Source organism: Amycolatopsis sp. NPDC051373 (assembly GCF_040689465.1).
GTDB lineage: Bacteria > Actinomycetota > Actinomycetes > Mycobacteriales > Pseudonocardiaceae > Amycolatopsis.
Window position 1 is genome coordinate 1 of record NZ_JBFBAE010000010.1, and the last position, 53,839, is coordinate 53,839.

61 protein-coding genes and 3 pseudogenes (1 of these 64 cut by a window edge) are annotated in these 53,839 nt (G+C 70.1%); 52 read left to right on the top strand and 12 right to left on the bottom strand.

All coding sequences use genetic code 11. The annotated features are described in order from the left end of the window. The 3 genes and pseudogenes from AB0383_RS19410 to AB0383_RS19420 all read left to right on the top strand — a co-directional run. Positions 1–429 (top strand): annotated as a pseudogene (locus tag AB0383_RS19410) (bifunctional 3,4-dihydroxy-2-butanone-4-phosphate synthase/GTP cyclohydrolase II); the annotation flags it as partial. Continuing rightward, complete coding sequence (gene ribH, locus AB0383_RS19415; protein ID WP_220238484.1) at positions 419–925, top strand: 6,7-dimethyl-8-ribityllumazine synthase; 507 nt, start codon at positions 419–421, stop codon at positions 923–925. The pseudogene AB0383_RS19410 and the gene ribH, both read left to right, overlap by 11 nt. Positions 926–987: 62 nt before the next feature. Continuing rightward, positions 988–1,383, top strand: a complete 396-nt coding sequence (locus AB0383_RS19420) for a PH domain-containing protein (protein WP_364185104.1) — start codon at positions 988–990, stop codon at positions 1,381–1,383. 61 nt (positions 1,384–1,444) lie between these two features. On the opposite strand, the gene AB0383_RS19425 is transcribed toward AB0383_RS19420, so the two are convergent. Next, complete coding sequence (locus tag AB0383_RS19425) at positions 1,445–2,230, bottom strand: exodeoxyribonuclease III (protein ID WP_364184874.1); 786 nt, start codon at positions 2,228–2,230, stop codon at positions 1,445–1,447. A 77-nt stretch (positions 2,231–2,307) separates the two neighbouring features. After that, on the bottom strand, positions 2,308–3,024 hold the full coding sequence (locus tag AB0383_RS19430) for a trypsin-like serine protease (protein WP_366188079.1): 717 nt from the start codon (positions 3,022–3,024) through the stop codon (positions 2,308–2,310). Positions 3,025–3,243: 219 nt separating this feature from the next. On the opposite strand from AB0383_RS19430, the gene uvrC reads away from it, so the two are divergent. The 4 genes from uvrC to whiA are packed head-to-tail and all read left to right on the top strand — an operon-like array spanning position 3,244 to position 8,193. After that, entirely contained in the window at positions 3,244–5,283 is a 2,040-nt protein-coding gene (gene uvrC / locus AB0383_RS19435; protein ID WP_366188080.1) for an excinuclease ABC subunit UvrC, read from the top strand. 50 nt (positions 5,284–5,333) lie between these two features. Next, positions 5,334–6,191 carry an RNase adapter RapZ gene (gene rapZ / locus AB0383_RS19440; protein WP_364185106.1) on the top strand — a complete coding sequence of 286 codons (858 nt, stop codon included), beginning with the start codon at positions 5,334–5,336 and terminating at the stop codon, positions 6,189–6,191. Beyond that, complete coding sequence (gene yvcK / locus AB0383_RS19445; RefSeq protein WP_220238488.1) at positions 6,178–7,164, top strand: uridine diphosphate-N-acetylglucosamine-binding protein YvcK; 987 nt, start codon at positions 6,178–6,180, stop codon at positions 7,162–7,164. The genes rapZ and yvcK overlap by 14 nt, the downstream gene beginning before the upstream one ends. Positions 7,165–7,200: 36 nt before the next feature. Beyond that, complete coding sequence (whiA, locus tag AB0383_RS19450) at positions 7,201–8,193, top strand: DNA-binding protein WhiA (protein WP_285968830.1); 993 nt, start codon at positions 7,201–7,203, stop codon at positions 8,191–8,193. Here whiA and AB0383_RS19455 read toward each other — a convergent pair. Further along, a complete protein-coding gene (locus tag AB0383_RS19455) occupies positions 8,190–9,077 on the bottom strand; it encodes a hypothetical protein (RefSeq protein WP_366188081.1) in 888 nt (295 codons plus the stop codon). The genes whiA and AB0383_RS19455 overlap by 4 nt on opposite strands. 85 nt (positions 9,078–9,162) lie before the next feature. On the opposite strand from AB0383_RS19455, the gene AB0383_RS19460 reads away from it, so the two are divergent. Next, positions 9,163–9,789: a hypothetical protein gene (locus AB0383_RS19460; RefSeq protein ID WP_366188082.1), complete on the top strand. Its 627-nt coding sequence runs from the start codon at positions 9,163–9,165 to the stop codon at positions 9,787–9,789. A gap of 226 nt (positions 9,790–10,015) precedes the next feature. After that, positions 10,016–10,183, top strand: a pseudogene (locus tag AB0383_RS19465) (hypothetical protein); the annotation flags it as partial. A 54-nt stretch (positions 10,184–10,237) separates the two neighbouring features. Here the strand turns inward: AB0383_RS19465 and AB0383_RS19470 are convergent. Continuing rightward, complete coding sequence (locus tag AB0383_RS19470; RefSeq protein WP_366188083.1) at positions 10,238–11,200, bottom strand: sterol desaturase family protein; 963 nt, start codon at positions 11,198–11,200, stop codon at positions 10,238–10,240. 71 nt (positions 11,201–11,271) lie between these two features. Between AB0383_RS19470 and AB0383_RS19475 the strand changes: the two genes are divergently transcribed. After that, positions 11,272–11,880, top strand: a complete 609-nt coding sequence (locus AB0383_RS19475; protein WP_366188084.1) for a TetR/AcrR family transcriptional regulator — start codon at positions 11,272–11,274, stop codon at positions 11,878–11,880. A 348-nt stretch (positions 11,881–12,228) separates the two neighbouring features. Here AB0383_RS19475 and AB0383_RS19480 read toward each other — a convergent pair whose 3' ends face one another. Further along, positions 12,229–12,840, bottom strand: coding sequence for a hypothetical protein (locus AB0383_RS19480; RefSeq protein ID WP_366188085.1), 612 nt, complete (start codon positions 12,838–12,840; stop codon positions 12,229–12,231). Positions 12,841–12,918: 78 nt separating this feature from the next. Then, complete coding sequence (locus AB0383_RS19485; RefSeq protein WP_354884751.1) at positions 12,919–13,356, bottom strand: PPOX class F420-dependent oxidoreductase; 438 nt, start codon at positions 13,354–13,356, stop codon at positions 12,919–12,921. Between the two features lie 77 nt (positions 13,357–13,433). On the opposite strand from AB0383_RS19485, the gene AB0383_RS19490 reads away from it, so the two are divergent. From AB0383_RS19490 to AB0383_RS19505, 4 genes are read left to right on the top strand one after another with little or no spacing between them, the layout of a single operon-like run. Next, on the top strand, positions 13,434–14,906 hold the full coding sequence (locus AB0383_RS19490; protein ID WP_366188320.1) for a hypothetical protein: 1,473 nt from the start codon (positions 13,434–13,436) through the stop codon (positions 14,904–14,906). Further along, positions 14,906–15,709: a hypothetical protein gene (locus AB0383_RS19495; protein ID WP_366188086.1), complete on the top strand. Its 804-nt coding sequence runs from the start codon at positions 14,906–14,908 to the stop codon at positions 15,707–15,709. Before AB0383_RS19490 ends, AB0383_RS19495 begins: the two co-directional genes overlap by 1 nt. Before the next feature lie 10 nt (positions 15,710–15,719). Beyond that, a complete protein-coding gene (locus AB0383_RS19500) occupies positions 15,720–20,198 on the top strand; it encodes a hypothetical protein (protein ID WP_366188087.1) in 4,479 nt (1,492 codons plus the stop codon). A 38-nt stretch (positions 20,199–20,236) separates the two neighbouring features. Continuing rightward, positions 20,237–21,046: a TIGR03620 family F420-dependent LLM class oxidoreductase gene (locus AB0383_RS19505; RefSeq protein ID WP_366188088.1), complete on the top strand. Its 810-nt coding sequence runs from the start codon at positions 20,237–20,239 to the stop codon at positions 21,044–21,046. Positions 21,047–21,261: 215 nt separating this feature from the next. On the opposite strand, the pseudogene AB0383_RS19510 reads toward AB0383_RS19505, so the two are convergent. Further along, a pseudogene (locus AB0383_RS19510) lies at positions 21,262–21,792 on the bottom strand (LysE family translocator); the annotation flags it as partial. 33 nt (positions 21,793–21,825) lie between these two features. Between AB0383_RS19510 and AB0383_RS19515 the strand changes: the two are divergent. Beyond that, entirely contained in the window at positions 21,826–23,394 is a 1,569-nt protein-coding gene (locus tag AB0383_RS19515) for a recombinase family protein (RefSeq protein ID WP_366188089.1), read from the top strand. Here AB0383_RS19515 and AB0383_RS19520 read toward each other — a convergent pair. Beyond that, positions 23,374–24,111, bottom strand: a complete 738-nt coding sequence (locus AB0383_RS19520; RefSeq protein ID WP_366188090.1) for a helix-turn-helix transcriptional regulator — start codon at positions 24,109–24,111, stop codon at positions 23,374–23,376. The two genes, AB0383_RS19515 and AB0383_RS19520, sit on opposite strands and share 21 nt — an antisense overlap. A gap of 386 nt (positions 24,112–24,497) precedes the next feature. Here AB0383_RS19520 and AB0383_RS19525 point away from each other — a divergent pair, with 386 nt between their 5' ends. From AB0383_RS19525 to AB0383_RS19585, 13 genes are all read left to right on the top strand, one after another. Further along, positions 24,498–24,710 (top strand): helix-turn-helix domain-containing protein, encoded by a 213-nt coding sequence (locus AB0383_RS19525; protein ID WP_366188091.1) that lies wholly within the window; start codon positions 24,498–24,500, stop codon positions 24,708–24,710. 361 nt (positions 24,711–25,071) lie between these two features. After that, a complete protein-coding gene (locus AB0383_RS19530; protein WP_366188092.1) occupies positions 25,072–25,461 on the top strand; it encodes a hypothetical protein in 390 nt (129 codons plus the stop codon). Then, the gene (locus tag AB0383_RS19535; protein WP_366188093.1) at positions 25,458–25,706 is read left to right on the top strand and encodes a hypothetical protein; all 249 of its coding nucleotides are present in this window, start codon (positions 25,458–25,460) and stop codon (positions 25,704–25,706) included. Before AB0383_RS19530 ends, AB0383_RS19535 begins: the two co-directional genes overlap by 4 nt. Further along, positions 25,699–26,202 (top strand): hypothetical protein, encoded by a 504-nt coding sequence (locus AB0383_RS19540; protein WP_366188094.1) that lies wholly within the window; start codon positions 25,699–25,701, stop codon positions 26,200–26,202. The genes AB0383_RS19535 and AB0383_RS19540 overlap by 8 nt, the downstream gene beginning before the upstream one ends. Beyond that, positions 26,199–26,378 (top strand): hypothetical protein, encoded by a 180-nt coding sequence (locus AB0383_RS19545; protein WP_366188095.1) that lies wholly within the window; start codon positions 26,199–26,201, stop codon positions 26,376–26,378. Before AB0383_RS19540 ends, AB0383_RS19545 begins: the two co-directional genes overlap by 4 nt. Then, the gene (locus AB0383_RS19550) at positions 26,375–27,181 is read left to right on the top strand and encodes a hypothetical protein (RefSeq protein WP_366188096.1); all 807 of its coding nucleotides are present in this window, start codon (positions 26,375–26,377) and stop codon (positions 27,179–27,181) included. Before AB0383_RS19545 ends, AB0383_RS19550 begins: the two co-directional genes overlap by 4 nt. Next, a complete protein-coding gene (locus AB0383_RS19555; protein WP_366188097.1) occupies positions 27,178–27,381 on the top strand; it encodes a hypothetical protein in 204 nt (67 codons plus the stop codon). The genes AB0383_RS19550 and AB0383_RS19555 overlap by 4 nt, the downstream gene beginning before the upstream one ends. Next, the gene (locus AB0383_RS19560) at positions 27,374–27,721 is read left to right on the top strand and encodes a hypothetical protein (protein ID WP_366188098.1); all 348 of its coding nucleotides are present in this window, start codon (positions 27,374–27,376) and stop codon (positions 27,719–27,721) included. The genes AB0383_RS19555 and AB0383_RS19560 overlap by 8 nt, the downstream gene beginning before the upstream one ends. Continuing rightward, positions 27,718–28,683, top strand: coding sequence for a hypothetical protein (locus tag AB0383_RS19565; RefSeq protein WP_366188099.1), 966 nt, complete (start codon positions 27,718–27,720; stop codon positions 28,681–28,683). Before AB0383_RS19560 ends, AB0383_RS19565 begins: the two co-directional genes overlap by 4 nt. After that, entirely contained in the window at positions 28,680–29,999 is a 1,320-nt protein-coding gene (locus tag AB0383_RS19570; RefSeq protein ID WP_366188100.1) for a DnaB-like helicase C-terminal domain-containing protein, read from the top strand. Before AB0383_RS19565 ends, AB0383_RS19570 begins: the two co-directional genes overlap by 4 nt. A 12-nt stretch (positions 30,000–30,011) precedes the next feature. Further along, entirely contained in the window at positions 30,012–30,188 is a 177-nt protein-coding gene (locus tag AB0383_RS19575) for a hypothetical protein (RefSeq protein WP_366188101.1), read from the top strand. Between the two features lie 77 nt (positions 30,189–30,265). Continuing rightward, positions 30,266–30,826 (top strand): hypothetical protein, encoded by a 561-nt coding sequence (locus AB0383_RS19580; protein WP_366188102.1) that lies wholly within the window; start codon positions 30,266–30,268, stop codon positions 30,824–30,826. A gap of 191 nt (positions 30,827–31,017) precedes the next feature. Beyond that, positions 31,018–31,536, top strand: coding sequence for a helix-turn-helix domain-containing protein (locus tag AB0383_RS19585; RefSeq protein ID WP_366188103.1), 519 nt, complete (start codon positions 31,018–31,020; stop codon positions 31,534–31,536). A 27-nt stretch (positions 31,537–31,563) separates the two neighbouring features. Here AB0383_RS19585 and AB0383_RS19590 read toward each other — a convergent pair whose 3' ends face one another. Beyond that, positions 31,564–31,764 (bottom strand): hypothetical protein, encoded by a 201-nt coding sequence (locus AB0383_RS19590; protein ID WP_366188104.1) that lies wholly within the window; start codon positions 31,762–31,764, stop codon positions 31,564–31,566. Between the two features lie 66 nt (positions 31,765–31,830). On the opposite strand from AB0383_RS19590, the gene AB0383_RS19595 reads away from it, so the two are divergent. The 3 genes from AB0383_RS19595 to AB0383_RS19605 are packed head-to-tail and all read left to right on the top strand — an operon-like array spanning position 31,831 to position 33,760. Next, complete coding sequence (locus AB0383_RS19595; protein ID WP_366188105.1) at positions 31,831–32,082, top strand: hypothetical protein; 252 nt, start codon at positions 31,831–31,833, stop codon at positions 32,080–32,082. Then, entirely contained in the window at positions 32,079–33,083 is a 1,005-nt protein-coding gene (locus AB0383_RS19600) for a hypothetical protein (RefSeq protein WP_366188106.1), read from the top strand. The genes AB0383_RS19595 and AB0383_RS19600 overlap by 4 nt, the downstream gene beginning before the upstream one ends. Next, positions 33,080–33,760, top strand: a complete 681-nt coding sequence (locus tag AB0383_RS19605) for a galactosyltransferase-related protein (protein WP_366188107.1) — start codon at positions 33,080–33,082, stop codon at positions 33,758–33,760. Before AB0383_RS19600 ends, AB0383_RS19605 begins: the two co-directional genes overlap by 4 nt. A 6-nt stretch (positions 33,761–33,766) precedes the next feature. On the opposite strand, the gene AB0383_RS19610 is transcribed toward AB0383_RS19605, so the two are convergent. Beyond that, on the bottom strand, positions 33,767–33,970 hold the full coding sequence (locus AB0383_RS19610) for a hypothetical protein (RefSeq protein ID WP_366188108.1): 204 nt from the start codon (positions 33,968–33,970) through the stop codon (positions 33,767–33,769). Between the two features lie 69 nt (positions 33,971–34,039). Between AB0383_RS19610 and AB0383_RS19615 the strand changes: the two genes are divergently transcribed. From AB0383_RS19615 to AB0383_RS19715, 21 genes are all read left to right on the top strand, one after another. Next, positions 34,040–35,545, top strand: a complete 1,506-nt coding sequence (locus tag AB0383_RS19615; RefSeq protein WP_366188109.1) for a hypothetical protein — start codon at positions 34,040–34,042, stop codon at positions 35,543–35,545. Next, positions 35,545–37,062, top strand: coding sequence for a hypothetical protein (locus AB0383_RS19620; protein ID WP_366188110.1), 1,518 nt, complete (start codon positions 35,545–35,547; stop codon positions 37,060–37,062). The genes AB0383_RS19615 and AB0383_RS19620 overlap by 1 nt, the downstream gene beginning before the upstream one ends. Beyond that, the gene (locus AB0383_RS19625; RefSeq protein WP_366188111.1) at positions 37,046–38,224 is read left to right on the top strand and encodes a hypothetical protein; all 1,179 of its coding nucleotides are present in this window, start codon (positions 37,046–37,048) and stop codon (positions 38,222–38,224) included. Before AB0383_RS19620 ends, AB0383_RS19625 begins: the two co-directional genes overlap by 17 nt. A gap of 34 nt (positions 38,225–38,258) precedes the next feature. Then, positions 38,259–38,810 (top strand): hypothetical protein, encoded by a 552-nt coding sequence (locus tag AB0383_RS19630; protein ID WP_366188112.1) that lies wholly within the window; start codon positions 38,259–38,261, stop codon positions 38,808–38,810. Between the two features lie 106 nt (positions 38,811–38,916). Beyond that, positions 38,917–39,852 (top strand): phage major capsid protein, encoded by a 936-nt coding sequence (locus AB0383_RS19635; protein WP_366188113.1) that lies wholly within the window; start codon positions 38,917–38,919, stop codon positions 39,850–39,852. Positions 39,853–39,916: 64 nt separating this feature from the next. Next, positions 39,917–40,345 carry a hypothetical protein gene (locus AB0383_RS19640; protein ID WP_366188114.1) on the top strand — a complete coding sequence of 143 codons (429 nt, stop codon included), beginning with the start codon at positions 39,917–39,919 and terminating at the stop codon, positions 40,343–40,345. Beyond that, positions 40,345–40,689, top strand: coding sequence for a head-tail adaptor protein (locus AB0383_RS19645; RefSeq protein WP_366188115.1), 345 nt, complete (start codon positions 40,345–40,347; stop codon positions 40,687–40,689). The genes AB0383_RS19640 and AB0383_RS19645 overlap by 1 nt, the downstream gene beginning before the upstream one ends. Continuing rightward, entirely contained in the window at positions 40,682–41,005 is a 324-nt protein-coding gene (locus tag AB0383_RS19650) for an HK97 gp10 family phage protein (protein ID WP_366188116.1), read from the top strand. Before AB0383_RS19645 ends, AB0383_RS19650 begins: the two co-directional genes overlap by 8 nt. After that, positions 41,005–41,463 (top strand): hypothetical protein, encoded by a 459-nt coding sequence (locus AB0383_RS19655; protein ID WP_366188117.1) that lies wholly within the window; start codon positions 41,005–41,007, stop codon positions 41,461–41,463. The genes AB0383_RS19650 and AB0383_RS19655 overlap by 1 nt, the downstream gene beginning before the upstream one ends. A 58-nt stretch (positions 41,464–41,521) precedes the next feature. Then, complete coding sequence (locus AB0383_RS19660) at positions 41,522–42,130, top strand: hypothetical protein (protein ID WP_366188118.1); 609 nt, start codon at positions 41,522–41,524, stop codon at positions 42,128–42,130. Positions 42,131–42,220: 90 nt separating this feature from the next. Next, positions 42,221–42,625, top strand: coding sequence for a hypothetical protein (locus tag AB0383_RS19665; protein WP_366188119.1), 405 nt, complete (start codon positions 42,221–42,223; stop codon positions 42,623–42,625). Further along, positions 42,622–42,972, top strand: a complete 351-nt coding sequence (locus AB0383_RS19670; RefSeq protein WP_366188120.1) for a hypothetical protein — start codon at positions 42,622–42,624, stop codon at positions 42,970–42,972. The genes AB0383_RS19665 and AB0383_RS19670 overlap by 4 nt, the downstream gene beginning before the upstream one ends. A 10-nt stretch (positions 42,973–42,982) precedes the next feature. Beyond that, entirely contained in the window at positions 42,983–46,441 is a 3,459-nt protein-coding gene (locus AB0383_RS19675) for a hypothetical protein (RefSeq protein WP_366188121.1), read from the top strand. A 1-nt stretch (position 46,442) separates the two neighbouring features. Next, complete coding sequence (locus tag AB0383_RS19680) at positions 46,443–47,954, top strand: hypothetical protein (protein WP_366188122.1); 1,512 nt, start codon at positions 46,443–46,445, stop codon at positions 47,952–47,954. A 12-nt stretch (positions 47,955–47,966) separates the two neighbouring features. Continuing rightward, entirely contained in the window at positions 47,967–49,109 is a 1,143-nt protein-coding gene (locus AB0383_RS19685; RefSeq protein ID WP_366188123.1) for a hypothetical protein, read from the top strand. Continuing rightward, positions 49,109–49,357 (top strand): hypothetical protein, encoded by a 249-nt coding sequence (locus tag AB0383_RS19690; protein WP_366188124.1) that lies wholly within the window; start codon positions 49,109–49,111, stop codon positions 49,355–49,357. The genes AB0383_RS19685 and AB0383_RS19690 overlap by 1 nt, the downstream gene beginning before the upstream one ends. A gap of 3 nt (positions 49,358–49,360) precedes the next feature. Further along, positions 49,361–50,512 (top strand): hypothetical protein, encoded by a 1,152-nt coding sequence (locus AB0383_RS19695; protein WP_366188125.1) that lies wholly within the window; start codon positions 49,361–49,363, stop codon positions 50,510–50,512. Between the two features lie 56 nt (positions 50,513–50,568). Beyond that, on the top strand, positions 50,569–51,258 hold the full coding sequence (locus AB0383_RS19700; protein ID WP_366188126.1) for a hypothetical protein: 690 nt from the start codon (positions 50,569–50,571) through the stop codon (positions 51,256–51,258). Positions 51,259–51,288: 30 nt separating this feature from the next. Continuing rightward, complete coding sequence (locus AB0383_RS19705) at positions 51,289–51,534, top strand: hypothetical protein (RefSeq protein WP_366188127.1); 246 nt, start codon at positions 51,289–51,291, stop codon at positions 51,532–51,534. Between the two features lie 3 nt (positions 51,535–51,537). Further along, positions 51,538–52,473 (top strand): glycoside hydrolase domain-containing protein, encoded by a 936-nt coding sequence (locus tag AB0383_RS19710; RefSeq protein ID WP_366188128.1) that lies wholly within the window; start codon positions 51,538–51,540, stop codon positions 52,471–52,473. Next, positions 52,473–52,727: a hypothetical protein gene (locus AB0383_RS19715; RefSeq protein ID WP_366188129.1), complete on the top strand. Its 255-nt coding sequence runs from the start codon at positions 52,473–52,475 to the stop codon at positions 52,725–52,727. Before AB0383_RS19710 ends, AB0383_RS19715 begins: the two co-directional genes overlap by 1 nt. Positions 52,728–52,806: 79 nt before the next feature. Here the strand turns inward: AB0383_RS19715 and AB0383_RS19720 are convergent, their stop codons facing one another. Then, on the bottom strand, positions 52,807–53,118 hold the full coding sequence (locus AB0383_RS19720) for an ANTAR domain-containing protein (protein WP_366188130.1): 312 nt from the start codon (positions 53,116–53,118) through the stop codon (positions 52,807–52,809). 552 nt (positions 53,119–53,670) lie between these two features. Then, a protein-coding gene (locus AB0383_RS19725) for a hypothetical protein (RefSeq protein WP_366188131.1) crosses the window boundary here: on the bottom strand, positions 53,671–53,839 show its 3' portion. 65 nt of this gene lie beyond the right edge of the window; the window shows 169 of its 234 coding nt (coding positions 66–234); its start codon lies off the right edge, out of view; it ends in the stop codon at positions 53,671–53,673.

Below are 53,839 nucleotides of genomic sequence, written 5' to 3' on the forward strand. Positions count from 1 at the left end.
GTGGCCGACGAGGGCCGCGGCGTCGTGCTCTACATCCGCGGCCACGAGGGCCGCGGCATCGGGCTGCTGCACAAGCTGCAGGCCTACCAGCTGCAGGATGCCGGCGCGGACACCGTCGACGCGAACCTCGCGCTCGGCGTCCCGGCCGACGCCCGCGACTACGGCACCGGCGCGCAGATCTTGTGCGACCTCGGCGTGCGGTCGATGCGGCTGCTCACGAACAACCCGGCCAAGCGCGTCGGTCTCGAGGGGTACGGCCTGCGGGTCACCGGCCGCGTGCCGCTGCCCATCTCGCCCAACCCCGAGAACCTGCGGTACCTGCGCACCAAGCGCGACCGCATGGGGCACGACCTCGCGCAGCTGGAGCACTACGAACAGGTGGGTGCCGCCGACCAGGCGGAGAAGGGGACAGCACCCGATGAGCGGTGAGGGACGGCCCGAGTTCGAGCTCGACCTGAGCGACTGCAAGGCGCTGAAGCTCGGCATCGTGGCCACGCGGTGGAACGCGAACATCACCGAAAAGCTCCTGGAGCGGGCGCTGGCGGCCGCGAAGGCGGCCGAGCTCGAGGAGGAGCCGACCGTCGTGCACGTCGCCGGCGCCGTCGAGCTGCCGGTGGTCGCGCAGGCGCTGGCCCGCCACCACGACGCAGTCGTGGCGCTCGGCGTGGTGATCCGGGGCGAGACCCCGCACTTCGACTACGTGTGCGACTCGGTCACCGCCGGTCTCACGCGCGTGGCGCTCGACGAGAGCACGCCCGTCGGCAACGGCGTGCTGACGGTCAACGACGAGCAGCAGGCGCTCGACCGCTCCGGCCTGCCGGGTTCGAAGGAAGACAAGGGCTACGAGGCCACGGTCGCGGCGCTCGACTCCGCCCACGTGCTGCGCGGTCTGCGCCAGCCGTGGACCGAGCGGGGATTCGTGTGAGCCCCGCCGTGAGTGAGCAGCAGGAGACCACGCTGGTGATCCGCCCTCGGCGGGCGCTGGTGATGTGCAGCGTGCTGGCCGTGCTGCTGCTCGCCGTGTTCATCGTCGTGGCGATCCTGCTGCGCAACTCCCACACCGGCGTCGTGTTCGAGAAGTCGGACCAGGTCGCGATGATCGGCATCGGCGTGCTGCTGGCGCTGGGCACGATGCTGTTCGCCAACGCCCGCGTGCGCGCGGACACGACCGGCATCGAGGTCCGCAACGTGATCACGACCCGCCGGTTCCTGTGGAGCGACGTGCTGTCGGTCAGCTTCCCCGACGGCGCTTCGTGGGCCCGGCTGGAGCTGCCCGACGACGAGTACTTCTCCGTGATGGCCGTGCAGGCTGTCGACCGTGATCGCGCGGTCGCCGCCGTGCGCGCGCTGCGCAAGCTGCACAAGGCGGCCACGGGTTCCTGACTCTTCAGACGAGAGAGCCGCCCGGACGTTCGTGGTCCGGGCGGCTTTTTTCGTTGGTGCGTCAGAGATCCAGGTCGACCACGATCGGCGCGTGGTCCGAGGGGCCCTTGCCCTTGCGCGCCTCACGGTCCACATAGGAATCCCGCACGGCCGACGTGAACGGCTTGCTGCCGTAGACGAGGTCGATGCGCATCCCCTTGTTGTTGGGGAAGTTCCCGGCGCGGTAGTCCCAGTAAGTGAACGGGTGGTCGTACTTCAGCGGCCGCGGGAAGACGTCGACAAGGCCGAGGTCGCGCAGCCGGGCCAGCGCCGCGCGCTCGGGCTCGGTGACGTGGGTGGATCCTTCGAACACGGCCCGGTCCCACACGTCCGCGTCGGTGGGCGCGACGTTGAAGTCGCCGAGCACGGCGAACGGCGTGTCGGACAGCGTCGACAGCTCCGTCGCGACTGTCGTCCGCAGGGCTTCGAGCCACTCCAGCTTGTACGCGTAGTGCGGGTTCTCGGGCTCACGTCCGTTGGGCACGTACACCGACCACACGCGCACGCCGCCGCAGGTGGCGCCGACGGCGCGGGCCTCCGACGCGCCGTCGAACTGCGGCTCACCCGTGAGGCCGCGCACGACGTCGGTGATGCCGACGCGCGAGACGATCGCGACGCCGTTCCAGCGGCCGAGCCCGTAGGCGGCGACCTCGTAGCCCAGCGCCCGAACCGGCTCCAGCGGGAAGGCCTCGGTGGTGTTCTTCAGCTCCTGCAGGCACAGCACGTCGGGGCCCGAGTGCTCGAGCCAGTCGAGCACGCGCGGCAGCCGCGGCACGATCGAGTTGACGTTCCAGGTCGCGATCCTCACGACCGCCAGGATAGGGGTGCGTGGCCCGGGGCACCCGGCCACGCACCCCCGCTCGGGTTGTGTCGAATCGGCCTAACTCAAACGCCCGCAGTGCTGCGGATCCACGAGCGACTGGTGGCGACGCTCGCGTAGTTGTTGGTGCCGCGGGTGTTCGTGCCGCTCTGGTTCTGCACGGTCGACGCGACGCCGACCTGCACGCCGTTCGACACCTCGGGCCCGCCCGAGTCGCCCTTCCACGCGGCGCCGTTGATTCCGACGCTCTGGATCGCGCGGCCGCCGTACGCGTCGGTGGAGCGGCCGGTGACCTGCACGTTGGTGACCTTCAGCGCCGAAGCCGGCGGGCCGGTCGGGGTCGTGCGGCCCCAGCCGTAGAGCTGGTTGGTGCTGCCGGTGGCCGGGTCGGCGCTGCCGAGGGCGATCGGCGTGGCGGAGGTGGCCTGCGCGAGGTGCAGGAGGGCGATGTCGCCGTTGGGCGACTCCTCCTCGCGGTCGACGGCGATCTTGGTGCCGCCGAAGAGTGTGTTGGTGCCCACGCGCACGTACATGCCGCTGCCGTCTTCATCGAGGCAGTGCACGGCCGTCATCACCCACCGCGACGCGACGACCGTGCCCGAGCAGTTGAAGCCCTGGAAGTCGCGGCCCGGGGTGTTGACGTAGACCTGCGCGCCCCAGCTCACGGCGGGCGCGGTGCCGCCGCCCACGATGTTCGTCTGCGCGGTGGCGGTGGTGCCGCCGGCCAGGGTCAGCGCGGCCACTGCGGCCGTGGCCGCGCCGGCGAAACGGATGCTTCTCAAGGCGGAGTCCTTTCGGTGGGGACCGGAATAGCCGGGTCTCGGCTGGAACGGACGGTAATCAGCGCGTCACCCGGCCGGGAACCGACGAAGGTCGCGCGTGTCCGAATCACCCGACTTCCGTCGGGTCGAGGGTGCGGTCGGGCCGCTAGCCGGTCACCGGACGGCCGCTGTGCACCGGGGGCTCGCAAAGTTGTCAGGGCCGCGCCATAGGCTGGGTGGGTGGCTGACCCGACCACCTACCGTCCCTCGCCGGGGAGCATCCCGGACGCCCCTGGCGTGTACAAGTTCCGCGACGCCTCGAAGCGGGTCATCTACGTCGGCAAGGCCAAGAGCCTGCGCAGCAGGCTCAACTCCTACTTCGCCGACCTCATGGGCCTGCACCCGCGCACGCGCCAGATGGTCACCACGGCCGCGAGCGTCGAGTGGACCGTGGTCACCACCGAGGTCGAGGCGCTGCAGCTCGAGTACAACTGGATCAAGGAGTTCGACCCGCGGTTCAACGTCCGCTACCGCGACGACAAGAGCTACCCGATGCTCGCGGTCACGTTGAACGAGGAGTTCCCCCGCCTGCACGTGTACCGGGGCGCGCGCAAGAAGGGCGTGCGTTACTTCGGCCCGTACTCCCACGCCTGGGCCATCCGCGAGACGCTCGACCTGCTGCTGCGCGTGTTCCCGGCGCGCACCTGCTCGGCGGGGGTGTTCCGGCGCCACGGCCAGATCGGCCGGCCCTGCCTGCTCGGCTACATCGACAAGTGCTCGGCGCCTTGCGTCGGGCGGGTCAGCGCCGACGAGCACCGCGGGATCGTCGAGGACTTCTGTGATTTTCTTGCCGGCCGCACCGACGCGATGATCCGCCGCCTGGAACGGGAGATGGCCGCCGCGTCGGACGAGCTCGAGTTCGAACGCGCCGCGCGGCTGCGCGACGACCTCGGTGCCCTGCGGCGCGCGATGGAGAAGCAGGCCGTGGTGTTCGGCGACGGCACCGACGCCGACGTGGTCGCCTTCGCCCACGACGAACTGGAAGCGGCCGTGCAGGTGTTCCACGTCCGTGGCGGGCGCGTGCGCGGGCAGCGCGGCTGGATCATCGACAAGGCCGAGGAAATGGCCGTGCCGGATCTGGTCGACCAATTCATCACGCAGTTCTACGGCGAGGAGTCCGACCGCGCGGCGCGCGACGGCCTCGACGCGGGCCCGGTCGTGCCGCGTGAGGTGATCGTGCCCGAGCTGCCGGCCGACGCCGAGGCGCTCGGCGAGTGGCTCTCGGCGATCCGCGGCTCGCGCGTGCGCGTGCGGGTGGCGCAGCGCGGGGACAAGAAGGCGCTGGCCGAAACCGTGGAGCGCAACGCGGGGGAGGCCTTCACCCAGCACAAGCTGCGTCGCGCCGGCGACCTCACCGCGCGCTCGGCGGCGTTGCATGAGCTGCAGGACTTCCTCGCGCTCGACAGCGCGCCGCTGCGCATCGAGTGCATCGACATCAGCCACATCCAGGGCAGCGACGTGGTCGCGTCGCTCGTGGTCTTCGAAGACGGTCTCGCGCGCAAGTCCGAGTACCGCCGGTTCGCGTTGCGCGAGGCCGCGGAAGAGGGCGACGTCGCGTCGATCGCGGAGGTCGTGCGCCGCCGGTTCCACCGCTACCTCAAGGAAACCGCCGAGGACAGCCCGGCCGAGACCGGCGAAATCAGTGGCGAAAGCAGCGCCGAAACGAACGGCGACAGCGCTGCTGACGGCGAGGCGATCGAACCCGCCCGCCCGGGCATCGACCCGGACACGGGCCGCCCGCGCAAATTCGCCTACCCGCCCAACCTGCTCGTGGTCGACGGCGCGGGCCCACAGGCCACGGCGGCGGCCGATGTGCTGGCGGAGCTGGGGATCACCGACATCGCGGTGGTGGGGCTCGCGAAGCGGCTGGAGGAGGTCTGGCTGCCCGCGGACCCCGACCCGGTGATCCTGCCGCGCACGTCCGAAGCGCTGTACCTGTTGCAGCGCCTGCGTGACGAGGCCCACCGGTTCGCCATCCGCTACCACCGGGAGAAGCGGTCCAAGCGGCTGTCGGCGTCCGAATTGGACAGTGTGCCCGGGCTGGGGCAGGCTCGGCGCACCGCGCTGATCAAGCACTTCGGCTCGGTGAAGAAGCTCAAGCAAGCCAGGGTCGAGGAGATCGAGGCGGTGCCCGGCTTCGGCAGGCGCACCGCGGAGGCCGTGGTGGCGGCATTGGCCGGGGAGACCGGTGCCGGCTCGGGAGGGGACAAGGGGTCGTGATCGGAGAAGGAACCATCGTGAGTGCGCAAGAGGACAACCGGGGAACCGGGATGGAGGTCGCCGTCGTCAGCGGCCTCTCGGGAGCGGGCCGCTCCACCGCGGCGAAGTGCCTGGAGGACCTGGGCTGGTTCGTCGTGGACAACCTGCCGCCGGAGCTGATCGCCACCATGGTCGAGCTCGGCGCGCAGGCGCGCGGCGCGATCACCAAGGTGGCTGTGGTGATGGACGTGCGTTCGCGCGCGTTCACTGACGACCTGGCCTCGGTGATCAAGGACCTGGACGCGCGCGGGTACAAGCCGCGCGTGCTGTTCTTGGAGGCCACCGACGCGGTGCTGGTGCGCCGCTTCGAGGCCGTCCGCCGCGGCCACCCGATGCAGGGCGACGGCCGGCTCGCCGACGGCATCACCGCCGAGCGCAGGCTGCTCGCGCCGCTGCGCGAGGAAGCCGACCTGGTGCTCGACACCTCCGCGCTGTCGGTGCACGACCTGCGGGCGAAAATAGAGGACGCCTTCGGCTCGGAGGCGAGCACGCAGACGCGCGTGACCGTGCTGTCGTTCGGCTACAAGTACGGCCTGCCGATGGATTCCGACCTGGTGATGGACGTGCGGTTCCTGCCGAACCCGTTCTGGATCCCGGAGCTGCGCGACCACACCGGGCTCGACGGCGAGGTCCGCAACTACGTGCTGTCGCAGGAAGGCGCGGAGGAGTTCCTCGACCGCTACCACCAGCTGCTGCGCCTGATCGGCGCCGGCTACAAGCGCGAGGGCAAGCGGTACCTCACGCTCGCCGTCGGCTGCACGGGCGGGAAGCATCGCAGCGTCGCGATCTCGGAAGAGCTCGCGCACCGACTGTCCAAGGAGGACGGAATGGCTGTGAAGGTGGTGCACCGCGACCTTGGCCGTGAGTGACGTACGCGCGGTCGCGCTCGGCGGCGGACACGGCCTGCACGCGACGCTCACCGCGTTGCGGCGGGTCACCCGGGAAGTCACGGCGGTGGTCACCGTCGCCGACGACGGGGGCTCGTCCGGGCGCCTGCGGCGTGAGCTGGGCCTCCTGCCGCCTGGCGACCTGCGGCAGGCCTTCGCGGCGTTCGCGGCCGAAGACGGCGGCACGCTGTGGGCCGAGGTGTTCCAGCACCGCTTCGGCGGCGACGGCGCGCTGGCCGGCCACGCGGTGGGCAACCTGCTGCTGGCCGGCCTGTTCGAGGTGCTCGGCGATCCCGTGGCGGCGCTCGACGAAGCGAGCCGCCTCACGGGGATTTCCGGACGCGTGCTGCCGATGTCGCCGGAGCCGCTGGAGATCGAGGCCGAGGTGAGCGGCCTCGACAGCGAGGATCCGGGGGCCGTCCGCCGGATCCGCGGGCAGGTCGCGGTGGCGAGCACACCCGGGCAGGTCCACCGCATCAGCCTGCACCCGGTCGGGCGTCAGGCGCGGCCGCCGCAGGGCTGCCCGCAGGCGATCGAGGCCGTGCTCGGCGCCGACGTGGTGTTCCTCGGGCCGGGCTCGTGGTTCACCAGCGTCTTGCCGCACGTGCTCGTGCCGGATCTGTACGACGCGCTCGTGCGCACGCGGGCTACCAAGGTGGTGGTCCTCAACCTTGTCCCCCAGCCGGGGGAAACTGCCGGGTTCTCACCGGAGCGGCATCTCGACGTACTCTTCGAACACGCCCCCGCGCTGCGGGTCGACGCCGTGATCGCGGACCGCGATTCCGTGCCGGACCCGGCAAGTCTGCGCCGGGCGGCGCAGCGGCTGGGTGGTCGCGCCCATTTGGGGGCGGTGGCCGACCCGGTCGTGGAGGGACGGCATGATCCTGATGCGCTCGCCCGGTGCATGCGAGAGGCTCTCGGCCTCGATGGGGGACACAGCGGGCACCGTGGCTGACGGCGGGCGCGCAGCGGAAGGCAGGAGGGGCAGTACATGGCGATGACCGCCGCGGTGAAGGACGAACTGAGCAGGCTCGAGATCACGAAGATCGGGCCACGCCGGGCGGAGGTCGCGTCGCTGCTTCGCTTCGCCGGCGGGCTGCACATCGTGGCCGGCCGCGTGGTGGTGGAGGCCGAACTCGACACGGGTTCGGTGGCCCGGCGGCTGCGCAAGGAGATCCACGAGCTCTACGGCCACCAGTCCGACGTGCACGTGATCACCGCCAGCGGTGGCCTGCGCAAGGGCACGCGGTACGTCGTGCGCGTCGTGAAGGACGGCGAAGGTCTCGCCCGCCAGACTGGGCTGATCGACCAGCGCGGGCGGCCGGTGCGCGGACTGCCCGCGGCCGTGGTGTCCGGCGGGGTCGCCGACGCGGAAGCCGCGTGGCGCGGCGCGTTCCTCGCCCACGGTTCGCTCACGGAACCGGGTCGCTCGTCGTCGCTGGAAGTCACGTGCCCGGGCCCGGAAGCGGCGCTGGCTCTGGTCGGCGCGGCCCGGCGCATGGGCATCCAGGCGAAGTCGCGCGAGGTCCGCGGCGCCGACCGGGTCGTGGTGCGCGACGGGGACGCCATCGGTGCGCTGCTGACGCGCCTCGGCGCCCACGCGAGCGTGCTGCAGTGGGAGGAACGGCGGATGCGCCGCGAGGTTCGCGCCACCGCCAACCGCCTCGCCAACTTCGACGACGCCAACCTCCGCCGCTCGGCCCGCGCGGCCGTCGCGGCGGCCGCCCGTGTCGAACGCGCCCTCGACATCCTCGGCGACACCGCCCCCGACCACCTCCTGGCGGCCGGCAAGCTGCGATTGTCCAACCGGCAGGCGTCGCTGGAGGAGCTCGGCCAGCTGTCCGACCCGCAGATGACGAAGGACGCGGTGGCCGGCCGTATCCGGCGCTTGCTCGCGATGGCGGACAAGCGGGCGAAGGACCTGAACATCCCGGACACGGAGTCCGCGGTGACGCCGGAGATGCTGGAGGACGAGGAAGCCTAGGCGGTTCCCGGCGGCGTCGGGGTTCGGAGTCGGGGCCGGGGCAGCTTGAGTTCGGTCACCAGCGCGCGCAGCCACGGCTGCGCGATCGCCGGTTCCTTCACGATCTCGCGCACCATCCGGTCCCGCACCTCGGCCGTCCGTCCCGCCGCGACGACCGCCAGCGCTTCGGCCAGGGCTTCGCGCGCTTTGTCGTCGTGCTGCGGCGCGCGGGCAGCCTCGGCGCCCCAGCGCTCGCGCGTGAACGAGCGCGTGAGTTTCGGTTGCCAGTTGCCGAAGTAGCTCCAGGTGTTCGCGTCGAGGGAGACGTTGCGGATGGCGCCGGCGGGCACCCCGGCCGTCCAGCCCGCGTGCTGGTGCCAGCGCCAGCTCTTGGGGCTCGTCGCGCGGCGCAACGTGATGCCGAGGAACCGCAGGCGCCGCCGGACTTCCGGCCACGCGGCTCCCTCGTCTTCCGCCCATTGCCGGAGGATGCCGGTCAGGGACCCGAACGTGCCACCGGACGAGACCAGGTCCGTGAGCACCACCGGCGGCCCGCCACCCGCGAGCGCCGCGGGGGAGAGCCCGGCTTCGGCGAGGTTGGCGCGCAACTGGGCCGTTTCACCGCGCCGCATCGGTCCGAGCAAGGGATTGTCGACCATCCCCAACGACAACGGCAGCAGGTGCAGCCGGCTCCGGTCGGTGAGCGCGCCACTCAACAGGTCGTACACGCTGTCCCCGGACCGCCCAACGAAGTACAGATCCCCGTCCTCGCTGCGCGCCAGCACCTTCGCCGCACACGCCGTGAGCTCGTCCAGGAACCACAACACGGGCGCCCCGGCGGGCAGGCTTCCGAGCTGGTCCGGGCGCACGAGATCCCAGCGATGCGGGCGGTTCGGTTCGGTCACCCCTCCAGAACATCATGCGGCGCAACCGAATTCGCCCGCGAAAACCGGTTGCGAGTCGACAGTGGACTGCGGGATCCTCACGCGTGTGTCGCTGTACGACTACTATCCGGCGGGGTTGACCTGGGCCGAGGTCGACCCCGCCGAGCACCCGTTCGACGCCGTAACAGCGGCCGGGATCATCGCGTCGGTTCCGTGGGCGGCGGGCGACGACTGGACCGAAGCCGTGCTGGCTGCCCTCGACCGGCAGCTCGGCCCGTGGACGTGTGGCTGGGCGTGGGCCCGCGACGAAGGCGATTTCGGCGGCGGTCCGGTCGCTTCGTGGTGTTGTGGCGCGCATTCCGTGACCACGCCGGCCGAAACGTCGGCGCGGGCCCTCGCCGCGCTGCGCGAATGGCGCGGCTGGCTGGAGCGGCTCGCCGAGCTGTTCGCCACGCACGCACTCCCGGCCGGTTCCCCCGAAGCGCGGCCGGCCGCGTGGGAGCGGGCCGTACCGGTGCTCGTGGAAGAAGTCGTGGACCGGACCGGCGCGGGTGACGCGTGGTACCGGCACTGTGCGCAGGTGCTGCAGTGGTTCCTGGCCTACCACGGGATCGCCGACGTTAGGCTCGTCGAAGAAGCCGTCGGCGGCCGGTTCCAGTCCTGGACTGCACCCGAGGACACCGAGGTCGCCGACCTCGCGCGGCGGTTCGCGGCCGTCGACCCGTGTGCGTGACGATCTGCGGACCTGGCTCACGGTCCGCTCCGGCGTCGCGTGGGACGAGGTCCCCGACGTCACGCCGTGGACCGGGACCCGTGATGGCGTGGCCGAGTTCGTCGACACGATCGTTCGCCGTCGCGACGAGCAGCGGGCCGAGCGGCTGCTGGCCGCGCTCGCTCAGGTGCGGGCCGACGCCGGCCGCCCCCTCACGTTCGAACTCCTCGCCGGCTGGCAGGAGCTCGTGCTCGGCGAACCGGCCGCGTTCCGCACCACCACCGCGTTCGCCAAGGGCGGCCGGGAACGCTACGGCCCCACCACCATCGCGGAGTTCGACGCGCACCTCACCGACGCCCACGGCACGGCTCCGTTGCCGGCGCGCGTGGCGCGGGCGTACCTCGATGTCTGCTTCTTCCACCCGTTTCCCGACGGCAATGGCCGAGCGGCGATGCTCGCCGCGTACCACCTACTGACGAGCGACGGCGTGACCCTCGACCGGACCGGTCCGCTGTTCGTGATCAGCCGCCGCGCGGACGACGCGGCCGCGGCGGCCGGGCTTGCCCGGCTCGTCGGCAAGCTCGTGGCGGGGTGACCAGCCCGGCGGGCCGACCACGTACCCCGCCCGGTCCCGCCAACCTTGCGCACCACGAAGGTCGCGGAGGATCGAGCCGTACTCGTGGAACCCGACTTTCAGCAGGTTGTGCGTGCCGATGTTCGTGGTCAGCCCGTACGTCGGCCGCTTTCCCTCGGGGACGAAGCTGCGGAACAACCGGTCCCAGACGATCAGGATCCCGCCGTAGTTCGCGTCGAGGTACTCGGCGTCGCTGCCGTGGTGGACGCGGTGGTGCGACGGGGTGTTGAAGACGTACTCGAACCAGCGCGGCAGCTTCCGCACCTTCTCCGTGTGCACGAAGAACTGGTACACGAGGTCGATCGACAGGCCGGTGAGGATCATCCACGGCGGGATCCCGCACAGCGCCAGCACGGACCAGAACGGCAGCTGGAAGTACGGGGTCCACTTCTGCCGCAGCGCCGTCGAGAAGTTGTAGTGCTCGCTGGAGTGGTGCACCTGGTGCCCGGCCCACAGCAGCCGCACGCGGTGGCTCGCGCGGTGGTAGGCGTAGAACACGAGCTCCTGGCCCAGCAGCATGAGCGCCCACGTCCACCAGTCGCGCGGGTCGAACTTCACCGGCGCCAGCTCGAAGAGCACGGCGAAGACCACCAGCATCACGAGCCGGAACAGCGCGTTCACGCCGAGCGCGACCGTGCCCATGAACATGCTGGTGCGAGTGTCGGCGGCGCTGTAACCGACCACGTCGTCGTCGTGGCCGAGCACGTGCACCGCGACGACCTCGACGGCCACGAACAGCAGGAACACCGGGATCGCGTACAGCACCGGGTCACGCAGGTGCGCCAGGAAGTCGGCCACGTCGTCTCCTCCCGAACGGAACTAACTCTTAGGTAACTTACCTCAGGGTCACTTACGGTAGGCTCAACCGCGTGACAAGGTCAAGGGCCGTCGGGACGAAGGGTGTGCCTCGTGGCGAGCGCGAGTCGCAGATCCTCGTGGCGGGCACCGAGGAGTTCGGCCGGGCGGGGTACGCGGGCGCGTCGATGGTGGAGATCGCCCGCCGCGTGGGCGTCACGAAACCCCTGCTGTACCAGTACTTCGGCTCGAAGGAAGGGCTGTACCTCGCGTGCCTGCACCGTGCGGGGGACCGGCTGACGGAAGGCGTGGCCGAGACCATGGCGGCCGGCGGCGACCCGGAGCGCATGCCGCTCGCGGTGCTGGCGGCGATCTTCGCGACGTTCGACCACGACCGCTACGCGTGGAAGCTCCTGCGCGACCCGACGGTGCCCGCGACGGGCGACATCGCCGCCGCGGCGGGTGATTACCGCGAACGCCTCGACGCGTTCGCCCTCCTCGGCGCCGGTCAGCTGCTGGGATCGCGCGGGTCGTCGGACGCGCTGGACGTCGAGGCTCTCGCCCACGTCTGGACCGGTGTCGTGGACTCGCTGATCAGCTGGTGGATCGACCGGCCCGCCGAGACCGCCGCGGCGATGACCGACCGCTGCGCCCGCGTGATGGCCGCGCTCTTCGGCTGGTGACCAGTCCGCTGTGGACACCCGCGGACACCGGCGCGGCCGGGACGACCGGCGCCGCTCCGGTCAACCCTGGCGCAGTCCTGGGTTCCGGCACGAGTGCGCGCCGCCGAGGGGCGTCGCGCCGAGGGAACCCCTGTGGGGCAGGGGGTCCGGCGGCGGCGGTGCGGCCGGGAGGGCGGAGCGGGGAGGTGCCGGGTGTGGTCGAGGACTGATCGAGACTAATAGTTAGGAAACTTTCCTATCTATTGGAGGAAATGACACCATCCCGGACGGGGTGGTGTCAATACCGGACCGCTCGATCACTGTCCGTCAACCGACCGCTCGCCAGTATCGACCTGCGCGCAACGGGGATCAGTCGAGCAGCCAGGCGAACCCTCGACGGCGGCCGAGTTCCGCCACCGCCTGCTCGGCGGCGTCCTTCGTCAACGCGGGGATCACGATGAAGTTCTTCTCGAAGAACTCGACGGGGCGGGGCTCTTTGCGGCGGTGGACGAGGTCGTCGAGGTCGTCCCACCCGACCGCCTCGGCGAGCCGCCGCAGGTCGTGGAAGGTGACCGGGAACCGCCGTTCGCCGCACCGCAGCGAGGCGGACAGGGTGCCGAGCTCGCCGATCCGCGTCCAGTCGGCGCCGTCCGGCACGTCCAGCGACCAGGCCGACTCAGGCCCGGGGCCGAGTCGCAGCAACCAGTCCCGCTCACCGCTGCGCCCGAGGCGATCACCGCCGCGCGCAACCTGCTCCCTGGTCACTTCCGGCACCAGGACGACGTTCGGCTCGTAGAAGGGCGCCGACTCGTTCACGAGGTCGGCGTCCTGGACGATCCGGTACGGGTCGTAGACGATCGCCGGGAACCGGCGCCCGGCGTGGTCGAGGGCGACGTGCAGCAGCACACCTCGGTCCGCCGCCTCCGCCCAGGCGAAGCCGTCGAGGTTTTCGGGCAGGACCAGCGTCCAACGACCCCTCACGCCGACCAGTTTCTCCGCCCGGTCAACCGGTTTGCGCTTCTTCGCCGGCATGACCCGCGAGGAAGCGAGACGAGAACTTCAGCCCGCGATGTCCGCGCGCGCGATCACCTTCGTGATCTTCGCCCGGACGAGCGATTCCTCCGGCACGGCGTTGCGCTTGCCGTACGCCTCGGCCTGGTCCGCGCCCATGTAGCGGCCGCCGAGCCGGGTCGCCCATTCGAGCATCTCGTCGAGGTCGTGGTGCAGAGTCGCCTCGGCCGTGAACTGCACGTAGGAATACGGCGGCTTCTGGTCGTCGACGGCCAGCGACAGCCGTGGCTCGCGGCGCAGCGCCTTGCCCTTCAGCGTGTCCGTGCCCGTGGTGAACACGATTTCGTCCCCGTCGGGGCCCTCGTTCAGCAGAAACCAGATCGGCGTGACGATCGGGGCGCCGTTGGCGCGAACGATCCCCAGCATCCCCGTCCGCGTGCCTTCGGTCGCGAACGCCCACCACTCGGCCCTGCTCATCTCACGCATGTGGGTCACGCTAGCCGTCCGCGTGTGCGGGCGCCTGAGCAGTCCGACTAGCCTGGCCTGCTGTGCGAGACGACGAGATGGGGTTCGCGGGCTTGGCTGACGAGGGGCTGACCCGCCGGCTGAAGGCGCTCGCGTGCACCGCGCCGCTGCACGACCTCGACGCGCGCAAGGCCAAGCTCGACTGGGCCGACGCGACGATCTACCAGATGGCCGAGATCGCGCTGCACACGATCGACCAGGTCACCATCGCCATGGACTTCGACACCGGCGCCGGCCACGACCAGGTCATCGACCGGCTGCTTCCGTTCATCTCGCAGCAGGCGCCCTCGCGCACTCCGTTCGAGCACGTGCGCGTGGCGAAGTGGGTGCTGGACAACCTCATCAACGTCGGCACCACCGACCGCGGCTTCCGGCGCGTCTACGGCTCGATGGGGCCGGGCGGGTACCAGCGCCGCCAGTTCGACTTCAAGCTGCTCGTCGAGCTGGCCGCGCCCGACGGCGAGGTGTACCTGCGCGCGACCGACGAGGCGATCAACGTGCTCGTCGGCGCGCTGGACACCGATGTCGAGTCGGCCCAGATCGCGGCCGAGGTGAAGCTCGAGAACCTGATCAACCGCGGCCGGCTCGCCGACGCGAAGCTCGCGGCCGAGCAGGCGCGCTACCGCACTGTGCAGTACGGCGAGACCCTGCGCGCCAAGCTCGACGCCACGCGCCGCGATGTGCGCGCCGTCGACTGGGAGCTCGAGGTGCCGGATCTGATCGACTCCGCGCTCGGGCACATCGAGTCCCGCTTCCGCGCGGAGAACGCGATCCTCAAGAACATCACCACCGCGCGCGACGAGTCGGAGGAGCTCGACCACAAGAGGCGCGCGGCCGAGCTCGTCGACATCGTCGCCGACTGCATCCGCCGCCACACGCGCCTGCAGTCGCGCCTGGCCGCCGCCGGCGCCGTGTTCCGCGCCGAGCAGGACCGCCAGCAGTTCTCCGGTCCGCCGCAGCGCGCGACGATCGACCTGTTCGGCCAGCTGCTCGTCCCGACGCTCGGCCTGCCGCTGGCCGACGCCGTCGCGCCCGCCGAGCACTTCTTCCACGCGGTCGCGGGCATCACGCCGCCCGTGGTGCCCGCGCTGTCCTCGCTCGTCTCGCTGCTGCTGCGCCCCGCGCCTGAGCGCGACCAGCTCGTCGGCGAGATCCCCGAGCCCGAGCTGATGCCGGCCGAGGACACCGACCGCTTCGGCGACGACGTGTGGCGCCTCGCCGACGACCTGCTGGACCTGCCCGACGTGCCGCGCCGCCTGTCGGGCCTGCTGGAGGACGCGCGCCGCACGAAGCAACCCGGTCTGGCGACCCTGGTCGCGCTGCGCGCCCTGCACGCCTACAGTCCCGAGGTCGGCGCCGCGCGCCGCCAGGGGGAACGCCACGTGCTGCTGGCCGTCGACGACGGCACGCTGCTCGTCGACCCCGAGTTCGGTGGCGCCGACCTGCTGCTGTCCACCGCCGAGGTCGAGCGCGCCGAAGAGAGCACCGAAGACAGCGAGGAGGTCGCCTGATGCCCGTGACCCACACGAGCGTCGACGCCGAGGCCGCCGCGCGCCTGGTCGCGTTCGGCATGCGCCCGAAGCAGTTGCCCGCCCGCGACGTCGTCTACGGCGAGCTGGTGCGCCGCTACGCCGAGGACAACGCGTTCAAGGCACTCACGCACGCCGTCGCGTCGGGTCTGGGGCTGATGGTGCTGCAGGTCAACCAGCAGGCGGGCGCCGTGCTGGCCGCCGTCGACGAGTCGATCTTCGAGATCAAGATGGACACCTACGCGCGCCAGGCCAAGATCCGCGAACGCCGCGAGACGGAGAAGGTCATCCACGGCCTCATCCACCTCGCCGTCGCGGCGCTGGCCTACCCGCGGCCCGACGACCTCGCCAACGACACCTACATCGGCCGCGTGAGCGTGGAGCAGGTCGACGCGATGGTCCGCGAGGCCGCGCGCATGCTCGACGAGCGCGCGCAGCAGGCCGAGGCCAACAACGACCCGCTGGCCGACGCGCCGGAGCTGGAGCAGGCGTGGCGCGCCTACGCCCGGCGCCCGGCCGCGGCGGCCACGAAGGACGGCCGCATGGCCGCCGACACCACCCGGGGCATGGTCGCGCGCGCCCTGCGGTTCCTGGCCGACCAGGGCTTCCTGGTGCCGGTGAGCGACGAGCAGGGCGGCACCTACCGCACCACGCCGCGGTACCAGATCCAGGTGCGCGAGCTGGCCGCCGACGCGGCGTTCGACGATCTGCTCGCGCTCGACGTCGTCGCGGTCGCGAGCGCGGGGGGAACGCTGCGCGCGGCCTCTTCGGACACGTTGCAGTAGAGGGGATTCGATGTACGAGCTTTCGCGGGTCCGCCTGCACTCGGTGGGCCCCGCGGGCGCCCGCTACCAGGACGTGGTGCTGGACTTCAGCGGCGTCGGCGCAACCATCACCGCGCCGAAGCAGGACGCGCTGTTCAGCGCCGGCATCCACGCCGGGGGACCGGTGCGCCGGCCCTCGCCCGCGAGCGTGCTGTTCCTGGAGAACGGCGGCGGCAAGTCGGTGCTGATCAAGCTGATCTTCTCCGTGATGCTGCCCGGCCGCCGCCAGGTGGTCGGGACCACGAGCACGAAGGTGCTGGAGAAGTTCGTGGCGGCCAAGGACGTCTCGCACGTGGCGCTGGAGTGGCTGCACGTGGAGACCGGGCACCGCGTGATCACCGGCAAGGTCTCGGAGTGGCGCGGGCACGTGACGTCGGCGGACTCGGAGAACCTCGTGGACTCCTGGTACGCCTTCCGCCCGACGCAGGAGCTGGGTCTCGACTCGCTGCCGCTGACCGAGGACGGCCGGCTGCTCACCATGTCGGGCTTCCACGACCGGATCGCCGCGGCCGCCATGGCCGAGCCGGAGCTGGAGCTGTCGTGGACGCGGCGTCACCACAAGTGGACCGGCCGGCTCGACTCGCTCGGCCTCGACACGGAGCTGTTCCGCTACCAGCGCGCGATGAACGCAGGCGAGGGTGAGGCGGCCGACGCGTTCCAGTTCTCCACCGACGAGGCGTTCGTGGAGTTCCTGCTGCGTGCCGTGCTGTCGGAGGACGAGCCGAAGGACCTCGCCGAGGTCGTGTCGACGTATGCGCACAACCTTGCGCAGCGTGGCGATCTGCTGGCGGAGAAGGACTTCGTGGAGGGCGCGCTCGAACTGCTCGGCCCGCTCGCCGAGGAGGAGGGCGTGGCGGCCGCGTCGCGCCGGATCGCCGAGTCGGCGCGCGCCGACCTGCGCGAGCTCGCCGGCCGGATCCACGCGCGCAACGAGCTGGAGAACGCGCGGCTGTCCGGGCTCGAAGAACACGTCGACGAGGTGAAGTCGGCGGAGAAGCTGGCCGAGGGCGACCACCGCCGGCTGGCCGCGGGTGTCACCGAGCTGCGGCGGCTCGTCGCCGTGCTGCGGCTGGAGGAGGCGCAGGAAGCCCGCCGGCGCGTGGACGCGGAGCTCGCCGACGCGAAGACGGCGGTCGAGGCGTGGCGCGAGACCGCGACCGTGCTGAACCAGCTGAACGCCTCCCGCAAGGCGAAGGACCTGCGCGAGCTCGTCGGCAACCGCGAGGAGAAGGCGAAGCCCGCGCTGGCGGCGCGCAACTCCGCGGCGTCGGCGCTGGCGCGTGGCCTCACGGCGCTGGCCCGCGACGCGCAGCGCCAGGCGGACAAGGCCGAGGCCCACGCCGGCGCTTTGCGTGCGGAGGCGGAGAAGGCGCAGACCGATCGGGACGAGGCCGCGAACCTGGCGGCGTCTCGGCGAGCTGAGGCGCGTGGGCTGTCTTCGCGGATCGCCGAGCTGCGCGAGGAAATCTCGACGTCGGTCCGAAGTGGACTGTTGACGGCCGGCACGGACGTCGCGGAAGCCTCGCGCGCGGCCCGTGTCCAAGCCGACGAGTCGGCGGCCGAGCTGGGCCGGCGTGAACAGGAGCTCGACCGCGCGGCGGAGGATCTGCAGGCGGCGCAGCGGGCCGTGAACGAGGCCAATCAGCTCGCCGGGTCCACTCAGGACCGTCTGGTGCGCGCGGCGGAAGACCTCGACCGAGCGCACCGGCGGACGGACGCGCTCGCCGTCGAACCCCGGCTCGTCGAGCTGCTCGGCGCCGACGACGTGCGCCTCGAAAGTGACCTTCCCGTTCTGCTGCAACGGCTTCGGGAAGCGAGCGCGGCCGTCGAGAAGGAGCAGACGGCGCTGCGAATGGAGGAGTCGGCCGACGAGCGTGCGCTGGCCGCGCTCGGCTCCGGCGGGCTGCTCCCGCCGCCGCACGACGTGCAGGCCGCGCTGGACGCCCTGGAAGAAGCCGGGATCACGGCGTGGTCCGGCTGGCGCTATCTGTCCAAACTGGACGCCGGCCGCCGCGCCGACGTGCTGGAGCGCCTGCCGCAGCTCGTCGCGGGCGTGCTGCTGAACGACGCCGCGCAGGTGCCGCGGGCGCGTGAGGTGCTGGCCGCCGGGCGGCTGCTGCCCAGCGCGGTGATCGCGGTCGGCACCACGGAGGCGTTCCAGAGCGACGACGGCGAGGCCGCGGCCGGTGTGGAGTTCCTCGTGCCGCCGAATCCGGCGATGTACGACGAGGAAGCGGCCGACACCGAACGCGAGGCCGTGGCGCTGCGGAACGCCGAACGCCAGCGGCGGCTGGAGCAGCTCGCCGGCGCGCTCGCCACCGACGGCGCGCTCACGTGGAAGCTCACGACCTGGCGCGAGGACTACCCGGCCGGGGCGATCGCCACGCTCGCGGAGCAGGTCGAAAGTGCCCGCGTGGCACGGGAAACCGCGCAGATCGCGCTCGGCCAGGCGGAGGCGGAGTTCGCGCGGCTGAGTGAAAAGGCGGCGGCGCTGCGCGAACGCGTGCCGGCGTTGCGGCTGGCTGTGGCCGACGGCGAGGAGAAGGCGCGCCGGCTGGGTGAGCTCACGACCCGGGCCACGCGCGTTGCCGAGTGGACCGAGGAAGTCGAGCGGGCCACGGAGATCGCGGAGCGCGCCGAGGCCACGGCGGCCGACGCGGCGGCTCGCGCGGCGCGGCTGCGCGAGCAGGCGGGGGAGGAGCAGCGGACCGCGGACGGGCACCGCCGCACGGCGACCACCGCGCGGTCGGAGCTGGCCGAGGTCCCGGGGGCGGCCGAGGTGACCGAGGACGCCGAGGCGCCGGTCGAGCCCGTGGACGCGCTGCGGCGAACGTTCGCGTCGGCCTCGGAGGCCTACGCGAAGGTGGAGGTCGGGAGCGACCTGCGCGCGGAACTGGAGCAGGCCGAGTCCACGGAAGCCGCGGCGGGCTCGGCGCTCGAAGCGCTGGATGAAGCCGTGCGCACACGGGCGGCGGAGCTGCTGGAGACACCGGACGGCTCGGACGCTTCGGCTCGCGCTGCCGCGTTGGCCCGCGCGCGCCGCGTCGTCGACTCCGTCGAGGAGGACCGCACCGAGGCGATCGGGCAGGTGTCCACGCGGCGGGCGGAGCTGGACGTGCTGCCGCTGCAGACGGGCGCGGCCTCACCCGCCGAGCGGCCCCGCGACATCGAGCACGGCCTGGAGCTGATCGACGCCGCTTCGCTGGAGGTTTCGACGGCGGCGCGCACGTGGGAAGAGCTGCAGGAGCGGCGCGCGGCGGCGGAGGCGACGCTGGACGCGGCGAAGGCGTCGGCGTCCGGCTTCGGGCTGCTCGGCGAATCGCTCGCGCACCTGCTGCCGGAGGACCCGGCCGAGGCGTACGACGGTGACGTCGAATCGGCCCGCACCAAGCATTCTCAGCTGAACACGGTGCTGACGACAGCGCAGGAAGCCGCCGACGCGGGCGACCGCCGGGTGCGCGCGGCCGCGGACCAGCTGGCGCAGTACGCCACGGAGAAGCGCTTCGAGAAGCTCAGCACGCCCGTGCGCCAGCAGGTGATCGCGGTGAAGCGCGACCAGTTGCCCGGCCACGCGGCCGAGTGGGCCGAGGCGCTGCGGCCGCGGCTGCGCACGCTCACCGACGACCTCGCCCAGATCGATCGGCACCGCGGCGGCATCATCACCCGCCTGCAGGGCATGGTCGACGGCGCGCTGCGCACCCTGCGCTCGGCCCAGCGCGTGTCGCGGCTGCCCGACGGCCTCGGCGACTGGTCGGGCCAGGAGTTCCTGCGCATCCGCTTCACGGAGCTCGAGGACAACGTGCTGGCCGAGAAGCTCGGCGAGGTCGTGGACGAAGCCGCGGTGGGCAAGACGGCCGACGGCCGCGACGTGAAGCGCGACGGCCTTTCGCTCGTGCTGCGCGGCGTGCAGGTGGCCGCGCCCAAGGGGTTCCGCGTCGACATGCTCAAGCCGGACTCCGTGCTGCGCACCGAACGCCAGCGCGTGTCGGAGATCCGCGACGTGTTCTCCGGCGGCCAGCAGCTCACCGCGGCGATCATCCTGTACTGCACGCTCGCGTCGCTGCGCGCCAACAACCGCGGCAAGGCCCGCAACCGCCACTCCGGCGTGCTGTTCCTGGACAACCCGATCGGCCGCGCGTCGGCGGGCTACCTGCTGGAGCTGCAGCGTGCCGTCGCGGAGGCGCTGGGCGTGCAGCTGATCTACACGACGGGTCTGTTCGACGCCGGCGCGCTCGCGGAGTTCCCGCTGATCGTCCGCCTGCGCAACGACGCCGACCTGCGCGCCGGGCGCAAGTACCTGTCGGTGGACTCGACCGTCCGCAACTCCCTGGAGGACCTGGGCGAGCCGGACGGGGTGGCCCGGCTCTCGGCGACGCGGATGTTCGCGAAGGTGAGTGAGCCGGTCCCCGAGCCGGCCGAGGATTCCGCTGTGGACGAACAACCCGCGTGACGCGGAACAGCGCCGAGGCCGGGGGAGTTGCCCCCGGCATGAGCGAACTAGGCCCACTGGGCGCGGCGACACCCGCGTTCGACACCACGGACTCGGCAGCCGCGGTCGCCGCGGCCGTGCGGCTGGAGGAACTCGGCTACGCCACCTTGTGGATGCCGGGCGGCCAAGGTGACAACCTGGCGCTCGTCCCGGACCTCGTCCGCGCGACGCGGCGGATCACCGTGGCCAACGGGATTCTCTCCGTGGACCGGGCCCCGGCCGCCGAGGTGGCGACGGTGTACCGGGCGCTGGCGGCCACGCACCCCGGCCGCTGGCTGCCCGGCCTCGGCGACGCCCACGGCCCCCGTCCCCTCGCGACGCTCACGGCGTACCTCGACGAGCTGGACACCGCGGTCCCCGCTTCAGCGCGCGTGCTGTCCGCTCTGGGCCCCCGCATGCTCGAACTGGCCCGCGACCGCGCTTCGGCCGCGTACCCGTTCCTCGTGACGCCCGACTACGTCGCCTCCGCGCGCGAGCTGCTCGGCGCCGGCACGCGCCTGGCGGTGCTGGTCACCGTCGTCGCGGAGCCCGACCCGGCCCGCGCCCGCGACCTCGTGCGCGGCGGCTCGCTGCGTTTCCTCGCCGGCGTCCCGGGTTACGCCGCCAACTTCCGCCGCATGGGCTTCACTCCCGCCGACCTCGCCGACCTGTCCGACCGCCTCGTCGACGGGGTCACCGTCCACGGCTCGTTCGACACGGTGGTGACCCGGCTGCGCGAGTATCGGGCCGCGGGTGCCGACCAGGTGGTGGTGTCGCTGAACGGCCTGCCCGAATCGTGGCACGGCGACCTGGTGGCCGCGCTCGGTTAGTCCTTGCGGCCGGTGGACGCACAGTCTCCGGACATCGTCGCGTTCGTCAGTGTCCTTGCCCGGCTCCGTCGCGCCGCACGATCTCGGCCGGTGGCTCCTGCGCCGCGGCGACTCTCCTTGTCCGATGCGGCAGGTGCGACTTTGCGTTTCCCGGGCCATCAGGCGAACCTCGAAACGGCCGACCGGATCGTCGTCAGTTCCGCGCCGAAGCGGAATCAGTCCTTGCGGCCGGTGAACGCGAGCGTCGCGCCGAGGCCGATCATCACCAGGCCGCCGGTGCCGCCGACGAGTTCGAGGCGGCGGGGCGAGCGGGCGAACCACGTGCGGGCCGTGCCGGCGACCAGGGCCCACGCGGTGTCCGACGCGAGCGCGATCACCGGGAGGCAGAGGCCGAGCAGCAGCATCTGCGCGGGCACCGAGCCGGCGGCCGGGTCGACGAACTGGGGCAGCAGCGCGGCCAGGAAGACGATGGACTTGGGGTTCGCGAAGCCGACGATGAAGCCGTCGCGCAGCACGGTCAGCGTGCGGCCCGGGGTGGTGCGCACGGCCGCGGCCATGGCGTCGGCGAGTTTGCGGCGCTTGCGGATCGCCTGCACGCCCAGGTAGACGAGGTAGAGCGCGCCCGCGAGCTTGATCGCGGTGAAGACGGTGGCGGACGTCGCGACGACCGCGCCCAGCCCGAACGCGATGGCCACCACCTGCGTGTAGACGCCGGTGGCGTTGCCCAGCACGGTGAGCAGCGCGTCGCAGGTACTTCGCTAGTTGGTACTGTAGCAGGCATGGTCTCGACCTCGTCCAACTCGGCGTTGTCCATGCGGCTCTACCTGCGGGTGAGCTTCGACCGTTCCGGGCGGCAGCGCAGCCCCGGCGAGCAGTGCGACGACTTGAAGGGCGACTGCGAGCGCGAGTCGTTCCGCTACTACGGCGAGGACTACACCGACCTGGTCTCGGCCAGCCGGTACGCCGCGAAGGCGCGCGACGACTTCCCGTTGATGCTCGCCGATCTTGAAGCGGGGACGTTCGGCGCCGACATCCTCGGGCTGTGGGAGACCTCGCGCGGCACCCGCAAAGCGGGGGAGATGGCGCACCTGCTCGACCTGCTCGCCGCACAACGCAAGCTGGTGTGGGTCCACACCCACCACCGCCTCTACGACCCGCGGATCGCGCGCGACTGGCGCGCCTTGATGGAAGACTCGGTGCACGACGAGTACTCGTCTCGCGAGACCTCGGACCGTGTCCTCCGCACCGTCGAGGCAGGGGCGTTACGCGGCGACGCGTTCGCGCAGGCGCCGTTCGGCTACAAGCACACGTTCGACGCGAGGACCGGCAAGTTCGAAGCGCGCGTGATCGACGAGCCTGCCGCCGAGATCGTGCGTGAGGTCTTCAAGCGGTGGCTGGCCGGTGAGGACATGGCGGCGATCGCCCGGGACCTCGACAAGCGCGGGGTGGAGAAGCCGTCAGGGGGCGCCTTCTCTCCGTCACACCTGCGCTGCTGGTTGCTCACGCCCGCCTACACCGGACTCCGCGTGCACCGGCCAGGGCGAGGGAAGGGTGGCCGGCGGTCTGTCACGCCAGACCTCTACGAAGCGTCATGGCCAGCGATCATCGACCGTGAGGAATGGCACCGGGTGCAGGCGCGGCGAGCCGATCCGAGCCGAGCTCGGTTCCGGCCGGGACGTGCGCGGCACCTACTCGGCGGCATCGCCCGCTGCGGCGTGTGCGGCGGACCGATGCATCGTACGAAGCCGGTTCCGCCGAAGAGCGACCCCAAGCGGGTCAAGAACATGGCCGAGCGGTACCGGTGCCAGCAAGGCGGCCACGCGTCGGTGATCAAAGGTCAGTTGGACGCCCTTGTGCGGCGTGTGCTGCTCGCGTACCTGTCCGGCGACGCGTACGCCGAGCTGGTGCAGTCAGGCACCGACCGGTCCGTCGAACTGGATGCGGCCGAGCTGGCGTGGGCCAAGGCGAAGGCCGACCTCGCCGACCTGAAGGCCAAGGTGCGCGCCGGCACGCTGACGCTCGACTTCGCGGCCGATGTTGAACCGGGCATTCGCGAGCGAGAGAGCAGTGCGTCGGCAGCCGTCGAGCGGCTGAAGCGGCCGCCTGCGCTGGCCGGCTTACTGGAGCCGGGGGAGGACATCGTGAAGCGCTGGCGTGTCATGGCGCCGTCAGCGAAGCGGGAGCTCGTTCAAACGCTGCTCGTGCCCGAGCTGCTTGGCGAACTGCGCGTACTCCGCAACCCCGTGAAGGGAGTCGCGGCGCCCCTGCGCGACCGCGTCCACTTCCACCGTGGTGACGAGTGTCGGACGGGACCGTGTGGGGATGTCTCAACCAGGGTCCTGCCCTAGCTGTTTCTCCAATTTATCCTGTTGACTTTGCCGATTAAATTGAATCAGGAATCCCCTTTTTAAGAATTCCATCGTTGCGACCACCTCGGATATATCCGTCCGCTGTTCCCAAAGGCTGCTCCGAAGTTCCGTCAGAAGTGGTTCGAGGGTTTCATGTGCCGGCGAATTCGATATTGCGCTCGCCAACGCTGCCTCTGCGGCGAATACCCGGTCTGTCGCAGCTTCCAGTGCGGCCCGATACTTGGCGCTCTCGCGCGACGCCACCAGGGCCACAGTCATCTCCGCGGTGAAGCTAACTTCCTCGCTGGGGAAAGAGCGTTTTATTGTAGCTATATTGTCGGCGAAATTTTCGGCAACGTTTGTGGTGTCGATACGTTCAAATAGTTTCTCCATCAGTGCGATTCCGTCAGGCACAGCGTCTTCCGTCGCGGAATTCTGCTCGGCCATCCGTTCTGCAGCCGACTGGAGTCTGCGCTCGAATTCCTGCATGGCGGGTTCGCTTGTCAGCGCCTGCTTGATGGAGCCCTCGGGTAAGCCGAAGTACTGCTCGAGGGCCGTGTGTGTCGGCCGGTAGGTCCCGTGCCCGCGTTCAACTCGGCGCCATGTGACGTGCGACACGCCAGCGCCCTCGGCTGCCGCTTCGAGCGAGAGGCCGAGGGTTCCCCGCGCGTCGCGGACGGCGTCGCCGAGCCGCAACAGGTAATCCACGTTGTCCACAGCGCGATTGTGTCAGCACCTACAGATCTGAACAACCATGACAGGACGCAATGGACACTAACGGGCTCTGACCTGCACTAACGGACTAAACTGTAGCAATATTGAGCCGACAGGTTTGTCACGTCTCCCCGTTGCCTGTCCCCAGGTTGTCCACAGGATGTCCACACCATGGTCGGGTGTTCATGTGTTCGAAGGGGAGGCTTACCCCCTGGTAGAAGAGCCATCACCCGCTGGGGTGACTGCTCTATCCGGCGACGCGCCGAAGGCATGCGGTGCGGGCGCGACGTGTCTCGGTGAGCTAGTCTCGTGCCCTGACCGGATCCGACAGGATCGAAGAGGTGTGGTTACGATTCAGTAACGCACCAGCTGCCCTAAGGGGGCCTCTTATGCCCGACACCGTGAGACGGGCTCACCGCGTGGACGCCGTAGCTCAGATGCTGGGGATCGGAAAGCGGAACGTCCGAGGCTTGATCAGCCGGGGCCAACTGCGCGCCGTACGCGCCGGGCGGTACCTGCTGGTTTCTGAAGAGGAGATCTCCCGCTTCCTCCAGGAAGGGCCGGCGGGCGCCGCCGCCGCGGCGATCCCGGAGGCGTCGTGAAAACGATCGACCTCTTCATCGCTGAGGTCGTGGCCGCCGCCGGGCCGCTGATGGGGGAGGCGCGCACGCTCGTGCGGCAGCTGCTCCCACCGGCACCGGCAGGTGGCCGTGCCAGCACTCACCCGTCGGGGTCCGCTGGAACGCGACCACGTGGGAGGCGTCCGTGAGAGGCCCTGACTTGATCAACGAAATGACGCCGCCCGGCGGCCACCGGACGGCGTCAGCGAACACGAAAACCCTGCAAGGAGTATCTGTGTCCAATCCGAAGTGTGTCACACCAGCGCAACCTGTGCCCTCCATCACTGCTCGGCGCTCGGCCGCGTCAGAGAGGGCAAGCCTGTTCGGCGCTGCATGGCGCGCCATGCAGGCCGCGCCCGAGTCGGCGCACGTCACGGGCCAGCACCTCGCGGCCATCTGCCGCGAGTACGAGGTGGCAAGCGCCGCCTTCGACGAGCTGTTCAGCCACGCGCCGTTCTGCGCCGACCCCGACACCGACGGCTCCCACAACTGTGTGGGCGGCGACGAGTCGTATATCGACGGCGTCCCGCGCACCGACGGCGACCCCGTGCCGCGGATCTCGGCGGTCGCTTGGTCGAACGAGGAAAACGGCGGCTTGTCGATCTGCCTGCACCTGGTGCCGGACGAAGACACGGACGACGGGTCCGAGGGCTGGTTCTCGGCGGCTGGCGCACGCCAGCTGGCGGCGAACCTCATCGAGGCGGCCGAGCTGGTCGAGGGGGCGGCCCGATGAGCGCGCCGACGATGAGCGTCTCCGCTGACCCGCTGGTCCGCGAGATCGAGGCCCTCGCCTACGCGGGCGAGTGGGCGGCCGCCGCCGAGCTCGCCGATCAGTCGTACCGCGTGACGCTGCAGGCCGAGGCGGAGCGGGCCGGGCGGACGCCCGAAGACCTGCACCGCGAGGCCTGCGAGCAGTTGCGAGCGTTCCTCAACGAGCAGCACGCCGCCGAGGCTGCCCTGGCGGTGTCTCATGACTGAGCCCGCGATGCACCCGGCCGAGCTGCACAATCGGGTCGTGCACTTCGCCGAGGCCGCGCGCCTCGGCCGGCTGGCCGCCCTCGACGCCCTGCAGCAGGTGGAGTCCGAGGTCATCGAGTACGTCCGCTTCGCCGGCCGGATGGCCGCGGCACGGGACGCGCAGGTGACCGCGAACGCCGAGGGCAAGGTGATGGCCGACCCGGCGATCACCTCGGCTCGCGCAGCCCGACTGGTCGAGCCGCGCACCGGCACCCAACGCGCTCGGCTGCTCGACTACATCGTGACCGCGCCCGCCGGCGTCACCGACTTCGAGGCCGAGCGTGATCTCAGGATGTTGCCGAGCAGTCTCCGTCCACGAAGGACAGAGCTTCAGGCTGGCGGCTACGTCGTCGACTCCGGTCGGACCCGGCAGCACAGGGGCTCGCAGTGGTCGATCTGGCTTCCGACCGCCGAGGCGAACGCCTGGTACACGCGCCGGATGGGCGGTGCCGCATGACCGAGTCCGTGGCCGTGGCCGACGTGATGCCGATCAGCGTGCCATCCCGCGCGGAGCTGTGGCGCCGCACCCAGCTGGCTAAGAGTCTGTTGGGTCACCGCACGCCGACTCCCGAACTCGCTCGCCTGTTGCTCGCCGTCCTTAATGGCGATGCCCCGGAAGGACCACGCCCGTGAGCAAGCTGTTTACCCGAGACGAACTCGTCCGCTCCATCGAATCGTTCGCCGAGCGGGAGGCTCAGCGCCAGACGGCCTTGTGGTCGCCGCGCGGGATCTGCGACGACACCGATGAGGAGTTCACCGCCAAGCTGACCGCGCGAATCATCAAGGTCGCGACGCGGACCCTGAGCGTTCCCCTGCCGCCCGAAGTGGCCCCGCGTCAGCACGTGTTCGGCTTCGGAGAGGAGATCCCGCTCGCGTTGACCAAGTGGGATCTCGACCAGCAGGAGTTCAGGCGCTCAGGCTGGTTCTGGGCGCACGACTTCGCTCGGTCGGTCGGGTGGGATCCGCGAAACCTGTCCGAGCACCTGGCGAAGATGCGCGGCTTCGACCTGTCGCAGCAGCGTGACGCCGACGAAGAGGCCGGCGTCATCGGCTGGGACTACCTGTCGCACCTGCCGATGGAGGTGCAGGCGTGGCACGGCGAACACGACTGCCCCAGCTCGGGCCGCGGCGAGGAGATGCGGTGGTGGGGCGACCTGTGGCTCATCGACACCGGCCGGATCATGGCACTGATGTCGTCCTCGCCGGAGTGGGGGCGCGAGTTCATGGACAACGCGATTCCGTTGATGGCGCGGGCGATGCTCGAAACCAACAGTGACGGCGCCGAAGCGGTTCCCGCCTACACCGGCGACGGCCAGACCGCCGGGACCCTCGCCGACATGTTCGAGCGCGACACGCTCGGGCTGACCCCCGAAGAGCTTGGCCGTCGCGCGATGCGTGGACCCGCGCTCGACAACATCGAGGAGGACCAGGCATGAACAGCGTGAACTGGATGATCCTGGTCGTCGTCACCGCGGCCAATTGGGGCGTCGGCGGCTACGCGGTCGGCCGGATGGTCGCCGAGCGCCGTTTCCGGGTGGCTGTCACGGCCCTCGTGCGCCGAGCTCGTGCCGAGGGCGCCGCTCGTCGCAAGGCGCGTGCCGCCGACGGCAGTGCCGACGGCGGTGCCGGTGCCTGACCTGTCCACTCAGGACACGGTGACCGCGCTGGCGACTTCGGTCGCCGGCGCGGTCACCGAGGCCCAGCGTGAGAGCGAGCGCTGGAGCGAGTCCGATCCGGTGTATGGCGAGTTGATGGCGACCTACGTCGAGCTCGGCGAGGTCCTGGATGCCGGCCGCCACATCACCTCGGCCACGGTGGCGTCTCTGCCGCCTGGCGTGGTGCAGCAGTACGAAAGCGAGTGCCGTGCCCTGGTCGACCGGCTGGCCGAGCTGGAGAAGCTGATGGAGCTCAGCCAGCAGCAGCGGTGGGCGCACTGGTGCGCGACGAACATGACGATGGAGGGGCTGGGGCGGTGAGCTGGTTCAAGGTCGACGACAACTTGCACAGCCACGTCAAGGCGATGCGTGCCGGTGTCGAGGCGATGGGATTGTGGGTGCTCGCTGGCTCGTGGGCGGCAGACCAACTGACCGATGGGTGGGTGCCGACGTACGCAGCCCAACGGCTCGCAGCAAATGCTGAAGCACTTGCTTCGCGTTTGGTTGACGCTGGCTTGTGGCATGTCGGAAGCAACAACGGTGAAGACGGCTGGTGGTTCCACGAATGGTGCGACCGGCAGCCGACGCGTGACGAGGTCCTGGATCGCCGTCAGAAGCGCGCCGAGGCGGGCCGGAAGGGCGGCCAACGCTCTGGCCAGGCACGACGCGGGGCGGTCGAAGCAACCGTTCAAGCAACTGGCGAAGCAAATGCTTCAGCAAGTGCTCAAGCAGAAACGAAGCAAAATCGAACCCCGTCCCGTCCCGTCCCTTCTTTAAAAGACTTGTCCAACCAGGGGTCGGACAAGGCAGCTTTGGACGCCGAATTCGATGCCTTTTGGGCCGTCTACCCACGCCGTGAGGCGAAGAAAGGTTCTCGGGCCAAGTTCTCCCGCGCCGTCAAGGACGGCACCTCCGCCGAGATCATCGTCGCCGCGGCGAAGCGCTACGCGGCCTACGTCGCCGCAGTCGGTCGCGAACGCGAGAAGATCAAGATTCCGACCACGTGGCTCAACCAGGGCTGCTGGGACGACGAACTCGACGACGCCGGCGTGACCGGCCCGCCGACCGGTGATCCCGCCGAGTGGCTGCGGCGCCTCTGGCACGACGCCGACGTGGAGCCGATCGAGAAGGCCACCCGGATCCGCTACCAGCGGCCCAACTTGCCCGACGACATCAGCGACCGTGACGCCGTCGCCCAGTTCTTCCGTGACCACAAACGCGAGTGGATCACTGCCCATCGCGAGGAGATCCTCGCGCGAATCGCCACCAAGGACGCCGCATGACCGACCCCGACGACCGCCAGCACCGACCCGCTAACCTCGCGGCCGAGGCGCTCCGCAAGCTCGAGCCGATCGCCGAAGAGCACTACCTGGTGTCGCTGCTGCTCACCCTGACCGCCCGCCAGTTGCGGGACGAGGCACTGGCCCAGATCGCGCCGGACGACTTCTCCAGCGCTGAGCTCGGCGGCCTGTGGGAGACCGCTCGGCGACTGCACGCCGCGGGCAAAGCCATCAACGCCCGCTCGCTGGCCGCCAACGCGGAAACCCACGGCGAGAACGCCGAGCGGGTCCTGGCCGGCTTCACCGGCGTGGTTCCCGACCCGGTGGACTTCCCGCACTCGCTCGCCGAGGTCCGCCGCTGCGGCAAGCTCCGCCGGATCGTGCTCGCCACCGTCACCATGCAGCAGCGCATCATGGCCGCTGGCGACGAGGCCGACGCGCTCGCCGCAGCCCACGACGAGCTCGCCAAGCTCGACACAGACACCGGCCAGCAGGACCGCTACAGCCACCGCTTCCGCGACCTGCTGACCACCTTGGACGGTCAACTGCGCAACCCGGAGACGTTCCGTGTCTTCGAGTCCCCGTGGCCCGAGATCAACGAGCGGATCGCCGGCGGCCTGCAACCTGGCCGCATGACCGTCATCGGTGCCCGCCCTGGTGAAGGCAAGTCCATCGCCGGGCACCAGATCGCTGAACACGCCGCCGAGCTCGGCCACCCCGCGATCGTGTTCTCCGTCGAGATGGGCGGCGTCGAGGTCGCCGGCCGCGTCGTCGCCAACGGCGCCACCATCGAAATGGGCGAGATCTCCCGCCGGCGCCTGTCCGACGACGGGTGGGCGAAGTTCAACGAGTACCGGGCCCGCGCACAGGACTATCCGCTGACCATCAACGACAAGCCCGACTTGACGATCGGCTACATCACCGCCACCTGCCGCGCCGTCAAACGCCAGACTGGGCTCGACGTGGCCGTGATCGACTACTTGCAGTTGCTGAAGTCCGAACGCAACGTGCCCCGTGAACAGCAGGTTGCGCACATCAGCCGCTCCCTCAAGCAGCTTTCCCGCGAGCTGGACATCGCCGTCGTCGTGCCCGCCCAGCTCAACCGCCAATCCGTGTCGCGCGGCAAGGCGCTGCTGTCCGACCTGCGCGAGTCCGGCGGCATCGAACAAGACGCCGACCTCGTGGTGCTGCTGGCCCGCGAGCTCAGCGACAAGGGCGAACCCACCGGCTACATCAACATCAACATCGCGAAGAACCGCTTTGGGCCACTCCACGAGCTCGACTTGCAGTGGCGGCCCCACTACAGCCGGATCGGCTGAACGGAGAAGACCATGCCCAGACTCACCCGCAACCAGGTCGAAGCCGCCACCGTGCCGTGCACCTCGCTCGACCGCAACGGCCAGCCCTGCGGCAAACCGGGACAGCTCGGCCTACCCGCCGGCATCTGTCCCGAGCACGCCGTCGCCGTCTACCGGGCTGTCGTCAAGCTGATGGACAAGGCCGCCTGATCGCTTGCCGCTGCCTCCTTGCCAACTCCTTACACTGTAAAGTGATCGACGTAGGGTTGTTTCGGTAGGGAGGCAGCGTGCACACGTCCGAGGTTGTTGACCTGCTCGGCCACGTCGTCCGGCGCGAGGCCGTGACGCGCAAGCCGGGCGCGATCGGCACCAAATCAGGGTTCGGCTCGCGTCCGCCGATCGACCTCAACGCGTTCGAGGCCCAGGAGCGGCTCGTCGCAGCGATGACTTGGCGGCGGAGCGACCTCGCCGACGCCCGGGAGACTGCGCTGACGCACTTCGTCGAGCGGTTCCCACGTGTGCCTCTCGGGGAGTGCCCCACGTGCTCGACGCCGGTGTCGGCCGAGTTCGATCAGGTGGCTGTCGAGTGCGGGGAGTGCGGCGACCGGGTGTACGTCGCGGACGCTGTGGCAGCGGCCCGGGGCTACGTGACCGAGACGTGGCTGACGGCTGCCGAGGTCGAGCGGGAAACCGCGACGTGGGGCGCGCCGGTCACCGCGGGCCGGGTGCGGGTGTGGCGCCACCGTGGGCTGATCGCCGCCGACGAGCACGGGCGGTACCTACTGGCCGACGTGCTGGCCGTCCTCGACCGCGTGTCGGGTTTTGACAGGCACCTGTCGGCTGCGTAAAGTTCACGGCTGAAGCGTCATCCAGAAGTTCGGGCGTTTCACTTTGAGGGCGGAGCTATCTCCGCAGAACCCCACCAGACCACTGAGGTCGGTGGGGTTCTCTCGTTCTCCGGTTGAGTGCGGCGCCGCGTGCCCCTACCTCGCGCAGGTGCCGCGCTCCCGGGCCCTCGCGCGGAAGGCGGTGATCAGTCGTGTCCGACGCCGGCCAGAACCACGGCAACCGCGCCCAGCAGGCCGAGCGCCGCGCCGAGGCGTACCGGCTCAAGCTCCGCGGCCTCTCCGACCGTGCCGTGGCCGCCCAGCTCGGCGTGAGCCACACGACCGTGCAGAACTGGACCAAGCAGGAAGCCGACGAGCTGGTGCTGCCGCTGGCCGCGGAGTACCGGAATGTCCAGCTCGAACGGCTCGGCGAAATGCGGCAGTCCGCTCTGCTGGTGCTGGAACGCTTCCACTACACCGTGTCGCAAGGTCGAGTCATCAAGGACTTCGACGGGCAGCCGATCGAGGACGACGCGCCGCAGCTGGCCGCTATCGACCGTCTACTGAGGATCGAAGAGCGCATCGCCAAGCTGCTCGGCCTCGACGCCCCGACCCGCGCCGAGGTCGAGGCCCGCGTGGAGCCGAAACCGGCCGAGCTGCTGGACCTCATCACCCGCGCGAAGCAGCAGCAGGAGGAAGACGAGGCCCGGCTGACCGAAGGGCCAGCGTGATGACCGGGTGCGACACAGGGCGAGTGATCAGAACAGCTTGACCACCAGCGGCACGCCCGGTGAGACCAGAAGTTCTACCTCGTTCCGGCCGTTCGGCTCACCGACGATCTCCGCCGACAGCCAGAACGGCCCCTTGCTCAGCTGCTCTTTGATGTGGCTCAAGGCGTGCGACGGGTTGATCGCGTCGTGCAGGCGGTACTCGACGCCGGCGTAAGTGATGTTGACCATGCCTCGTAATCGTGCGCGCGCGCTTCGCCGTTTCAGACTCGCTGATCACGATCGGGGGTAGCTCCCATGGCCGGTGCGATGCCCGCCCACCTACAGGCGTACTGGCTCGGCAAAGGGCTGGCCCGGTGGGCGACGACACCCACGCCGTACCGCTCGCTCGTCGCCGCGCTGCTCGACGAGGGCGTGCCCGCGAACCAGGTACACGGGGCCGCCGCGCGGCTCTACCACAAACACTTCGGCCGCTGGCCAGGCAAGCACGACGGCGCGCCGAGCGCCGGCGAGCAGATCGCCGCAAGGCACGGGAAGGGACGCGCGTGAAGGTCTTCTACTGGGTCGCCGACTACTCCGGCTGCGGCTATTACCGCTGCTTGCTGCCCGGCTCCGAGCTCGCCAAGCGGGGACACGACGTGATGGCCGACGGCCGCGTGGTGCCCGACGAGGCGAAGAACGGCGAGTGCGACGTGATCGTGGGCCAGCGGGTGTGCACCGAAGGCGCCTCGCACACGTGGCAGAAGCTGGCGCGCACCGCCCGTGGCACGAAGCTCGTGTTCGAGACCGACGACGATCTGCTGAGCGTGGACCCCAGCAACAAGGCCGCGCACCGCTTCTACGACGAGGACATGCGCCGCCGGTACGTCGCGAACATGGCGGTAGCCGACCTGGTCACCACGACCACAGAGGCGCTCGCCGAACGGTGCGCCGAGATCAACCCGAACGTGGTTGTGCTGCCGAACCAGGTGCCGGCGTGGCTGCTCGAGCACGAGCGGCCGGTGGCGAACGACCTGGTGACGATCGGCTGGCGCGGGGGAGCGAGCCACGCGCGCGACTTCGGCGAGCTGGCGCGGCCGCTGCGGCAGTTCCTGCAGCACCCCGACTTCCGCGACCGCGCCGAGCTGCACTGCATGGGTGCCGACTACACGCCACGCGTCGCCAGCAACCACGGCCGCACCCGCTGGACCGGCTGGCACGAGGCCGTCGGCGACTTCCTGCGCGCCGTCGACTTCGACCTGGCGGTGATCCCGCTGCGGCCGTCGCCGTTCAACGACTGCAAGTCGGACCTGGCGCTGCTGGAGATGTCCGCGCTCGGAATCCCGGCCGTCGTGTCCGGCTACCACGGCTCGCCGTACCGCGTGCTCAAGGGCTACGCGGACCCGGTGGCGCACCTGGCCTCGCGGGCCAGCGACTGGACAGACCACCTGCGCTACCTCGTGGACAACGACGAGGCACGCGAGCAGCTCGGCAAGCAGGCGCGCGAGTGGGCGGCCGGCCGAACCATCGAGGGCAACGCGTGGCGTTGGGAGGAGGCGTACAGATCATGACCGAGTGGAAGGCGGCGTGCCCGCAACCGCACCGCTGTGCGTGTCGCTCCAAGGTGGCCGTCATTGTGCCGTGGGGCACCGACAACGGGCCGCGCGAACGCGTGTGGGCCCGTGTGCGGCAGATGTGGGAGCAGACCGGCTGCGACCTGATCGTGGCTGCGGATCCGCTGTTCGCCGAGCGCGGACGGTTCGCCGTGGGCCGCGCGATCAACCGCGCCGTGCGCCTGGCGCCGGCCGAGTACGACCGGTTCGTGTGCTTCGGCGCGGACATGCTGCCCTGCCCGGCCACCGTGCAGTGGGCGGCCGAGCAGCTCGACGAGCAGCCCTGGACGCTGCTGTTCGACCGCGGGCGCGGCCTGTCCGAACAGGACACCGAACACTGGCTGCAGGGCGGGCAGGTCGAGCTGTACGGCGCCGAGCTGTTCGGTTCGCCGTGCGTCGGCCCGATCGCTTTCACCCGCGCCACCTTCGAGCGCGTCGACGGGTTCGACGAACGCTACGAGGGCTGGGGCTACGAGGACGTGGACCTCTGGTACCGGCTGCAGCGCGACGCGCCACGCACCGCGCCGCAGGCCTACCCGGGCACGGCGCTCGTGCAGCTGTGGCACCCGACCGAGCATCACGACTTGTCAGGGGAGAACCCCAACGTCCGGCTGTTCGCCGAGATGTGGGGTTGATCCGCATCAGTAGACAGAAGGGCTTCCTGCCTCCTGGTTGTAGCTCCCGACCTCGTGGACAGTGGTCCAAGTCCCTGGCGAGAAGGCCGCGAGTGGGTCGAGGCGAGGTCCGTTCTGCTTGTAGACGAACAGGTGACCGTCCTTGATGTTGAACGTGTTCGCTGCCTCGTAGACGTGCTTGTCGCTGCCGTTGACGACTTCGATAGCCATTCAGGCTCCCTCTGTTAGTTCGCGCCGGTTCGTCGTCGATCCGGGGTCGGTCGTTACAGGTGGTGAGCAATGTTCGACCTCGTTACGTACCTTGCAAATATCGACCCGCGGCTTATCGCGGACCCGGAAGGCCGGCGAGTCGTGACCCGGCTCGACCCGCTGCTGTTCGCGCTCGTCTACCTGCCGCACCACCTGCGCGGCGCCGAGACCGGCGACGTGACTTCGTTCTCCGAGGCGCATCTGGAGTGGTGCGACCTCGCGAAGCGGTATGTGCGGCCGATCAGTGCCGGTGAGCCCGGGGATATGCGTGACGCGATCATCGCGCCGCGCGGCCTCGGTAAGTCGACGTGGTGGTTCACGATCATCCCGATGTGGCTGGCCGCGCACGGGCACCGCAAGTTCGTTGCCGCGTTCGCTAACTCGGCGACGCAGGCGAGTGACCACCTCGGCACGTTCAAGCGCGAGCTGGAGAACAACGAGCTGCTGCGCCTGGACTTCCCGGATCTCGTCGTGGCGGGCCGTCGCCCGTCGGGTACCACGGTGTCGGACTCGCAGAGCATGTACGTCGCGCACAGCGGCTTCGTGTTCGCCGCGCGCGGTATCGACTCGTCGGTGCTGGGTATGAAGGTCGGCACGCGCCGGCCGGATCACATCGTGCTCGACGACATCGAGGGCACCGAGGGCAACTACTCGCCGACGATGAAAGAGTCGCGGCTGAAGACCCTCACGTCCGGCATCCTGCCGATGAACAACCGGGCGTCGGTGACGATGGCCGGCACCGTCGCGATCCCGGGCGCGATCATCGACGACATCGCCGCGAAGCAGCGCGGCGAGCAGGCGCCTGAGTGGGTCGAGGACGAGCAGTTCGTTCCGCGCTACTACGACATCATCCAGACCGACGACGACGGCACCGAGCGCAGCGTGTGGCCGGAGCGCTATTCGATGGTCTGGATCAACCGGTATCGCCACACCCGCTCGTTCCGGTCGCAGTACCGCAACGACCCGATGGCCGCGGACACCCCGTTCTGGTCGGGCGACGACTTCGTCTATCGCGACGATCTGCCGATCGTGCGGCAGCTGCTGTCCATCGACCCCGCGGTGACCACGAAGGCGAAGAGCGACTACACCGGGCTGGCCGTGATCGGCGCGACGATGCCGGGCCCGGACCGGGTGTGCGTGGTCCGCCACGCGAAACAGGTCAAGATCCCGCCCGGGGAGAAGCTGCGCACCTACGTGCTCCAGATCCTCAACACCTACCCGGACATCACCGGCGTGGTGGTCGAGACCAACCAGGGCGGGGACACGTGGCTGGCGATCCTGCACGACCTGCCGGTGGCCGTGCGCACGGTGCACCAGGACCGGCCGAAGGAAGTCCGCGCGGGCTCGCTGCTGGCGAAGTACCAGCGCGGCCGCGTGTTCCACGAGAAGCGGCTACACCAGGCCGAAGCCCAGATGATGGGGTTCCCGCTCGCCGCGCACGACGACATCGTGGACGCCATCGGCACCGGCGTCGAGGTGTTCCTGAAATCCGATACCCCGCCACCGCGGGCCAGCGCACGTGAGGGGGCAGCCTGATGACCGACTTGGATGACGCCCTGACCGCGATGCACGGCGCCGACGACGACTACTGCAAGGCGAAGGCGTACAGCGACGGCCCGGTGGACGAGGTGTTCACCTCCCGCCGCATCCGCCGGCTACTGCGCGACTCGGGCGTGAGTTTCCAGACCCTGCTCGGCGATGTCGTGATCGACGCGGTCGCGAACAAGCTGAAGATCACGGCCATCAGCAGCGACAACGACGAGCGCACCAAGATGCTCGCCGACGTGGACGAGGCCAACGCGATGGCGCAGAAGCGTCCCGCGGTGATGCGCCGCGCGTTGCAGCTCGGCGACTCCTACCTTGCGGCGTGGCCGGTGCTCGACGACAAGGGCAACCCGGTGCCCGGTCAGGTGCGCGTCGACGTGCACGACGCGCGGTCGATGCGGGTGCTCTACGACGAGGACCAGCCCGGCACGCCGCGGCTCGCGATTCAGAAGTGGGCCGTCAAGACACCTGCCGGCAAACGGGTCCGGGTGGACCTGATCTACGCCGACCGGATCGAGCACTTCATCTCCCGCGGCCAGCGCTCGAGCAAGGCCGGCGACTTCGCGGCCTACGCCGCCGAGGGCCGCGACGCGATCGAGCTCAACCCGTACGGCTTCCCGGTGTTCCATTTCCACGGAACGGGCCTGCCGGGCGAGTACGGCACCCCGGAGCACAAAAGCTTCTACGGCACGCAGAACAAGCTGTTGAAGCTCGAGATCGTGCACATGTCCGGTGTGGACTTCCATTCACTGCCGCAGCGCGTCGGGTTGCGCGACGCGGGCAAGGTCGGTCCCTCGTCTATCGACGACCTCGACGAGGATGACTTCCTGGCCTCGCCGGACGGCGCGCGCACCGACAACACGATCGGCGACCGCAAGTCGAAGCTGTCGAGTGAGCCCGGTTCCGTGTGGGACCTGGAGGGCTACAAGGACATCAAGCAGCTCGACCCGAGCAACCCGGCGGTGTTCCTCGACCCACGTGCGGCATATCTGCGCGAGGGCTCGGTGGCCACCTCGACGCCGCTGCACGCGTTCGACCGGACCGGGCAGATCCCGTCGGGGGAGTCGCTGAAGACGGCGAACGAGCCGCTCGACGCCAAGAGCGAGTACCGCAAGACCTCGTTCGACGCGACGTGGCGCGACTTCTACCGGTTCGTGTTCAAGCTGCTCGGCGAGGACGACGCGCCAGTGTCGATCGCGTGGGCACCGATCGAGAGCACCGACGAGACCACGAAGCTCACCCACGCCAAGCAGAAGCAGGAGATCGGCGTCCCGGTCGGGAAGTCGCTCACGGAGGTCGGCTACAAGCCCGAGGACGTGACGCAGTGGCTCGACGACGGTGACGGCGGCCTGCCGCAGCGGATCGAGCTGCTGGCCCAGTTGGGCAGCGCGGTCGGTGACTTCGCGTCGGCGGTCGCCGCTGGGCTGATGGACCAGGCCGCGGTACAGCAGGTCATCACGAAGCTGATCGGCGATGTGACGGGGCCGGGCGATGACGGCGCCGGCTAGCTCGGCGGTGCCCGCGGTGATCCTCGCGCACGACGGCGAGGCAATCTCGCTCGAGGAGGCGGCAGCGACCGCGGCTGCCGGTCCGGTGCGGGACGCGCTGAAGGCGGCGCTGTCGTGGGCTCACGTGGCCTGGTCCAAGCGGTTCGGCAAGCCCGCGGGTCTGCGGTCCGGTGAGCAGTTCGACGCCTACACGGCCGAGCTGGCGGCCCGTATCCGTGCGGTGGGGATCGACCCGGTCGCCGTGTTGCTCGACTTCGCGCAGCGGGCGCGCGTGCTCGGCGCGGATCAGGGGCTGATCGAGGCTGGCGCGCCGCGGATCGATCTCGGCAGTGACGTGCGCGAGGAGACACGGCGGCACATCGACGAGGCGGTCGGGACCGCGCGGGCGAAGATCGCCGAGGCGGCCGATCTGGTCGAGGGGCTGGAGCGCGGGAGCTTCAAGACGATCAACCGGCAGCTGGCCGTTGCGGACCAGGCCGGGAACATCGTCGAGCGCACCGCGCGCACGGTCACCAACGACGAGCTGAACGAGGGTCTGGCCGCTGCCGCCGACCATGTCGGTGGGCGGTTGGTATGGATCGCCGAGCGGGACGCGTGCGTGATGTGCCTAGCGCTCTCGGGCCACGTGATCGAGCCGGGCGACGCGTTCGACTGGCGGCTGACGTTCGGCGCGAAGGCGTATCCGCCGAAGGACTACAACGCCGCGGGCGAGCTGGTCGAGATCGAGCTGGAGCGCCCGCCGCGGCATCCGTACTGCCGGTGCCGGGTGTCACCGTGGCTCGGGCACGACGAGGCCGCCGCACGGGCGGTGACGCACGACTGGGCCGAGGCGATCAAGGAAGCCGACGCGAAGGGCGACACCGTGGCCGCCGACGCTGCTCGCCGAGCGGCCGCGGCCGCGCGCGACTCTGCCGCGTTCGACCTGCCGGCGGCGCTCCGCCGCGAGGCTGAGCGATCCATCTTGAACGGCTACGCGCTGCCCTCGGAGTCCGAACGGATCCGAGTGCAGGCCGCGGACCGGCTGCTGGCGCGCATCGGCGCCGGCAAGAACTCCCGCTCTCCGTCTGGCTGGCAGGTGCCGGCCTCGGTGAAGAAGCGGGCCGAGCGTGCCTTGAAGAAGGGCACGTTCTCCACCCGGTCGGTACCCACCGGCCGCAAGTAGCCCGTGACGGGCTGAACCCGAGGAGGAAGCCGAGATGGCCGACGACCCCACCCCCACCCCCACCCCCACCCCCACCCCTGCCCCGGCGCCGACCCCCGCGCCCGCTCCGGCGCCGGCCGAGTGGAAGCCGCCGACGAAGGCCGAGTGGGAAGCCCACCAGGCCGAGCTGTCCCGCGTGAACGCCGAGTCCGCTGGGCGTCGCGTGAAGCTCAAGGAGCTCGAGCAGAAGAACGAGACCGACGCCGAGAAGGCGAAGCGCGAGGCGCTGGAGGCCGCGACGGCGCTCTACAAGCCGACAGCGATCAAGGCGTCGGCGAAGTCGGCGCTGCTGGAGGCCGACGCCAAGACGGACCGCGTGGCCGCCTTGGCCGGGCTGCTCGACGTGTCCAAGCTGGACATCGACGACAAGGGCGGGATCACCGGCCTCGACGCCGAGGTGAAGCGCGTCAAGGCCGAGTACCCCGAGTTCTTCAAGGCCGAGGGCGACGGCGAGAAGCCGAAGCCCGGGAAGCTCACCCCTGGCGGCAAGACCGTCGAGGCCCCGAAGACCGCGGGCGAGCTCATCGCCGCCCGCTACGGCGGCTGAGCAACACCGCCCACGTTCCACGAGTAGCCCGTGAGGGCGTCCAACCGCACCCGTGACGGGGAAGCGGTGACTTTCCCTGTAATCCCAACAGAAACGGAGAGCCATCATGGCTGTCGCTTTCACCGGGGCGGGCTGGATCCCGATCGAGACCAACCCCGATGTCATCCAGAAGGTCCAGCAGACCTCGGCCGTGGAGCGCTTCGGCCACCACGTGCCGATGGGCTCGAACACCAAGTACACGCCGCGTTCTGGTGGCGTGGTGCTCGGCCGCTGGGCCAGGTCCACCAGCGCGCCGGCCGACTCCAGCGCGAACGACTCGGTGCTGCTGGCCTCGGACAAGATCGGTGGCAAGGTCACCATCGCCGAGGAGGACCGGGCCGACTCGCTGGCCAACATCGTCGACGCCAAGAGCGTGGACGCGGGCACCAGCTACGCGAAGCTGTTCGACAACGTGTGCCTCGGCATCACCGCGGCGAAGGCGACGAGTGGCTGGCTGTTCGACTCGCTCTACTACGTGCTCACGCAGGCCGACGCGACCACCGGCTACACCGCGAACGCCAACCTGACCACGGGTGTCACGGCGGCGACGTACGACGCGCTGTCGGCCCTGGTGGGCCAGCACGAGCAGTCGGACTACTTCGACGAGTCCGAAGTGGTCGTGATCGCGCACCCGTCGTTCAAGCAGGCGCTGCGCGGCATCAAGAACGCCGACGGTGACCCGATCTTCCAGGAGTCCACCGCCGGTGTCGCCGGTGGTGGCCAGGCGCCGACCCCGTCGAAGCTGTTCGGCTACGACATGCAGTTCAGCATGGGCGCCAAGACGAGCGCGACCGGCTCGGCCGCCCCGACGGGCAAGCCGTTCGTGGTCGTCGGCAACCGGCAGCTGCTCCAGGTCGGCGACCGTGACGCGCTCGCGGTCAACTTCCAGGACAGCCAGACCGGCATCGGCGTCGACACCGACGAGAACGTGCTGTACTTCCGCGCCCGCAAGGGTTTCGCGGTGGGTGCGCCCGGCGCGTTCTCGATGCTGGTGATCGGCTGACGCACAGCGTGATGGGGCCGCGTGGCGTAGTGCTGCGCGGCCCCTTCCTGGGAGGGAGGCAACCATGCCGGACACCTGGGCCACCGTGGCCGACGTGCTCACCTACGCCAAGGCCACCGTGGACGACGCCGCCGTGCTGCGCGCACAGGCCACGATCGACGCGCACGCCGGCCGGATCTTCGCGGACGCCGAGCGGATCGGCGCGCGCGATCAGTACTGGCTGAAGCTGGCCGTGGCCTATCAGGCGGCGTGGCAGGCCGGCCAGCCGGACGAGTTCGAGCGGCTCGACGTGACCTCGACGGGTGGGAGCCAGTCGACGCAGGGCACCGAGACGTGGCTGGTTCTGGCCCCGCATGCGGTGCAGGCGCTGCGGCGGGTCTCATGGCTCGGCTCGGGCTCGTTCCACGTCCGCCCACCCAACGAGGCGGGAGACCCGCAACGCGAGGTGTACGGCGACGACGGCGCCGATCCCGGCTACTGGCGGCGGCTCTGATGTGGGCGCTCGCGACGTGCCGGGCGTCGATCTTCCGCGGCACCGTGCCTGACGAGTACGGCGACCCCGTGCCCAACAACACCACCCCCGCGGCCTCGGGCGTGCCGCTCGCGGTCGACGAACGCAACTCGCGCGTGTTCGACCAGGCGACGCAGACACCACGGGTGGTGCGCGTCGTCACCGGCACCGTGCCGTCCACCACGGACGTGCTCACCGGTGATCGGATCCGCGACGACTGGAACGGCGTCCTGTACACGGTGCAGAACGTCACCCGGCCACGCACCGCGGGCCGCGCGCCGGACACCGTCCTCGAGCTCAAGCGGGTGGGGGCCGACGATGGCTGACTACCGCGAAGCACCCGACTGGCGCGCCCAGATCAACGCCGACGTGCAAGCCCTGTTCGGCCGGCTCGTCGGGGAAGTCCTCGACGACGCGAAGCGCCTGGTGCCGGTCGACACCGGGCACCTGCGCGAGTCGCTGTCGAGCGAGATCAACGGCGACACCGCGCGGATCGGTTCGGACCTGAACTACGCACTGTACGTCGAAGAGGGTCACCGCGTCGGCTTCGCGGGGCCGGACGGCGAGACGGTGTTCACCGGCGACGTGGTGCCACCGCAGCCGTACCTGCGCCCAGCGCTCTACCGCAAGCGGGGTGCGTGATGGCGCCGTTCATCTACGCCTCCGACGAGGCAGTCACGTGCGCCTGGCTCGCGCAGCTCGACGGTTTCACGACCGGGATGGTCGGTGAAGTCCTGCCGCGCGACGCGAGCACCTGGGCCGCAACGGGTTTCCTCGCCGTCGCGGTGGCCGGCGGCAGCACCGTGCCGGAGTACCGGCTGGAGGCGCCGGTGATGGACGTGCGCGGCTGGGCGATGACGCCGGGCACCCCCGACCCGCCCTGGAACAAGGCGCGCAACCTCGTCACCTCGGTACAGGCAGGGACCTACCGGCTCACGCCGTGGTTCCTCGAGCTGCCGGGGTGCAGTGAAAACGCCGTCGTGAAGACGGCCTACGTCCTCGGCAAGCCGAGGCGGGCGTACGGCGACTTCGGCGACTACGCCGTCTACGCCGCGGACCTGGTCCTGAACTGGGTCCCGGTCGCCAAGAGCACCCCGTGAGGGGACTGACCAACCAACCGTTCGGGCCGCACGGCCCACAGTCCTCTCTGGAGTGATCATGGCCGATACTGCTGGCCTTCAGCCGGAAAACCTCGTCATGGGGCCTGCCCGGCTCTACATCTGCAAACTGCCCTTCGACCCGACGCTGGCCTACGAGCCCGCGCTGACGGACGTAAACCTCACCCCGGCCGCTTCGGCCTGGTACGACACCGGCATCACGCTCGGCGGTTCCAGCGTCACCGTCTCGCCGACGTGGACGATGCTCACCGGCGACCAGCTGCCGGACAAGCTCGGCGGCCGGCTCACCGACCGCGACATCACGTGCACGCTGAACTTCGCGGAGATGACCGGGCCGAACCTCAAGTACGCCTGGAACATGACCGACGGCCCGACCGGCGCGAACTACAAGGTCTACGACCTCGACGCCGGCCAGACCGCGAACCGTTCGCCGTACCGGACGCTGCTTGTCGACGGCCTCGGCCCGGACACGGTGGACGGCTCCCGCTCGCTCAAGCGCCGCGCGATCCTGCGCAAGACGCTGCCGACCGGCGACACCGCGCTCCAGTGGGCGAAGGCGGACCAGCAGGTCCTCGCCTCGACGTTCCAGGGGTTCTTCGTCGCCGAGACGAAGTCGCCCATTCGGGTCATCGACGAAGTCGCTGCCTGATCCATCCTCCAAACGCAGCCCCGCGGTACGTGAGCCTGACCTCCGTGCCGCGGGGCTGCCCCCTTTCCAGTGTTCTGTCAGGAGAACCTCATGGCCGCATCCGCGCCCCGCAAGACGACCACCCGCAAGACCACTCCGCGCAAGCGTCCGGCAGCGACGGCGCCGGCTGATCTCGGGCTCGTGCTCGACGACGCCGACGCTCGCGCCGAGACGGACAAGCTGCTGGCCGACCGTGAGCCGCTGTTCACCATCGGCGGCACCACGTACACGATCCCGAAGCGGGTGCCGCCGTCATGGACGGTGAAGGCCTTCACGATCGCCACCGAGCGGGGCGAACAGGCGGCCCTTGCCTACGCCGCCGAGAAGCTGCTGACGCCCGAGGCGTGGCTGGCGCTGCAGGAGTGCGAGACCGTCACACCGCGCGCGTGGCAGAACATCTTCAAGGCGCTGATGGACCGGGTCCTGCCCGAGGGTGTGCTGGCCCCAAAAGCGTGACCGACGACTGGCACGCACGATTATCGGCGGTCGGCTGGTTCTTCCAGCACCTCGAGGACGTGCTGTCGGACATGTCGGTGTTCCACCGGGTCGACGAGCTCGACCAGCTGCCGGCCGCGGTGTTCCTGCCCCGCATGGTGCGCCTGCCGGTCTATGACGGGGCGGTACGGCACGCGCTCCGCTGTGACGCCGAGCAGCCGCCTACGGCCCGTACAGCGCCCGCACCGCGGCAGGCCCCGTCGGTGACGGCACACAGCCGCGCCGAGCTCGCGGCGCTCAACCAATCAAGCCTGTACGGCCCGCTTCCCGCTGCCGGGCAAGCGGTCGGGATCTTCGACATGGGGTGAGGGGGATGCGATGACCGCACCTGGTGGAGATTTCAAGCTGGCCAGCGCGTACGTCGAGGTCAACCTTCGCGACAACACCACCGGCGACGAGAAGAAGATCCGCGCCCGCATCGAGGGCGAGAAGCCGGTCAATCTCGACACCGCGCTCAACGACCCGAAGAACGCCGAGATCGTCAAGCGCAAGATTTCGTCGGGCAAGCCGGTCCAGATTTCCGCCGACTTGGACGACAAACTGGCCCAGGCGAAGGCCGACGAGTTCGTCGCCAAGCGGCGTTCTGCCGTCATCGATCTCGACGCGAATATCGCGAAGCTCCGCACGAAGCTGGAAGAGCTGAACCAAAAGCGTGGCACCTCGGTTGAGGTGGATGCGGATATCCGCAAGGCGGAAGCCGAGCTCGCTGCGTTGGCGGCCCGCCGTCGCACGGTGCAGCTCGAAGTACAGGCGAAGACGAAGCCGGCCGAGGACGAGATCTCTCGGATGGCGAAGCGCGCCAACGCACAGTTTGACGCGCTGAAGTTCACCGGTCTCTCGGTCGGGCTGCCCGCCGCCGCGGCGGTCGGCGCAGCCGGTGTGGCCGTGTCGCTCGCCGTGATCTCGGCGGGGTTCCTCGCGCTGGGTGTGTCCGCGGCTGCGTCGTCGGACGAGGTGCAGAGCCGGGTGTCGGCGCTGTCGGCGCGGGTCCAGTCGGACGTGAAGGATATGTCCGCTCCGCTGCAGGGTCAGCTTGTTGACGCGGTCGACAAGGTCGGCGTGGCGTGGGGGCGGCTGGAGCCTCAGGTGGCGGCCGCCGTGCAGGCGTCGGGTGGCTACATCGACGATCTCGTGGGCGGCGTGACCGACCTGGCCGAGGGCGCGATGCCCGGTCTGCTGGTCGCGGTCCACAATGCGGGCCCGGTGTTCAGCGGCTTCCGGTCGCTGCTGGGGCAGACCGGCGACGGGTTGGGTGAGTTCGCTGCGAACGCGTCGCAGGGCGCCGGCGCGACCGACCGTGCCCTCTCGCAGCTCGGTGGCACGGTGCAGCTGTTGGAGTCCCGGTTCGGGACGTTGCTGGCGAACCTCGCGAACGCGTCGACGGGGCCGCTGGCGTCGCTGCACGTGGCCGTGGACGATGTGACCGCCTCCGCGGTATCGCTCACCTCCCAGGGGTCGGGTGCGCTCGGGTTCCTCCAGGGCTTCACCAACACCGGCACTGGTGCGCTGACCGTGATCCGCCTGCTGGCGTCCGCGGTGTCGCTGCTGCCGGCGGATGTGACGCAGCTCGGTGGTGCGCTGACCGCGTCGAACCTGATCCTCTCGAAGTTCGGTGTGGACGCGGGCAAGAACTTCGAGGGGCTCGGCGCGAAGATCAAGGCTGCCAAGGGGCCGACCGACAAGCTGACCACGGCTGTGGGCGGCCTGATCGAGGGCGCGTTCACTCCGGCCGGCCTCGCGGTCGCTGCGCTCGGGATCGGCTTGGACCTGCTCGGGCAGCATCAGCAGCAGGCCGCGGCGGCGGCGCAGGCGCACAAGGACCGGGTCAACGACCTGGCGCAGGCGCTGGCCGAGTCGAACGGCGTGATCGACTCGAACGTGCGCGCGTCGGCGGCGGCCACGCTGCAGGACTTCGAGGTCGGCGACGGCAAGCGCAACCTGCTGCGCGACGTGAAGAACCTGACCGGCGGCACCGAGGACCTGCAAAAGGCCTACCTCGGCGACACCGACGCACAGAAGCGGGTCGTGGCGCAGCTGCGGGAAACGCAGAAGGCGCACACGCACACCGTCGACACCGGCCACGGCCTGGTGACAACCGAGGATCAGGTGGGCAAGGCCGCGCGGGAGACGGCCGACATCATCGACGGCGCCAACAGCACCTTCGGTGACGCGGTCGCCAAGAACAAGGAGCTCGCCGAGGCCACCGACGACACGGCGCAGGGGTTCGACAAGTTCTCGGCACGGGCGGCGAACGCCACCACCGCGTTCAACACGCTCGCTGTCGCGGGCGGCGACTGGTCTGCCAAGGGCGCGGCGATCGTGACGATCCTGGACCAGATCACCGGTGGCGTGGTGTCGCAGGAGGACGCGCTGCAGGCGTGGAACGACCACCTGCGCAGCGCGTCGGAGAGCTTCAAGGACCTGAAGCTTCCCGTACACGCTAAGGACTTCATCAGCACCGCCGGCGCCATCAACACCGCCAGCGAGGCTGGGTCGAACTTGCAGAACTTCGTCGAGCAGGGCGCCACGGACATGGCGTCCTACGCGCAGGCGCTCAAGGACGGCGGCGCGGGCGCGGACGAGATCACGGCGAAGCTGAAGCCGATGCGCAAGCAGCTGGAAGACCAGCTGCGGGCGTGGGGCCTCAACGACAAGCAGATCCAGACGATCCTCGACCACTACGCCGCCATCCCGGACAAGATCACGACTGTGCTCGAGGTGTCCGGCGGCGAGCAGGCCAAGGCCCAGGTGCAGGAGGTGATCACGACCCTGCTCGGCCTGCCGGCGGAGAAGGGGTTCAAGGTCACCGGCCTGACCCAGGACGCGGTGAAGAACCTGCAGGACCTCGGCTACAAGATCGTGCAGCTGCCCAACGGCGACTTCGTGGTGTACGCCAACACCGCCGCCGGCCAGCAGGGCATGAACGACTTCCTGGCGAACAACAAGGACGCCAAGTCGGTGGTCTCGGTCGGCGCGGACACCGGCCCGGCGGAGGTGGCGTCGTCGCTGTTCATCGACTACGTCGGCAGCGTCGTCGGCACGCTGAAGATCGACGGCAACACCCTGCCCGCGAACAACAAGCTGCAGGTGCAGGTCGCCAACGTCGATGGTACGACCGCGACGATGACCTACGACGCCCGCCGTGACCCGGCGACCAAGCAGCTGGAAATCCAGGTGCAGGACGTGAACGGCGCTCGCGGCTGGATGACCATCGACGCGTTCAACAGCGCCGCCAAGTCTGTGATCGACGGCACGGTGCGGGTGGCGAACGGCTCGAAGGGCTGGATCCAGGTCGGCGCGAACACAGGACCGGCGAACAGCCAGATCGGCGCGTTCGTCGCGGACCAGAGCCGCCGGCGGATCAACATCGGTGTCTACACCTACACCGTGGACGGCACGGGAACCTCGACGAGCCGTTCCTACGGGCCGCGCGCTGCGGGTGGGATCGACGTTCCCGCTGGTGTGGTGCCGATGGCGACAGGCGGGGTGATCCCGCGCATCCCGAACATCGCCACGGTGGTGCAGCCGGGTATGGAACGGCTGATCGGGGACAACAAGCGGGTTCCGGAGTCGTTCATCCCCTGGGACATCAACTCCGCGCGGTCGAACGCGATCCTCGATCGCACCAACCAGGCGTTCGGGCGGGGCACGGGCCGCGGCTCGGACGGGGCGACGGTCGAGCAGCACTTTCACATCTACCCGCCGGCCGATTCGGATCCGCGGCGGATCGCCGCGTCGGTCTCGGGTGAGGTCGGCTGGGCAGTGAGGGGGATCTGAGATGCCGACGCAGGTGATCCTGCCGACCTACACGATCAGTTCGTGGGCGGCCAATGTGGACGACGATTTCGGGTGCCGCTGGGTGATCGAGCCCGGCGGTGCCTCGTTCGTCACCGATGGCGTGGCCCGCAAGATGCACAGCTTGGAGCGGCCGTTCGGGTCGGGCGCGTATCGCTCGCGTTCGTACCCGGCGGCCCGCTCCGGTGTCTTGCAGGGCTGGTGCGATGCCGGCAGCCGAGAAGGCCGTGTGGCCGCGCGGAAACGACTGATGAGGATCTTTCCCGAGGGCGGTACGGCGTTGCTCGTCGTCGATGACGGGATCGATCCGCAGCAGATCACGGCCGAGCTCGACGCCGACACACCGCGCTGCGCTGTGTGGGCGGACGGCTGCGGCTTCGACTGGCAGATCCCGCTGTACGCCGCCGATGGGCGGTTCCTGTCCACCAGCGAGCGTCGAGCGCAGGCCACACTGTCGACCGCTGCGGCCGATGGCCTCGACTGGGGCATCGGCGGTGGGCCACCTGCGTTCGTGGGCGCGGGAACGGCATCTACGGGCAGCAACTTCCCGCGCACGCCGGGGATGCCCGCCGGTGTCGCGGCGGGAGACGTGCTGCTGATCTTCGCGGCGATCCGCAACGCCGGCGCGGGGACGCCGGACGCACCGGCCGGGTACACGACGTTGGTCGACGGCGGCAATATGCGGCTGTTCGGGAAGGTCTACGACGGTGCCGAGGCCGCGCCGACGGTGACCTACACCGGCGGTGTCGCGGGTGCGACGAACTTCGCGCAGATCGTGGCGTTTCGCGGGGTGTCGCTCACGGTGCTGGGTGCGGCGGCGCAGCCGAATGCGGCGGCGGCCACGGTGGCGTATCCGGCGCTGAATCTGGCCCAGGCAGCAACCGTGCTGTATCTCGGGTGGCAGCAAGCCGTTTGGACTGGTGCGGCCACGGTCGCGGGCGCCGCGGAGATCGGCGACTTCCCGGTATCGACTGGGGATGGCGCGGCGCACGTGTGGGACTACGCGATCCAGTCCACGCCGGCCAATGTGCCGGCCGGGGCGTTCGCGATCACCGGTGGCTCGTCGGCGATCTCCGCGGGCGCGGTGGTGGCGCTGGCCCCGGCTACCGGCATCGGCCTGGACTGGGCCAACGGTGGCCTGGACTGGGGTGCGAGTTCCGCGAACAGTGTGCTGGCGCTGGCCAACGACGGTTCCGCGACCGCGTATCCCCTGCTGACGATCACCACGCCGTCGGGGTTGCAGAACCCCACCTTCACCGACCCGCTCACCGGCGGGGTCCTGTCCTACACGGGTTCGCTCGTCGCTGGGCAGACGCTGCGCATCGACTGCGACCCGTTCAACCCGTCGCCGGTGACGCTCGACGGCATCGACCGCACGGGCGCGCTCGGCGCAGCGAAGTTCATCGAGATCCCGCCCGGCGCTTCGCGGGCGATCCAGTTCACCGGCATCGGCGCGGGGACCGCCGTTGCCACCTGGCGCGACGCCAGCAACTGAAAGGGGGACGTGATGCCCACCAACGCAGACGCTGACGGTTTCTGGTCGGCGATGCCCAACGGCACGCGTGCCAACACCGCCCGGCAGGGGCGCGCGCTGATGCAGTCGCTGTTTCTCGGCGGCTCCACCAACGCGCCGTTGTCGGCGGTGCGCTCCGGGGTGCTCTCGACGGCCTCGGACGGCACGCAGGCTTACGACTTGCGCGTGACCGTACAGTCGGGCCGCACGCTGCTCGTGCAGCCGGGTAGCGCGATCATCGGCCGGTCCGGGCAGGGCGCGTATCCGACGTGGGCGCTGCCGGCGGCGCGCACCGTCACGTGCGACGGCCCGCCGGCCACCAACCCGCGCAACGACATCGTGGTGCTGCGCGCCTACGACACGGCGCTGGGTGACACCATCCCGGCGAGCGGTGCCATTCCCGCGCGGTTGGAGATCATCACCGGCTCGCCGGGCGCGACTCCGGTCGACCCGGTCACCTGGGATGGCCTCGGCCTGATCACCACGTGGCCGGCCGCCGCGTCCGGCGGGGGCGTCGGTATCCCGCTCGCGCGCGCGCAGGTCTCGACCGGCGGCGTGGTGACGCTGTCGGATCTCCGGCGCGGGACCGCCCCGATCGGCGCGGTGCGGGTGCTGCTGCCGGGCGACTCGCTGTCGGACCCGTCGTTCATGCCGGGCGACCTGCGCTGGTTCAACGGCCTGGACTACTGGGATGGAACCAACTGGAACGAGCTGGGGCGACCGGAAATCGGCTTGGCCGCCCGCGCGAGCGCCACGCAGAACATTGCCGCCGGCGGCCTCTCGTTCCTCAATGTGGGCTCCGCGTACCGTCCGGCGGCGGGGATCACGTGGAACGGCAGCAACCAGGCTACCGTCGTGACGGCCGGGAAGTACTCGATGTACTGCGGTGTCAGCACCGGATTCATCAACGGTGCGAACTACTCGTGCTGCATCGTCGGCGCGGCCGCGCCGGGCGCGGGCACGGCCTACGTGGCGGCCCCGACCTTCTCGACGAACACCACCGACTCGTCCGTGGCCGCCACGCGGTGGCTGGCCGCGGGGACGGTGATCCGGCCCGCGATCTACAACAACGCGGCCGCGTTCACGCTCAACCCCACCACGCAGAAGCCGGCGGAGTTCGAAATCTGGAGGGCCTGATGACCGGCAACGCCTACCGCAAGCTCCGCTACGCCACGTGGGACGGGTCGAACCTCGGCGACTTCGCGCAATTCCTCCCGGGCGCGTACGTCCAGGACGGCAACGTGTTCATCGCGGCGTTCGGCGGCGCGCAGGTGACCTACGCGGTCGGCAACGTGATCGTCGAGTTGGTCCAAGGGCCGGGGTTCGACTGGTTCGAGACCGAGGCGGACTTTCTCGCTGCCTACAACGTGATTCCGGAGGAGTAGTCGATGGGCGCCGAGCGCGCGTACGCGGCAATGGCGTACGACACCGTGACCGGCCGCGTGCTCTACGACCTTGAGCTTGCCGACGAGCCGGAGTGGTCGAGCGTCGTCAACGACGCGGGAGGCTGGAAGATCTCCGTCCCGATCGACGGGGGCCCGCGCACGGTGAAGGTGCGGGAATGGGCCGTGCCGGACAAGTTCTCGGTGGCGGTGCTGCTCGGCGACGACTACGTGTGCCAGGCCGGGCCCATCACGCCGTACAAGCCGGACCCGGCCAGCACCGTGTTCACGGTGTCGGGCAAAGGGATCTGGGACATTCTCGACCGACGCGCGTTGCACAACGCGGCGTTCAACCCTTCGGCCGGCCAGCGGCTGACCGACCCTGCTGCGGACGTGAACCTTCAGGGCACGCTGCCCTATATCGCCCGCGAGATCGTGAACCACCAGATCAACATGTCGTTCATCCCCGGGTCGAACCTGCCGATCGACCTGCCGACGATCGCGGCTGGTGGCGACGACGTGCGGAACTACCATGGGTTCGACATTGCACCCGGCGGGCAGCGGCTGCGCGAGCTCACACAGGTCGAGGACGGGCCGGACGTGCTGTTCCAGCCCTACCTCACGACGATCGGCGGCCAGCGCTTCATCCGGCACCGCATGCTGGTCGGTGATCCGTACCTGACACAGCCGGGCGTGGACCTGAAGTTCTTCTACCGCCGCACGCTCACGAGCCTGGACATCGCCGGTGGCGTCAAGCCGGGCGCCGTGCGGGCGTTCGTCAAGGGCACCGGGAACGAGGCCGGCCAGCTCTACGGCACGGCGACGGCCGACGCGCTGATCGCCGCGGGCTGGCCGCTCACGGATTTGATCGACAGCGGCCACACCGACGCCTCCGTCCAGTCCACTCTCGACAGCTGGGCGGCCGCAGACGTGGCGCTCTCCGCGGGTCAGACCGAGCAGTGGCAAGCCACCGTGCTGGCCGACGCGGACCCGCGGCTGGACACCTACAGCCCCGGGCATTTCGTCACCTACTCGGTGACCGATCACCACTGGCTGCCTGACGGCGACTACCGGTGGCGCGTCATCGGGATCTCGAAGAACAGCAGCACACCGCGCGACCGCGTAGACCACCAGCTGCAAGCCGTGCGCACCGGATAGGGGGCCTGATGGTTGCGAACCACCCGCCCGAGCGGCCGAACTCGCCCGACTTCATCGTGAACAAGCTGCGCGAGCTGGAAGAACAAATCGCGGCGCTCGGCCGGCAGACCAAATATCCGTTCGTCGTGTCGCACGGCGCAGGGTTTCCCGACTTCCAGATCGTCCCGGACCCGAACGACCCGGACGGCAACGCACAGGTCGTCATCGGCAACGGTGCCGGCGGCGTCGTGCTCGAAACGTTCTACTCCACCGTCTACAACGGCAAAGCCGCGCGGATGCTCGACCTCAACGGCACCGTCATGTGGGCACACGACGAACTCGCAGGCTATGGCCTGTCGCACCCCTCAATGAGCTTCGCCACCGGCCCGGCGTCCGACGGTTTCGGTGCCGCCGCCATCGCGAACAACACCGAAACCGTGATCGGTCAAGGCTGGACTTTCTGCTACAACCCCGCGCTTCGGCTGAAGGCTTTCGTTCGTCCATCCTCGACGACCACGTACAACTTCCGGTGGCAAGTCAACCACCCCGACGGCACGATCTTCTCCCCGCTGGTGACCGGGCTGACCGGCGGACAGTTCTGCGCCGCGACAATCCTGCTGCCCGAGACAGCGATGGCCAACGAGGTAAAGGCTCTCCTGCTGGTCACGAACACCGGGGGAGCGCAGAGCTTCTATTACGGGCACGACGAAGCGGTCGGCGTCTCGATGGCCCAATACAACCTCGACAACGGGATCCCGATCCCGTGACAGTCCACAATGAACAGAAGGAGGTGGGCCGTGCCCACCGATGACGATCGCCGCTCCGGCGTCACGGTCAGCAACCGCGAGATCTACGACCAGGTGCTGGCCACGAAGGGCCTCACCTCGAAGTTGGTCGACAAGCTCGAAGTGGTGGAGAAACGCGACACCGACCACGAGGCACGTATCCGTTCGCTCGAGCAGTGGCGCTGGACGATGACCGGGGTCACCGCGGTCATCTCCTGGGGTGGCGCTGCCATCGTCGCCGCGATCACAGGAGGCTGACCGATGGCAACCGTTCTCGACTACTCCACTGGCCGGCCGAGCGGCGCGGCCGTCGCCGGACGGGGCCACGCCGGCGTCGTCCGCTACATCGGCACGCCCGGCCGCCCGAAGAACCTCACTCGCGCCGAGTTCCTCGACCTCGACGCGCACGGCGTCGGCGTCGCGCTCGTCTACGAGAACCACGGCGGCGACGCGGCGGGCGGGCGCTCGGCCGGTGTGGTGGCGGCTCAGACCGCGCGTGCGGACGCCGACGCGTGCGGGTTCCCGCGCGACCGCCCGATCTACTTCGCGGTGGACTCCGACCAGGTCACCGCGGCCCAGTTCGACGCGGTGATGGCCTACCTCGACGGCGTCGCGTCGGTCCTCGGGAGCGTCGTCCTTGTCGGCGTGTACGGCGAGTACGACGTGATCGAGCAGGCGGTGGGCCCGCACGCCCGCTACGGCTGGCAGACCGCGGCCTGGTCCCACGGCAAGAAGTCCGGCAAGGCCGCGCTCTACCAGAAGCTCGGCACCGTCGAGGTGGACGGCGTCGACTGCGACGAGAGCGACGTGCTCGCCGACGACTGGGGCCAGCACAACTACCAGGGCGCTACGGCGCCGAGCACCGATCCGGGAGTGGAACTCATGGAACGCATCACCGTCACCCCGCCCAACAACGGCCAGAACAGCGTCCGGCTGAACCTGCCGGGCGGCCCGAACTGCCGCGTCATCGTGCGGCCGCCGCTCACGCCCGGAGCGAAGACGGTCGTCGCGCCGATGTGGGTCGGGCACATCTACGCGTGGGGCCAGGACGGTGCCGGCATCGGCCACGACCCCGCGGCCGCCCAGGGCTACAACGACCGCCTGGACAACCACCGCACGTACCCGCTGCCGGGCGCGCTCTGGTGCGACCTGAACTACTCCGCGGCCAAGCCGTTCGTGATCGACGTGGTCGGCTGATGACCGCCTCGCCCGCGCCCGGCCGGTGGCAGCGGCTCGCCGCCTGGGTTCGCACGGCGCCCGGCCGATACCGCAAGGCGATCGCCGGACTGTCTGGCTACCTCACCGTGCCGGCCGTCGTCGGCGTCCTCGCGGCAGTCGGCGTGCACATCGACGCCGACACCGCCGCGCTGGTCATCGCGATCGGCGGCGGTCTGCTCGGTACCAGCGCGGTCGTGCGCGCGAAGCCGAACGACCCGCCGCCGGCAGCGTAGGGTGGCGGAATGGCGGTTTGGACCTGCGGTCGAGGGAGACGCAGGGGTTCCGGGCCGCCAGGGACGGACGGCCTGTCGGTCAAGCAGTCGGCCGACGGGTCGTTCTTTCTTCGAGCGTCGCCTCGACGATGGTGCGGGCAACGTCGCGGAGTTTGGTGTTGGTGTCTTGAGAGATGGCGCGCAGAGCGTCGAACGCCTCATCGGGTCCGCAGCTGTGTCGCTCCATCAGCATCCCTTTGGCCTGTTCAATCGGGGCGCGCGAGCGCAATGCGGCGCGGAGCTGCTCAATCTCTGCCACCGCAGCTCTATAGTCCCTGGGCGTTGGTTCCGGTCTCGACCAGCGGTCTGCCAGTTCGTCTGCCGCCGTCGGCTGATTCTGCAGGCTCGCCATGATCACCTCCGAGAGTGGGGCGAACACTCCCGGTGAAAGCTACCCAAGTTCGATCGAGGTCAATCACCACACCCGGGGCCTTATGGCCCGCCGAGCTGATCGAGGCGGGCCCGGCGAACCGGGGTCTGGGGACCCCGGGCCCGCGACGCGCCATATTAGTCGGGCGCGGTGCCGATGGCGAGGCATGACCAAAGGGCCGAACCGACAAGCCGTGGAGCCGCGCCGTCGCACCGCAGCAACGAGCCCCCGTCTCCTGCATTACGCAGGGGCGGGGCCCTTTCGTCGTCTCCGGGCGGGTCCGGCGCACCGAGGGGGAGGGTGGCGCCGGACCCGCGCCCGAACCGTACCGACCGCGCCACCTCGGCGCACAGCAACGAGCCCCCGCCTCCTGCATCGCGCAGGCGGCGGGGGCTCTTCTGTCGTGTCCGGACAGCGCGACGCCCCCCGAAGTTCGAGAAGTCTTCGGGGGGCGTCGACTCACCCGCCCGTGGGCGGGAGTGGGAACCCGGCCACTGCACCACTGTCGGGGGAAGCAGCGCAGCAGCCGGGAGATCAGCGGAGCCCCATCTTGCGGTTCCGGCGGCCGATGGCGATGGCCACTCGCACGAGGGGGATGTCGATCACGAGCCACGTTGCGAGTTCCTCGACCGTGTGGCCCTGCTCGTGCTTGACCAGGACGCCCTCAGCGAAGTCCCGCAGGGCTTTCTTGTCGTCGGGCTCG

What these genes read in the sequence shown, in the direction of transcription:
- ribH (WP_220238484.1), top strand. Translation starts at nt 419, where the DNA reads ATGAGCGGTGAGGGACGGCCCGAGTTCGAGCTCGACCTGAGCGACTGC.
- AB0383_RS19420 (WP_364185104.1), top strand. Translation starts at nt 988, where the DNA reads ATGTGCAGCGTGCTGGCCGTGCTGCTGCTCGCCGTGTTCATCGTCGTG.
- rapZ (WP_364185106.1), top strand. Translation starts at nt 5,334, where the DNA reads ATGGAGGTCGCCGTCGTCAGCGGCCTCTCGGGAGCGGGCCGCTCCACC.
- whiA (WP_285968830.1), top strand. Translation starts at nt 7,201, where the DNA reads ATGGCGATGACCGCCGCGGTGAAGGACGAACTGAGCAGGCTCGAGATC.
- AB0383_RS19485 (WP_354884751.1), bottom strand. Translation starts at nt 13,356, where the DNA reads ATGCGTGAGATGAGCAGGGCCGAGTGGTGGGCGTTCGCGACCGAAGGC.
- AB0383_RS19490 (WP_366188320.1), top strand. Translation starts at nt 13,434, where the DNA reads ATGGGGTTCGCGGGCTTGGCTGACGAGGGGCTGACCCGCCGGCTGAAG.
- AB0383_RS19495 (WP_366188086.1), top strand. Translation starts at nt 14,906, where the DNA reads ATGCCCGTGACCCACACGAGCGTCGACGCCGAGGCCGCCGCGCGCCTG.
- AB0383_RS19500 (WP_366188087.1), top strand. Translation starts at nt 15,720, where the DNA reads ATGTACGAGCTTTCGCGGGTCCGCCTGCACTCGGTGGGCCCCGCGGGC.
- AB0383_RS19505 (WP_366188088.1), top strand. Translation starts at nt 20,237, where the DNA reads ATGAGCGAACTAGGCCCACTGGGCGCGGCGACACCCGCGTTCGACACC.
- AB0383_RS19515 (WP_366188089.1), top strand. Translation starts at nt 21,826, where the DNA reads ATGGTCTCGACCTCGTCCAACTCGGCGTTGTCCATGCGGCTCTACCTG.
- AB0383_RS19525 (WP_366188091.1), top strand. Translation starts at nt 24,498, where the DNA reads ATGCCCGACACCGTGAGACGGGCTCACCGCGTGGACGCCGTAGCTCAG.
- AB0383_RS19530 (WP_366188092.1), top strand. Translation starts at nt 25,072, where the DNA reads ATGCAGGCCGCGCCCGAGTCGGCGCACGTCACGGGCCAGCACCTCGCG.
- AB0383_RS19535 (WP_366188093.1), top strand. Translation starts at nt 25,458, where the DNA reads ATGAGCGCGCCGACGATGAGCGTCTCCGCTGACCCGCTGGTCCGCGAG.
- AB0383_RS19540 (WP_366188094.1), top strand. Translation starts at nt 25,699, where the DNA reads ATGACTGAGCCCGCGATGCACCCGGCCGAGCTGCACAATCGGGTCGTG.
- AB0383_RS19545 (WP_366188095.1), top strand. Translation starts at nt 26,199, where the DNA reads ATGACCGAGTCCGTGGCCGTGGCCGACGTGATGCCGATCAGCGTGCCA.
- AB0383_RS19555 (WP_366188097.1), top strand. Translation starts at nt 27,178, where the DNA reads ATGAACAGCGTGAACTGGATGATCCTGGTCGTCGTCACCGCGGCCAAT.
- AB0383_RS19570 (WP_366188100.1), top strand. Translation starts at nt 28,680, where the DNA reads ATGACCGACCCCGACGACCGCCAGCACCGACCCGCTAACCTCGCGGCC.
- AB0383_RS19575 (WP_366188101.1), top strand. Translation starts at nt 30,012, where the DNA reads ATGCCCAGACTCACCCGCAACCAGGTCGAAGCCGCCACCGTGCCGTGC.
- AB0383_RS19590 (WP_366188104.1), bottom strand. Translation starts at nt 31,764, where the DNA reads ATGGTCAACATCACTTACGCCGGCGTCGAGTACCGCCTGCACGACGCG.
- AB0383_RS19595 (WP_366188105.1), top strand. Translation starts at nt 31,831, where the DNA reads ATGGCCGGTGCGATGCCCGCCCACCTACAGGCGTACTGGCTCGGCAAA.
- AB0383_RS19605 (WP_366188107.1), top strand. Translation starts at nt 33,080, where the DNA reads ATGACCGAGTGGAAGGCGGCGTGCCCGCAACCGCACCGCTGTGCGTGT.
- AB0383_RS19610 (WP_366188108.1), bottom strand. Translation starts at nt 33,970, where the DNA reads ATGGCTATCGAAGTCGTCAACGGCAGCGACAAGCACGTCTACGAGGCA.
- AB0383_RS19615 (WP_366188109.1), top strand. Translation starts at nt 34,040, where the DNA reads ATGTTCGACCTCGTTACGTACCTTGCAAATATCGACCCGCGGCTTATC.
- AB0383_RS19620 (WP_366188110.1), top strand. Translation starts at nt 35,545, where the DNA reads ATGACCGACTTGGATGACGCCCTGACCGCGATGCACGGCGCCGACGAC.
- AB0383_RS19625 (WP_366188111.1), top strand. Translation starts at nt 37,046, where the DNA reads ATGACGGCGCCGGCTAGCTCGGCGGTGCCCGCGGTGATCCTCGCGCAC.
- AB0383_RS19630 (WP_366188112.1), top strand. Translation starts at nt 38,259, where the DNA reads ATGGCCGACGACCCCACCCCCACCCCCACCCCCACCCCCACCCCTGCC.
- AB0383_RS19635 (WP_366188113.1), top strand. Translation starts at nt 38,917, where the DNA reads ATGGCTGTCGCTTTCACCGGGGCGGGCTGGATCCCGATCGAGACCAAC.
- AB0383_RS19640 (WP_366188114.1), top strand. Translation starts at nt 39,917, where the DNA reads ATGCCGGACACCTGGGCCACCGTGGCCGACGTGCTCACCTACGCCAAG.
- AB0383_RS19645 (WP_366188115.1), top strand. Translation starts at nt 40,345, where the DNA reads ATGTGGGCGCTCGCGACGTGCCGGGCGTCGATCTTCCGCGGCACCGTG.
- AB0383_RS19650 (WP_366188116.1), top strand. Translation starts at nt 40,682, where the DNA reads ATGGCTGACTACCGCGAAGCACCCGACTGGCGCGCCCAGATCAACGCC.
- AB0383_RS19655 (WP_366188117.1), top strand. Translation starts at nt 41,005, where the DNA reads ATGGCGCCGTTCATCTACGCCTCCGACGAGGCAGTCACGTGCGCCTGG.
- AB0383_RS19660 (WP_366188118.1), top strand. Translation starts at nt 41,522, where the DNA reads ATGGCCGATACTGCTGGCCTTCAGCCGGAAAACCTCGTCATGGGGCCT.
- AB0383_RS19665 (WP_366188119.1), top strand. Translation starts at nt 42,221, where the DNA reads ATGGCCGCATCCGCGCCCCGCAAGACGACCACCCGCAAGACCACTCCG.
- AB0383_RS19675 (WP_366188121.1), top strand. Translation starts at nt 42,983, where the DNA reads ATGACCGCACCTGGTGGAGATTTCAAGCTGGCCAGCGCGTACGTCGAG.
- AB0383_RS19680 (WP_366188122.1), top strand. Translation starts at nt 46,443, where the DNA reads ATGCCGACGCAGGTGATCCTGCCGACCTACACGATCAGTTCGTGGGCG.
- AB0383_RS19685 (WP_366188123.1), top strand. Translation starts at nt 47,967, where the DNA reads ATGCCCACCAACGCAGACGCTGACGGTTTCTGGTCGGCGATGCCCAAC.
- AB0383_RS19690 (WP_366188124.1), top strand. Translation starts at nt 49,109, where the DNA reads ATGACCGGCAACGCCTACCGCAAGCTCCGCTACGCCACGTGGGACGGG.
- AB0383_RS19695 (WP_366188125.1), top strand. Translation starts at nt 49,361, where the DNA reads ATGGGCGCCGAGCGCGCGTACGCGGCAATGGCGTACGACACCGTGACC.
- AB0383_RS19710 (WP_366188128.1), top strand. Translation starts at nt 51,538, where the DNA reads ATGGCAACCGTTCTCGACTACTCCACTGGCCGGCCGAGCGGCGCGGCC.
- AB0383_RS19715 (WP_366188129.1), top strand. Translation starts at nt 52,473, where the DNA reads ATGACCGCCTCGCCCGCGCCCGGCCGGTGGCAGCGGCTCGCCGCCTGG.
- AB0383_RS19720 (WP_366188130.1), bottom strand. Translation starts at nt 53,118, where the DNA reads ATGGCGAGCCTGCAGAATCAGCCGACGGCGGCAGACGAACTGGCAGAC.